We start from the raw sequence: 48318 nt of genomic DNA, 5'->3' as shown, positions 1-48318 counted from the left end.
AAATTAATGTAATTGGTATAACTCTCTACAAGTTATACCGCTTACATTAGTGATGAAGCATAAAAAAAGCCCCGCTAATCAATTCGCGGGGCTTTTAATTTCTAGCTAAGACATCTACGTGCTAGCGAAAATATCTCATTATTCCATTAAGAATCTAGGTTATTTTTTCGCTTTCTTTGCTTTTGGCTCTTCAGTCTTTTTAATTACTGTAGTGCCTTCAAACGTTTCGCCTTCAACAAATGCCTTACCGTAGTAAGAAGCCGTTAGTACTTCTTTTAACTCACTGATTAGTGGGTAACGTGGGTTAGCACCTGTACATTGGTCATCGAACGCTTCAACAGATAGTTGGTCTAGTTGCGCTAGGAAATCAGCTTCTGGTACACCAGCGGCTTGAATTGATAGCGGGATATCTAGAGCAATTTTCAGTTCTTCTAACCATGCTAGTAGACGTTCAATCTTCTGAGCAGTGCGGTCACCAGCTTGGCTAAGACCTAGGTGGTCTGCAACTTCAGCGTAACGACGACGAGCTTGTGGGCTTGCGTACTGAGAGAATGCTGTTTGCTTCGTTGGGTTATCGTTCGCGTTGTAACGTACAACGTTTGAGATAAGTAGTGCGTTAGCAAGACCGTGTGGTACGTGGAACTCAGCACCCACTTTGTGAGCCATTGAGTGACATACACCTAGGAAAGCATTCGCAAACGCAATACCAGCAATCGTTGCTGCATTGTGTACTTTCTCACGAGCGATTGGGTCATTTGCACCGTTCGCGTAGCTTGATGGTAAGTACTCTTTTAGCATCTTAAGTGCTTGTAGTGCTTGACCATCTGAGTATTCATTTGCAAGAACTGATACGTAAGCTTCTAGTGCGTGAGTGACTGCATCGTAACCACCAAATGCTGTTAGCGACTTAGGCATGTTCATCACAAGGTTAGCATCAACGATTGCCATTTGTGGCGTTAGTTCGTAATCCGCTAGTGGGTACTTAGCACCTGTTTTATCATCAGTAACAACCGCAAATGGTGTTACTTCAGAACCAGTACCAGATGTTGTTGTGATACATACTAGCTCAGCTTTTTGACCCATTTTAGGGAACTTGTAAATACGTTTACGGATATCCATAAAGCGCATTGCTAGTTCTTCAAAGTGAGTTTCTGGGTGCTCGTACATTACCCACATGATCTTAGCAGCATCCATTGGAGAACCGCCACCTAGAGCTAGGATAACGTCAGGTTGGAAGCTCTTCATTGCTTCAGCACCCTTCTCAACAACAGACAGTGTTGGATCCGCTTCTACATCGAAGAAAGTTTGAACTTCGATACCTTGAGCTTTAAGAAGTTTAACAACTTCGTCTGCATAACCATTGTTGAACAAGAAACGGTCAGTTACTAGGAATGCGCGTTTCTTACCTTCTAGATCACTCATTGCGATTGGAAGGCTACCACGACGGAAGTAGATAGACTTAGGTAGTTTGTGCCATAACATATTTTCAGCTCGCTTCGCTACAGTTTTCTTGTTGATAAGGTGCTTAGGACCTACGTTCTCAGAGATAGAGTTACCACCCCATGAACCACAACCAAGAGTTAGAGAAGGTGCAACGTTAAAGTTGTAAAGATCACCGATACCACCGTGAGTCGTTGGGATGTTTACAAGGATACGTGCCGTCTTCATTTTGTCACCGAAGTAACGAATACGATCTGCATTTACGTCTTGGTTTGTGTATAGACCAGATGTGTGACCGATACCACCAATTTCAACCATTTTAACGGCTTGTTCTACGGCATTTTCAAATGAAGATGCACGGAACATACCTAGTGTTGGAGATAGTTTCTCATGAGCAAATTCATCATCGTAAGAAACTTCACCAAGGCCTTCACCAACTAGGATCTTAGTATCAGCAGGAACTTTAACGCCTGCCATTTCAGCGATAGCTGGAGCTGGTTGACCAACGATTTTCGCGTTTAGTGCACCATCAATTAGCAGCACTTTACGTACTTTATCTGCTTCAGATTTAGATAAAACATAACCTTTATGAGAAGCGAAACGCTCTTTAACTTCGTCGTAAACCTCATCCATAACGATGACTGCTTGCTCAGAAGCACAAACTACACCGTTATCGAATGTTTTAGACATAAGAACAGAAGCAACAGCACGCTTGATATCCGCTGTTTCATCGATAACAACAGGAACGTTACCTGCACCAACACCGATAGCTGGCTTACCTGAAGAGTATGCAGCTTTAACCATGCCTGGACCACCAGTTGCAAGGATAAGAGCAATACCATCGTGTTTCATAAGTGCGTTAGAAAGCTCTACAGATGGTTGGTCGATCCAACCGATGATGTCTTTTGGTGCACCCGCAGCTACTGCTGCATCAAGAACCAGTTTAGCGGCATCGTTCGTTGAGTTTTTAGCACGTGGGTGTGGCGAGAAAATAATACCGTTACGAGTTTTAAGTGAAATAAGAGACTTAAAGATCGCTGTTGATGTAGGGTTCGTTGTTGGAACGATACCACAAATGATACCAACAGGTTCAGCGATAGTCATCGTGCCGAATTCTTCATTTTCTTCAAGAATGCCACACGTTTTTTCATCTTTGTATTTGTTGTAGATAAATTCTGAAGCAAAGTGGTTTTTGATTACCTTATCTTCAACAATACCCATTCCAGACTCTGCTACCGCTTGTTGCGCTAGAGGGATACGAGCTTGGTTGGCTGCTAGAGATGCTGCACGAAAGATAGCATCGACTTTTTCTTGAGAAAAAGTCGAGAACTCTTCTTGTGCTGCTTTAACGCGTGCTACGAGAGCATCTAGTTCAGCTAAGTTAGTTACAGGCATAATGGAACTCCTAAAATAAATAAATTAAAAACTTTTTAACAAACCCACTACAAAGCTCAAATACCCAGAAGCTTATCTAAATAGTGATTCTTACTAAATAGCTTTCGATAGTGAGTATAATATTTCAAGGTATGAAATAAATTGACTCAGATCAGTTATGAAAAAAAAATTACCCACTTAGAGGTAGCCATCAATCACAAAAAACCATAAAGCACTGAAAATAAACAACAAAAACAAAAAAACAAAAATATAGAAAAAACACAAAATACAAAGAAAATCACACAAACTGTAAATAAATTTCACTTACAGACATAAAATTACATGTTCATCGGAAAAATCGTGCTACTTGATTATTGTTTTGTACATCAATTTTTTTATAAATTCTGCCTTGTATATAAAAAATGAGATCCAGATAACATTCATTTTGAAACAACAAACTTACAACGCTTATTTGTAATACATAATACAAAAATATCACATTTGGCATATTGAATTAGTTTTTCTATCTTAAACGTCTTCTATTCGTTAATTTTTTTCATTCGCGATTTTGACAGAACTGTTTTACATTACGCCTCTAAATACCATGGCGATTGCACGTTGGTTAATTTCCTACTCATTAATTCAGCAAAAATGGATAAAGTCTGCGATGAACACATTTGAAATCACTATCTTTCTACAATTTTTTTTAGGGCTTGTCGCAACGGTTAACCCGATTGGTATCATGCCTGTTTTTGTGTCATTGACGGCTAATATGTCCCCAGAAGACAAAAATAAAACAGCAGCAACAGCTAACTTTGCCGTTGCCGTTATTTTGATCGTCTCTTTACTTATGGGACAAATACTACTCGATATGTTTAGCATCTCTCTTGATTCATTTAGAGTCGCAGGTGGGCTACTTTTACTAAGCATCGCATTTTCTATGATGAATGGTAAATTAGGTGAGGTGAAACAAAACAAACAAGAAAAATCTGAATATGTCAGCCGAGAGCAAATCGGCGTAGTACCACTGGCTATGCCTTTAATGGCTGGACCGGGTGCAATCAGCTCAACCATCGTCTATGGTTCTCGTTACCCAACGATCGGAGATACTGTCGGTATAATCATTAGTATTGTCGCTTTTGCATTATGTGGCTGGCTGCTATTTCGCTCTGCACCTTTGATTGTTCGTTTTCTTGGTCAAACAGGGATCAACATCATCACCCGTATCATGGGTCTGATCCTTGGCGCTTTAGGTATTGAATTTATTGCCAGTGGTCTGCGTAGCTTATTTCCTGGGTTAGCTGGATAATAACGTTACTAATATGATGTGGTTTTGTTAAAATCACATCATAATCCATTTTTAAGCATGCCGATGACTGAAGACTCATTGAAACACCGCCTCTATATCATTATTTTTGGCACTCACACCAAAGCTGGGCGAATTTTTGATATTGCCTTAATCATTTCTATTCTTGCTTCTTTAATTGTACTAACCCTTGACTCGATTCCTAGTGTAAAAGCTGAATGGCAATCATTGCTTACCTATTTAGAATACGGCTTTACTCTATTATTTACGATTGAATACCTAGCAAGGCTTTACTGTTCACCCAGACCAACCTCTTATGTGAAAAGTTTTTATGGCATTGTCGATTTACTCGCAATACTGCCAACCTACCTCGCCTTCTTCTTTCCTGCTGCTTCTTATATGGGTATTATTCGTGCATTACGAGTGATGCGGATCTTTAGAGTATTGAAACTCGTTCGCTACCTACAAGATTCCAATTTATTATTACGCTCTTTATTATCATCTCGCCGTAAAATATTTATCTTTTTTATTAATGTTGGCGTGCTTGTTTTACTCTTTGGATCATTAGTCTTTGTGATTGAAGGACCTGATAATGGCTTCACGAGTATACCGCAAAGCATTTACTGGGCGATTGTGACGATTACAACGGTTGGCTATGGTGATCTCACCCCACAAACTCCTCTAGGGCAAGGGATTGCAGCGCTAACGATGCTATTAGGCTACTCGATTCTCGCTGTTCCCACTGGGATCATTACTTCAGAGTTAAATCAGCAGATGACCATGCATAAGCAACTGGTAAAATGCCCTAATTGTTCAAAAGCAGGTCATGAAAGTGATGCGTTGTATTGCAAATTTTGTGGCAGCGAACTCGCCCACCCAGATCAGCGTGTGGTCGAAAAAGAGCACAAATAAAAAGAGCCAGTTCAACCTCTTTCTAATAAGAAAGTGAATGAACCAGCTCTATTTGCATCATTTGTTGTCGCTAATTAAGCGTGTATTATGCTTTCTCAGCTAAGATAATACGCAATGTACGACGTAGAGGTTCCGCAGCACCCCATAGCAGTTGGTCACCAACAGTAAAGGCATTGAGGAAATCATTACCCATCGACATTTTACGCAAACGTCCAACAGGAACGGACATTGTGCCTGTTACTTTCGCTGGTGTTAGCTCTTGAGCAGTAATATCACGCTCATTAGGAATAACCTTTACCCACTCATTGTGCGTTGCGATAATCTCTTCAATCTCATCCATTGGCACATCTTGCTTAAGTTTAATCGTCAACGCCTGCGCATGGCAGCGCATGGCACCGATACGTACACAAGTACCATCGATAGGGATTGGAGCACCATCTAAGCCAAGGATCTTGTTCGCTTCAACCCCAGCTTTCCACTCTTCTTTACTCTGACCATTTTCACGTTTCACATCAATCCAAGGAATTAATGATCCCGCTAGCGGTACACCAAATTGATCGGTAGGGAATGATGATGAGCGAAGCGTTTCTGCGACTTTACGATCAATATCTAAAATAGAGCTTGATGGATTAGCCAACTCAGAACTCACACTGTCGTTAACCACACCCATTTGAGAGATCAGCTCGCGCATATTCTTCGCACCAGCACCTGAAGCAGCTTGATAGGTCATTGCGCTCATCCACTCAATCATACCCTTCTCATACAAACCACCTAATGCCATTAGCATCAGGCTGACTGTACAGTTACCGCCTACAAAGGTATTGGTTCCTGAATGAATGCCTTGCTGAATTTGAGCCAAGTTAACAGGATCGAGAGTAATAATAGAATCAGCATCCATACGCAAAGTCGAAGCTGCATCAATCCAATAGCCTTTCCAACCCGCTTGACGTAGTGCCGGATAAACTTTCTCCGTATAACCACCACCTTGGCAGGTAATAATGGCATCAAGCTGTTTTAAGCTATCAATATCAAATGCATCCTGCAACAGACCAGCTTCTTTGCCTAAGCTAGGCGCTGGAATGCCAATTTGAGAAGTGCTAAAAAATACCGGTTCAATTAGGTCAAAATCTTTCTCTTCAACCATACGTTGCATAAGAACAGAGCCAACCATGCCACGCCAACCAACTAGACCTACTTTCATCACAAATCACTCTCCATGTATTCACTAAAAATGTATTTATCCATAGTTAGTTTTTCAGCCTAAAATCTCAAGTATTAATTGGCATAAATAGCTATTTTTTTCATTACCTTGATAAATCGTCATTTGTCACAATGAAATATTCCATTTTTACTCTCAAAATCACCCTAAATGTATGCCAATGTCTTAACGTTACAATTCCTGACCTTTTTTCGCTCGTTTACCTAATGCATAACCTAAACCTAAAGGGGCAAAGAAAATAACTAAGATAAATAAAATAAAGTAAATAATCGTGCTTTTAATGAGTTGGATTAGTTTATCGACTGCCAAAGCAATCATATTTTGTGAAGCTTGATCAAGATCGTTAACCAACTCAGTTCTCTGCTGAGTCACGATATCAGCAATAGCTAAACGCTCCTTCTCTACCATGTTAATTAATGCTTGGCGTTCACGTGCAACCATAACTTCTAATGCCTCACGCTCTATCGTTAACTTTGCAATCTTATCATCGGTTTTGATATCTAAATCATTTAGTAAGGGCTGAAGTTCTATCGCCATATTTTGAGCGAGAACTTGCATATATTGAGGATTATTTTCAACAAAATCTTGGAAGAACTCCGAACTATCACGAAAGCTTTGCATCGTTCGAGTCAAATCTTCACCGCTAACCGTACTATTGAGAGCAATTAATTGTGCTTTCCACGTCATTAATTTTGGTGTTTGTTCTGATACTAGACTTAATCTATCCGATACATCACCCATCGCCTCTGGCATTGTACCTAACGAAGAAGCAACATCTGCTTCATTTATATTACGATATTTTAGCCAAGCTCGGTAAGCAGGAGTTCGATGGAAGGTAATATCGGTAAAGATATGCTCTTGGGTAAACTGCTGAACAAAATGTTGAGTTTCAAGATAGACCGACTTTGATAGTAACGCACTGGCTAGTTGGTCAATATCCATCAGCAACTGAGCCGAAACTGATTGAGCAAAAGAGTGATGAGGTACATTCACATCAAGAAATAAATGCTCTCCTTTACCTTGCGAGAAATAATCAACCATTTGTCGAGTAAAAACCCATGTATCAATAAGCGCAGCCATTGGTGAAGCTTGATAGGCTGCATTTTGTAACCCCTCTTCAGCATTAATCTTCCATAACAAGACTAAAGATTGATTCGATTGATCATTTGTAGCATATTGACTTGAAATATCGTCAGCCGTTTGCTCTATTTGAGTAAAAAAACGTTGAGCATATTCACGAGTCATCAAGCGAGTATTCAGCTCTTGCTGGGTTAAGGGGGTGGTTTGGCTATCAATCTTAACTTCAAGTAATGAGCAACCAGAAAGAACCGTTATACACAGCCCTAAAAGTAGAGCGCAACAAATACGCATAACAAATGACCTCGTTAATAATTAGAAAATAAAATGGCGAGATGGCATTTTACTTTATTTACTGATAATCAACTCAACTATTTGGTCACTGTTATAAAATTACTACTTTTTTGCTAAATACACTTTCACGGCATCCATTGTCTTGGCTAAATCATCCGCTAAACACGAGATTTGCTCTGCTGTCACTGGCTGACCATTTTTCAGTGTTATTTCAATATCTGAAGCTGTTAACTTCAATTGTTCAGCCCCTAACGTACTCGAAACTCCTTTTAAGCTATGTGCAGTGCGTTGCGCTGTTTCAACGTCTTTCTCATCTAATTGCTGTTGTAACGCAATATGATCATTTGTATGATCTTGAATAAAAATACCCAATAACATGTTGACAGCTTCTGCATCATTGTCAAAAGTTTCCAACATATAGTCGGTATCTAAAATTGTTGCTTTTAATGCGTCGCTACTTGCCTCAACAACACTATCTTGACTGGTGTTACTCGTCTCTACTACTTCCGTGCTTAATGCCGTTTCTACTGATTGAGTTAATTCAATGTCCTCAGTTAAAGCTTGAGACTCTTCAATCACTGAACTTACTGCTTCAGGTTTAAAAGTGCTGCCACTTTGGCTGTCGGATCGATTTGTTTGTTCGACCTGATGCTGCGCTTTGCTCCCACTTTGTTGCTTGATGGTAACAGTGCCTTTATCATCGGCTAAATCATCAAGCCTCGTTATTTTAATAACAAGTAACGACGAACTGGCTAAAGCAAGCAAACTCACAGCAAGAGCTATCCATAGGTAATATTGTTGATAACGGGCAAATTCAGTATCTATTTTAGCAATTTCAGCATATAAATCATGATCAACTAACTGCTCAACGAGGTAGTTGACCTGCGCATAATCACTTAATACTCTCGTAGCTTCTGCAAGGCGCTTTTGAACCCCTATCGCATCATCGTCATTTAAGGATTGAGAAGCGGTTAAAATGCGGTCAAACTCTCGGTAATGCACCACCTTTGACGAGCTTGGGGTATATAAAGTTTCAAATACACAAGTTGCAAGTTGATAATAAAGTCGTCGAGCTTGTTGCGAAGTATTGTCTGCCAAACGAGCACTTTTTAGTTGGTAGATAAAACCAGAGACTTGCTCTTCTATCGACATGAACTGGTTAGAGTTTTCTAAAAATAACTCGGTGAGATAAAGTAATTGATGAATATCTGGCTGAAAAGGGGTTGAGCGAAAATCTTGCTCTAGCTTATAGCGTAAATAGTGAATATTTTCAGTATCATTTTTTAATACCGCAAACTGTGAAGTTCTAATGGGTTGAGTAAAGTGAATCGTACTGCGGAAGTCAACAACACTTCCTCTTAGCGCTTTTATATTGCTTAAATTGCTAGATAAAGCTTGGCTTAAAATCAACAATAACAAGCTACAGAAGAGCCAAAAAACAGCTATCCCACAAAGCCCTTTAACTGCTGTTTTCTTTGCCAAGCCTTTACGCATAAATATCATCCATATATTAATAATGCATTGTCATTATAGAACCTAGAGCAAAGTGTCCATCCTTGTTTCACTTTGCTTGAGTCAAGGATCAGTCGTTATTACGTGTTAACTGATCGCGTAAGTTAGGTGGCGTACCTTTAATGGTTAGTGTATCCGTCTCTGGATCGTAAAAAACACGCTCACCTAATAATAGACTATCAAAGCTAACATTTAAGCCACCACCAGCACCAACAAACTTAGTCAGCTTACGCATGGTAGTACGATCAGCAGGGAAGCTTTCTTCTAATTCATAGCCTTGTGCTTTCGTGTACTCTAAGAAACTGGTCCCGTCAGAGCTTGGAGATAGCTCGTTAGACAGTTCACGAACCTCAACTTCTTCACCGGCTTTTAGCTGCTCATTACAGTAATCATAGACTTGCTTTTTATAACCGACCGCTTCTTCTTTCTCTAACTTTGAATCAGAAACAAAATCTTCCACAGCTTGCATTAAAACAAGGTTTTGCTTTTTCGTATCGAGTCCAACTTCAGCTTGCAGAAAATCCAAAAAGAAATCGGCAACTTTACGCCCAACTCGCCCTTTGATATAGGTTAAGTAGCGATTCGATTCTTTATCTGTCTCATAGCTGGTTAAATCAATGCGAGCAACAATATCCATCTTGGCAAGATCTAAGTAGTCTGTTGCACTGATCTCTAACCCTTCCGTCACCTTTAAACTTTCGTATGACGGGAGCAAGCCAATAAATAAATAATCGGTCGCCAAAGACTGATATTCAGCAAGGATCAGAGTCCCTTCTTCCGCAAATGGGTACTTTGACAGCTCATCTTTTAGGCGCAAACCACTTTGTTGTGAAAAATCGTAAAAATCACGTTCGCCACGACGCAATTCTTGCAACCAAAGTTGAAAATCGCTGTCAGATTTAAATGAACCAAAGCCCTTTCCTGCTTTGGAATTGAAAACCCTATGTAATTCAGCAACTAATTTTTCAGTTGCTGCATCATTTGGTAATGATTCTGTGCGATAATGGACGCTCAGTTCATCCTGATCGTTCTTACGCAGTTGATGTAAAATAACATTAGAAAGTTGAAGGCTCATAGGAAATATTATCTTCTGGTTTCAGTTGTAGTGAATAGTAGGTTATTATAAGCCGCTTTTACTATCATTATTAGAGTCTTTATGCCGATTACATCTAAATACAGCGACGAACAAGTTGAAAACATCCTAGCAGAGATTGCTGCCGTACTAGCAAAACACAAAGCAAGCCCTGAGCTTTCGCTTATGATTGCTGGCAACATAGCAACCAATGTTTTAAACCAAAATGTAGCCGCTTCACAGCGTACTGCAATTGCTGAAAAATTTGCGCAGGCACTTATCTCATCACTTGATGATAAGAAACCTCACTAATATACGGATATAGAATACTTAAATGGTAGATAGCGAAAATACATACAGCGAGCGTGTTTCACGATTAGTTGGCTGGGGGCATTGGTTTGCTTTTTTCAACATCATTGCCGCCATGTTAATTGGCACACGCTACATTACCGAGTCACCTTGGCCTGAATCTTTACTAGGACAGCTTTATTTAGCTTTATCTTGGGTTGGTCACTTTGGCTTTTTGGTTTTTGTTCTCTACCTTTTAGTTTTATTCCCATTAACATTCATATTGCCTTCTAGGAAACTCCTGCGTTTAGTCGCAGTATGTTTTGCTACGGTTGGCTTAACCGTTCTACTGATTGATACTCAAGCTTATCAAAGTATTAACCTTCACCTTACCCCTGTCGTTTGGGAGTTATTATTTGGTGATGAGAAAAATACTTTAAGCGCTGATTTACAGTATCTCTTTGTAGTCATGCCTATTTTGTTTCTAGCACAGCTCGCTTTATCTGAGTGGGTGTGGCGTAAACAAAGAAAACTTTCTCATAAACACGTTGGTCGACCATTAGCTGCCGTGTTTTTCTTAAGCTTTATGTCTAGCCACCTTATCTACATGTGGTCAGATGCTTACTTCTATAACCCTGTTACGAACCAAAAGTCTAACTTCCCGCTTTCTTACCCAATGACGGCGAAAAGCTTTATGGAAAAACATGGGCTTCTTGACAGAGATGAATATCGCCGCCGCTTAGAAGCGAATGCTGGCAGTCAAGACTTAGTCCTTTATCCACTCGAGCCGATTGAGTTTAGTCGCAGAAGTAGTGACTTAAATATTTTGATCGTTAATGTCAATAATTGGCGAGCCGATAGCATGACTGAATCGGTTATGCCTCATACTTATCAATTCGCTCAAGATAATTCTTATTTCACTCAGCATTACAGTTCAAGCAATAATATGCTGGGTATGTTTGGCTTGTTTTATGGTTTACCTAGCAGTTATGCCAATAGCATGAAGTCACAAGGAACTGCCCCGCTATTTTTATCCTTACTTAAAGATAATGATTACAATGTGGGTCTGTTTAGTGGCGATAACTTCGATGATAACTTGTATGATGAAATCATTTTTAGGCATGAACTGTCAGAACTTGACCGTGATACCGCATCATCATTTGATGACAAGCAGGCTATTGAACAGTGGTCACAGTGGGTCAAAAATGAAGGTACCTCTCCTTGGTTTAGCTTCTTAGCCTTAACAACGGTTGATCACTATAATGATTACTCTGATAAGAGCACATCTAAAACAGCCAGTGAGCGTTTAAAAGAGAGTTACTTATCATCGGTTAATGCTGCTGATCTTGAACTGCAAAATCTCTATCAGCACCTCATCGAACTTGAACTGCTTGATAAAACTATAGTAGTTGTAACTTCTAACCATGGTTCTGAATTTAATGAGACTAAAACCAACAGTTGGGGTTCTAATACCAATTACAGCCATTACCAACTTCAGGTACCAATGATTATTCACTGGCCAGGTAAACAGCCAGCGACCTATAAGCATCAATCGAGCCATTTGGATTTATCCGTGACTTTATTGCAAGATATGCTTGGTGTTTCATCGAAAGCGTCTAACTACAGCAGTGGCAAAAATTTATTTGATGAACGTCGACGTAAATGGGTGTTTGCTGGTGATAATCGCGAATTAGCTTTAATCACGACCAAAGAAACAACCGTGATTGATAAGTTTGGCAACTATAAGCTTTATGATCATGATTATAAGCGCTTAAAAGACCGTAATCCTAAGTTACCTGTTTTGATGCAAGGCTTGACTGAATTGCAGCGTTTTTACATTAAAGATGAGTAAATAGCTCATTAAGTCATGTAATTAGAATTACCAGAGGAAGCACTATGCTTCCTCTTTTTTTATCGATAAATAAGAAAAACAGTATAAATAACACTTTTTTTGCCATTTCAGCCCAAAAAGTAATCACTTGAATCATTTAGGGGTTTACAAGTTTTCTCTATCCTTATATTATTCACCGCGTTCGGAGGGATGGCTGAGTGGTCGAAAGCACCGGTCTTGAAAACCGGCAACCGTTAATAGCGGTTCTAGGGTTCAAATCCCTATCCCTCCACCACATTCTAAGAAGCCGCTGATTTATCAGCGGCTTTTTTGCATCTTTCTTTTAATTATCTTTATCACTTAACCAATGGCTTTAATTAAGTAGTAGTCATTGATTTAATTTACCGCTTCTTATATCTATTCTCTATACAACTAGTTTTACTTCATCCATCCCATCAATAATAGCAAAAACCGAACGTTAGAACTGTCAACAAACCATAAAAAGCCTGTCAGAAAAGATTCATACAAGCACTGTAGAGTTCACCGTCTAAATCACTAACCCAATATAGAAAATGGCATTAGATAGGCGTATACAAACTTCCGCTTTTGCAATAGGTGTAGATCTCTTTCTCACAATCCTTCGCATCAGCCTTGCTTCAATCACAGCCAGTTTAGCTCTGCTTGCTGATGCATTTCACTCAGTTACTGATTTAATGGTCTCTGTCGCATTAATGATTGGGATTCTATTTAGGATCCACCAAGAAAAAAAAGGAACAGAAAAAGGTGAGGTTCGAGCTCGATACTTAGATTCAGCAATCGCAATCGCTGTAGCGCTTCTCATTCTCTACCTACCTTTCGAAATATTGGCCCAAAGTCGAGAGCAACTTGGTCAAAACAGTATTGATGTTAAGAATATTTGGATCGCAATTCCAGGTATGCTGGTCATCATTTCCTGCCTTCTTTTTATTGCCCGTCTAAAACGATGGGTTGGACAACAAACAGGAACGTTAACCTTAGAAGCTGACGGTCACCATAGCTTAGTCGACCTTTATACTTCAATTGCGGTGCTTTGCTCATTAGTTGGTATGGCTATTGGGATTAATATCGATCCTTATGTAGCGCTAATCATCGTCATTATGATCATCCTATCGGGTTCACAACTGCTCCTTTCGGGCTTACGACAATTATTTGTAGGCGATGAGTATAGAGAGCTTTCTCTACGTGAAATACTGGTGATGCTAACTCGATACTTACCATTTAGCTCTGTGGGTTTAAGTTCTTGTAAGCGCTTCATGACAAGCCTTTGGCAAAAACGCTACCACTTATCTGCAACCTTAGTAGCTGGTTACTTTTGCACTGGGCTAACCACTATTCCCATCGGTTATACTGGCATTAAATATCGCCTTTCCGATCCAATAGAAACTCACTTAGCACCAGGGCTGCATTATGCCTTACCAGCTCCATTAGGCAGCATTAAGCGGCTGATAACATCAGATATACGCTCAGTTACTGTTGGCTCAAAACCAGCTTCTCAAGTTCGTGCTGTCGGTGCTAATTTATGGCTAGAAAATAGAGGCAGAAATTCTCGTAATGACGATACGAGCTACGTCCTTACGGGTGATGAGACACTCCTATTTGTTGATGCTACGGTAATGTACCGCATTGATGATCCAGTTGCGGCTTATCAACAAATCAATGACACCGACTCACTTGTTTCTCTATTTGCTAATAATATTCTTGGCCAACAAATAGCTCAAAATAGATATGAAGATATCAATGAAGAGTCTAGTTTAAATCTCAGTCAAAATTTACATACTGAGCTCAATAAGCGCTTACAGCAAACCAACGTACCTATCACAATACTCAATACGAATATTAATCGAATTCAACCACCTGCGACTCTGGTTTCAAAGTATAGAAATGTTCTTAATGCTTATCAGTTAAGCCAAGACTTGGTCAACCAATCCATTGCGAGCCGCCTTTATGACTTACCAATAGCAAGAGCTGAGCAAACTCTACGTTTAGGCAAAATTGCAGCAGAGAGTTCTGAGCGACACCTATCCGCTCATGGTGAAGTATTGCAAGCTACAGAGCGAGCCCAAGCCTATATCGATAATCCAGAATCGTATGCTTTTGAGCTTTGGTGGAACACAGTGTTAGAGAGCTTAGGAGGAAAGGCCTTTTCGGTTGTACATCCTGATATTGATAACAAAGATTTACGTATATGGGATTTAACAACCTCAGTTAACTAACGGATAGAAAAATGAAAAAAATATATTTATGGGCAATCTTCTCGCTCGTGATCGGCTATGGCTTATTTACTTGCATATTACCAGTCAAAGAAACTGAATTTGTTATTATTAGCCAATTTGGCAAACCTATTCGAGTGATTGATAAAGCCGGTCCAGTTCTTAAGCTTCCAGACCCAATACAGACGAGCATTAGCATCGATAACCGTTTACAAAGCTTATCGGTTAAATCAACTGAGTACGGTACACGTGACCGCCGAAGCATCGTCATGGAACCGTTTATTATATGGCGAGTCACTGATCCGACTAAATTTTTACTGAGTGCAAGAAGCATTGAAGTCGCGCAGCAAAGATTAACCACATTAGCTAATGGACAAATTAGTTCAATGTTAGCTTCAACAAACCTAAATCAAATCTTTAGCCCAACTGAAAAAGATAATGCTTTGGAAGAGATATTTACTCAGGTGGAAAAGAAAGTAAATCTAACTTCTCATCAAGAGTTAGGTATCGATATTATTTCTATTCGTCCTGCGCAATTAGGTTACCCAGTACAGAACCTGCAAGCTATTTATGATCGTATGACTTCTGAATGGGATCGCCTAGCTAAGCAATACCATGCTGAAGGTATGGAAGCGGCTGCTGAAATTCAAGCAAGAACTGAGCGTGAAGTGAGAGAAATGCAGGCAAAAGCACATCGAGATGGGCAACGCATGCTTGGTCAAAGTGAAGCTCAAGCAGCGCAATACTTTGCAGAAGCATTAACGGAACATCAAGACTACTACAAACTCGTTAGGGCGCTAGAGAGCTATAAGATGCTGTTTAATGATGATAGTCGTTTAATTTTACCCGCTGATTCTGATATTTTCCGACCACTACTGACTCTGCCAGAGGTGGCGACACAATGAGCCTTAAATACGACATTCGGCAAACATTCTCTGACTGCCGACGACCATTAAAATTGATAGTTTGCTTAATCCCCCTACTTTATCTTTTAAGTGGGTTTTACTTAATTGGTGCAGAACAGCGTGGGATTGTGATCCGCTTAGGTAAAGTTTCAAATGACCAAGTACTACCTGGGTTGCACTACCGCCTTCCATGGCCGATTGATCAAGTTACCATATTAGGGGTGACTGAGCTGAGATCGATGATCATTGATTTCTCACGCGAAAACCAAGCAGCATACTTGCAAACAGAAGTCACAACGCTCTCTGGTGATTTGGTCAATTTACGTATTGATATACAGTACACGATTGATAATACAGGTGACTTTTACTTTTCATCAGCAGAACCTGAACGTCTTCTAAAACAGGTCGCTAAAGTAGAGACGATTAACTACTTACTAACGCAACCTTTTGAACCTCTGTTAACAACAGGTCGAGCACAAGCTCAACATATATTGCGAGATAAGCTAGAAAAAGGGATAACCGAGTTAGATATTGGTATTGCGGTAAACTCTGTCACCATACAGCGCCTTGATCCAGCACGCTCGGCTCAACGTGCTTTTGACCGAGCTCAATCGGCTCCAGCGCAAAAGCAGCAATTGCTCGAAGAAGCAAAAGCGCAACGTAACACTCAACTAGTTGCAGCTCGCAGTTTAGTCCACCAGCTATCTCAGCATTACGCTGCATCGAGTGAGGAGATATTACTTGCAGCTGAAGGGGATAAAGATAAATTAGAGTCCATTATTTCCGGTTTAAAACTGGCTCCAAATGTCAATATTGAGCGCTACTATCGTGAAAATTTAGAATCAATATTATCTCAAGCTAAGTTGACGGTTGTTGATTCTACCAACAACTAATCCAGTACTCATTCGATAAATAGAAGCTATTGCATATTCAGTTTCAAGTCGCTATGTAATAGTTTCTTCTTCACACTGTCCTTTCCTATATACCTTCCCCCCGGACAATAGCGGTATATTAATCTGTTAAATGTTCCATTCAAAGTGATACACACTAACTATTAATGTGTAAGTTATTAATAATTATGCAATCAGATCAACTTCCATCTGTCACATATCAGGATTAAATTAGCCGCTCATCTTTAATTTATTATGAGTAATACAAATGTTTAAGAAAACATATCTAGCTATGCTAACAGCATCCTTATTAACAGGTTGTTTCTCCACTTCAGATGATGATAAAAATACCATTGTCGACCGTGAAGGTGATCAACCACGTCAATATGATATGCGAATTGGTATTCTTGCCGATACCCAAGGCAGTGGTGAAGCGGTATCGGTGAATCAGTTAGAGGGGATTCTAGACTTTTATGCTGATAATGGTATTACACACGTCATTGCTGTCGGCGATGTCACCAACGAAGCTTCAATTGCAGAGTATGAAGATTGGACACGATTGGCAAGTCGTCATGAAGATATGGTCTTTTTACCTTTAATGGGGAACCATGAAACTCGCAATAGTGACAATAACGGTCGCGATCGCTTCCGTGATTATATGAGTCCGCTCATCGATCAAATTGACGGTAACATCGTCCACTTTGATGGAGGACTTGGGATTGGTGATGATAACTATGAGTTTATCACCTATGCCGCAACATCAGGCAACACTCTAATGATTAATATCTCCGAAGCAACGATATTATTACCAGGTATGCTTGAGTGGGTGACAGATCAAGTAGAAGGTCGTGATGCTTCTGTTGACCATGTTATCATCTCATCTCACCAACCATTTGCTGGACCTTACCGTGGTGGATTTGCTCACTCTCAAGCGGATACGCTAGGCTCTGAGTTTGTTAAACCGTGGACCGACTTAATGGCGAAGCATGATGTCATTTTCTTATCAGGTCACGATCACCAATATAGCCGTTCTGTTCTTTATACCGATACCCTAGCAGAGAATGGTAGCCACGCTGACAGCGACTTTTTCCATCATATTGTTGCCGGTAACGCTTCTGAAAAATCTTACTACCTACGTCAAGGTGAGTTCGAACAAATTCAGAGCTGGGTGATGTTCCGTACCACCATGCAAGGTCGTACATTAGATGCTAACAATCGTCGTGATGAGTGGACTGATGAAATGGTCGCGCGTGATGAACTACGTCCTGATCAAGTTCAAATCAACGCATCTTGGATTACTATTACCGATGATCTTGTTGAATATGAAGCTTACTATGATGATTTGGCCGACTCTGCTGAATGGCTTGCGGGCGGCGGTGACTGGAAACTATTTGACCGCTTCACAAATACGAAAGATCGCTGTGATAAAGTTATCTTCCCTACCAGTGTTGCGAGTGTCAGTGTGGAAGCTGGCTTAATTGATACTAATTATCAGATGAGTGATTGTTACTCATCTTCAGGTACGATGGCTCGCCTACTAGATGGCGAAAATAACGTTTATAACCGTGTAGACCAAGGGTTGGAAGGTGCTGACTACATGACAGGATCTAAAGGTCCACTATATCGTAATAACCTACCGAAATACCTAAAACACCAGGCAGAGATCACCTCAGGTGCTGATAATCAATCTGACCGTGATTACCAAGTCGATGGTACAAAAATGATGGGCTTTAATCACCCGAAAGGGTTTGAGCTATCATCAGGCTTTGCTGGTTTAACGACGGATGTTTACTGGTTCCCACACACGATTGACATGAAAAAACTGGTCTCTTTAAACTGGTCACCAGCACACCAAAATACATTAAGTGAAGTGTTAGATATTTCAGGCATTCAAGGCCAGACTGGTGTTTATTCTAACCCTGTAGGTTACATGCTTGATATCACTTATGATGAAGGTCGCCCAGGCACTCAAATCGTTGAAGGCGGTGATCCAACTCGTCTGGATGTGCAAAATAAGCAGCCACTTGATGCAGCTCTAATGCGCGCTAAATCACCTAACCGTATGCATGAAACTCGCAACATGGAGCTAGATCGTGACTTACGTGATGGCAACCTTCGTGCTGATGACTTCGTTATTGAATTTGCTGTACCTGCTGGCTTAGAGGCTGACCAAGTGATTCTTGCTCACCTTGATAGCTCAAATGTATGGCAACCACTACTCAGTGATTACCAGTGTCTAAGTAGCCAAGAGTACAACAGCGCTTACATGAATACACTACCAAGCGATCTGCAAGGTAAAGGCTGTAATGAAGAATTAATCGTTGGTTTATATGATGGTCGATTCTGGGCAAAAGTTGACTTTGAAGGTAACTTTGCACTAGTTCAGCGTTAACTTTTTAAGCTATATTGAGTTCCAACTATGATTGCTCCTCTGCCTTTGTGCAGGGGAGTTTTGTTTATGCCTTTGTCATTATCAATAACACGCCTGACTCAGTTCCTGTATCTTTTTGCGAAAAGAATCATTCGGAACAGCAAAGACTCGATAGCGCCCTTTACTATCATTTGCCCCAGCTGAAATCGTACCAACAATCACTAACTCGCCATTTTCAACAGCCATGATAGCAGCACCAGATGCGCCATGAACGAGATCACAGCTCTTAAAGCGCAGCATGCTATTTTTTGTTGGAGTTTGTGCATATTGGCAAGATTCATCAACAATCAATTGATTCTGACTCCCCTGCTGATAGCTAGCGACCACTAACTTACGATGCACGGTTTTGCTACTCTGTTTCGCTAACTTGAAGCGTGCTAGTGAGCAACCCAATGGCTTTTTCAGTCTTATTAAAGCCCAGTCTCCATACAACTTATCTTGAGTAAACGCCCCTTGCGGTAAATGCCTCATTCCAACGGTATAAGTTATCGCCTCGACTTTATTGGCAGTTCGATTTTTGCTGTAAGGTTGAAAGGTAATGTTTTTCGGTAAGATATATTGCTGGGTTTTATGGTTATACACACAATGGGCTGCGGTCAAAACCGTATTTGAACTTACTAATGTCGCAGTGCAGGTCTTGCCACTATTAATGAAAAGCCTGCCAACACCAGTAAATTCAGACGACTGAGCAATGCTAGAGTAACTGTACAAAATGAAAAACAGACAATATAAAAGCCGCATAACTTATCACTAAAAATAGTCTTCGATGCTATTTAGGATAGAGTGTTTTTCTGTTTTAGTCGTAAAATTAGGTTTTCTTTTTAAAGCGACTCGGCGAGCTTTTACCTGCGCGCTTCTTACGCTTAAAGCTTGGACGATCCACCTTAGGCAAGTGGCGTAATGACTCAGGTACCGGATCGGTTTTTACTTTCTGCATTAAACCATCAACACTGGTTTCTAACGCCTGCATGAAAGGCTGATAAGCTTGATTTCGCTCCGCCATTCCTTGCAACTGATGCTCCCAGTGTGCTGTCATATCTGGATAAGTTGATTCATCTGGCAGTGCATGAATCAACCCTCGCCCAGCTTCACTACTCATTATGGACTTGCCATTACGCTTTAATAACTGACGTTTAAACAAAGTATCTAAAATGCCTGCCCTTGTCGCCTCGGTACCAAGACCATCAGTTTCTTTTAGAATTGCTTTTAACGCCTTATCAGCAACAAAACGGCTGATACCTGTCATTGCTTGCAGTAATGTAGCTTCGGTAAAGTATTTAGGTGGTTCGGTTTTTTTATCTTGAATAAACCCTTCACGACAAATCAACTCACTACCTTTTACTAAAGGTGGCACGGTATCAACCTCATCACCATTTTCTTCTTTTTTTGTCTTACTTGCCGTTAACGCTTTCCAACCTGGCGAGATTAACTGACGCCCTTTCGCAATAAAACAGCCACCAGCAATATCAAACTCTAACTTCGCTTCTGCATAAATAGCAGCCGGATAAAACTGCATTAAATACTGACGAGCAATCTGTTGGTAGATATTCGATTCGTCATTTGATAAACCAGACATCGCGGACTTTTTAGGCGTAGGGATAATGGCATGGTGCGCTTCGACTTTCTTATCATTCCACGCTTTAGATTTCAGCGAGAGATCGGCCCCTGCGACAGCGGACTGTAACGGTTGAGCATTATTTTCAATGGCAGCAACAACACTCCTTGCCTGCGCGTAATGCTCCTTTGGCAGATAACGACTATCAGAGCGTGGATAAGTAATTAATTTATGTTTTTCATACAAAGACTGACAAGCATCGAGAACGTGCTGTGCACTCATTCCAAAACGACGAGCAGCATCAATCTGCAGCGCAGAAAGCGAATAAGGTAGTGGTGCATTTTGTTTTGTTTGCTTTTGCTCTGAAGCGATCACTTTCGCAGGTTGATTGGCAATACGCTGCGCCACATTCTCAACCAGTTTGCGACTTAATACTCGACCTTCACTATCTTGCCAAGGCTGACAGGCTTCACTTGGCTTCCAGCGAGCTCGAATATCAAAAGATTGATCATCATGCTGATAAGGAATAAGCGCATCTAAAGTGAAGTAATCTTTCGCGATAAAGTTTTCTATCTCTTCATCACGCCTTACGACTAACCCCAATATCGGCGTTTGTACTCGACCTACAGATAAAACTCCTTGATAACCCGCTCTCTGCCCTAGCAAAGTATAAGCGCGCGTCATGTTCATGCCATACAGCCAATCGGCACGTGACCGAGCGAGCGCTGAAATAGAGAGAGGAATAAATTCTTGATTGCTACGCAGTTGAGTTAAAGCCCGTTTCACTGCTGGCAAATTTAAATCACTAATTAATAAACGTTCAATTGTGGATTTTTTCTTCTTACTTACCTTGCAGTAATCGATCACCTCATCAACCAGCAATTGCCCCTCTCGGTCGGGATCGCCAGCATGAATAATGTGTGTCGCTTCTTTTAATAACTTACGAATAACGGTGAGTTGTTTGCTTGAACTTGAGCGCGGTTTTAATTGCCACTGCTCTGGAATGATAGGTAAATCGTCTAAGCTCCATTTTTTATAGCGCTCAGAATAAGCGTCGGGTTCAACTTGCTCAAGTAAGTGACCAATGCACCAAGTAACGACATCGCCATTACCACAACGTATAAAGCCCTGATCTTTTTTCTGTGGCATAGGCAGTGCAGCAGCAATAGCGCGACCAAGACTTGGTTTTTCAGCAATAATCAAACGAGACATAAAAATAGAGTCATGTAGAGAAAATAAAAGCCACATTATCTAATATGGCTTTTATAAAGCAAGGGAAACTGGCTATTTATACAGTTATTTATTAATAAGGGAGTGTGCTACAGCTTAATACCCAACTCTAAACCTTGACGAATAGCACGTACGGCATCCAGTTCCCCTGCGACATCGGCTCCACCAATAATATGCAATTTATCGCCAAGATCCTGCCACTTAGACTCAAAAGGGCGCACTGGAATTTGACCAGCACAAATCACCACTTTGTCTGCCTCAAGCAACTGCTTCTTACCTTTTAATGAGATGTGTAAACCTTGATCATCAATTTTATCATAGCTCACTCCACCCATTAGATTCACGCCTCGCTTTTCTAAAGTACGCTTGTGGATCCAGCCCGTGGTTTTCCCAGGTCCTTTACCTACTCGACCTAACTTACGCTGTAAGACCCAAACGGTTTTATCACTGAATGTTTCTGGGAAAGGGTATAGCCCACCTGGGTGTTCAATATTTTTATCAATCCCCCACTCATGTAGCCAATCATCTAAGTGGTGACCTTGTGGCTCTGTCAGCATAGTTGCCACATCAATACCAATCCCACCAGCACCAACAATTGCAATGCGCTCGCCTACTGGTGTTTTTTCTTTAATTAAGGTTTGATAGTCAACAACCTTTTCTGGATTATCCACACCCGTTATATTCACTTTTCTAGGCTCAACCCCAGAAGCCATTACAACCTCATCGTAATCGGCTAGCATATCGAATGTCGCTTCAGTATCGAGTTTTAAGTTCACACCAGTGACATCAATTTGATTGGCAAAATAACGAATGGTTTCTCTAAACTCCTCTTTACCTGGAATTTGCATCGCAAGACGAAATTGACCGCCAATACGATCATTGCGCTCTAATAAATCAACCTCATGACCGCGACTTGCCAGGGTTGTTGCGCATGAGAGACCAGCAGGACCGGCACCGATCACCGCAACACGTTTTTTATGATCGGTAGGCTTTATTTCGATTTCCGTTTCATAACATGCTCTTGGGTTAACAAGGCACGTGGCACGCTTACCTTTGAATACATTATCTAAACATGCTTGATTACAGCCAATACAAGTATTAATAAGTTGCGGACTTCCTTGCTCGGCTTTTTTGACAAATTCGGGATCAGCTAAGAAAGGTCGAGCCATGGATACCATATCGGCTTGCCCAGTACTTAGAATATCTTCTGCCTCTTCCGGTGTATTAATACGATTACAGGTGATAACGGGAATGGAGACATAAGGTTTCACTCTTTCTGTCACCCATGTGAAAGCGGAACGTGGAACTTGAGTCGCAATCGTTGGGATACGCGCTTCATGCCAGCCGATACCAGTATTAAGAATAGTGACACCGGCTTTTTCAAGTTCTTGCGCTAATAAAACCACATCTTCAAATGTGCTACCTTGCTCAACTAAATCCAGCATTGATAAGCGGAAGATTAAAATAAAATCTTGCCCAACAGCACGACGAATGGCTTTAACGATTTCCAATGGGAAGCGCATACGTTTTTTATAGCTGCCTCCCCAATCGTCATAGCGCATATTGGTTCGTTTGCAAATAAACTGATTAATTAAATAACCTTCCGAGCCCATAATTTCAACGCCATCATAGCCTGCAAGTTGGGCAAGTTCAGCGCTATAAGCGAAGGCATCAATGGTTTTACGGATCTGCCTCGGGCTCATTTCTGAAGGCGTAAACTTGGCTATTGGCGCTTTAATGCCCGAAGCACTTTGTGAAAATGGGTGCATCGCATAGCGTCCAGCATGTAAAATTTGTAATGCAATTTTACCGCCTTCATTATGCACTGCCTGGGTAACCACTTGATGAGCTTTGGCATGCTTTGGCTTACTAAATTCGGCGGAAAAAGGGTGCAGTCGACCACGCAAGTTGGGAGAAAATCCACCGGTCACTATAAGACCAACGCCACCTTTTGCTCGCTCAGCATAAAAAGCAGCTAACTTACCCAACCCCTCTTTATTTTCTTCTAACCCCGTATGCATTGATCCCATTAATACACGATTACGTAACTGAGTAAATCCAAGATCAAGCGGCTCTAATAGATGTGGGTACATAGGCTAATATCACTTTTAGTTTTATTATTGTGGTCTGACCACGATATTACTCATTCAACAATAAATCAAATATCAGATTACAAGTTTGCAACACACGTCATCTCACTAAAGCGTGCGAATGTTTAATGACTCAAAACTAACATAATGAAAAAAGTGTATTTTATAATAAGCCACTCCAAATAATGCTACTCTTGTGTCAGTGGTTTACGACTTAACATTGACGTAGAATGTTACGGAATGAACACTTTTGTTTACATAACTCGATAACGGGCACTGACGAAACTTTCGCAGTGAATTAATGATGAAAAAATTATTCTATTTTATAGGCATGGTATTCAAAGGCATTTGGAAGTTGATTACCTTTACTCGCCTTGCCATTGCCAATGTATTCTTCTTACTGGCAATCGGGCTGATCTACTTTGTTTACTTCCATGCTGAATCTCCACAGCCAATGGTTGAAAAAGAGTCGGCGCTTGTTTTGAATCTATCCGGCCCGATTGTCGAGCAAGCAAACTACCCTAATGCGATGGATTCAATTACTGGTTCCTTCTTTGGCAAAGATATGCCTAGAGAAAATGTACTTTTCAATATTGTTGAGACCATTCGTCATGCTAAAGATGACCCTAATATTTCAGGTATTGTTCTTGCTCTGCGTAATATGCCAGAAACCAACCTCACAAAATTACGCTATATCTCTAAAGCTCTGAATGAATTTAAAGCCGCAGGTAAACCTATTTATGCCACTGGTGATTTCTATAACCAGAGTCAGTATTACCTTGCGAGTTTTGCCAATAAAGTTTATCTCGCGCCAGATGGTGGTGTATTACTTAAAGGCTATAGCGCTTATTCGATGTATTACAAAACCTTCTTAGAAAAGATTAACGTCAATACGCATATTTTCCGCGTTGGTACGTACAAATCAGCGGTTGAGCCTTTCTTGCGTGATGATATGTCCGATGAAGCAAAAGCGTCAGCAACTCGCTGGTTAACTCAACTTTGGGGTGCTTATGTTGATGATGTCGCGAGTAACCGCCAAATTGATCAACAGACTCTCAACCCAAACATGGATGAGTTTTTAGCTGAGTTGAAAGCCGTTGATGGTGATATCGCTTTATTGGCGAAAAATCTTGGCTTAGTCGATGAACTCGCAACTCGTCAACAAAGACGTGACGCGTTAGTCGAGGTATTTGGTAGCGATAAAAAAGGCAATTATAACCATATCGATTACTACCAATATCGCATGACAATGCAGCCTGATTTCGATGAAGCAAATGATGATATTGCTATTGTTGTTGCCAGTGGCGCAATTATGGATGGTAGTAAAACAAACCGATCTGTCGGTGGTGATACAACAGCCTCTTTATTACGTCAAGCACGTACTGATGACAAAATAAAAGCGGTGGTGGTTCGTGTTGATAGCCCGGGCGGTAGTGCTTTTGCCTCTGAAGTGATTCGTAATGAAATTCAAGCAATAAAAGACGCGGGTAAACCGGTTGTGGTTTCAATGTCTAGCCTTGCTGCATCTGGTGGTTACTGGATTTCAATGAATGCCGATAAAATCGTCGCTCAACCAACCACGTTGACGGGCTCCATTGGCATATTTAGTGTCATGACCACTTTTGAAAAAGGCTTGAACCAGTACGGTATCTATAGTGACGGTGTCGGAACATCTCCTTTCTCTGGGGTAGGTGTTACCTCTGGTCTTAGTGAAGGAGCAACAGATGCTATCCAGCTTGGTATTGAGCATGGCTATCGCCGTTTCACGAACCTTGTCAGTGAACAGCGCGGCATTAATCTTGATGATGTCGATAAGCTTGCGCAAGGTCGAGTATGGACAGGTAAAGATGCTCTGCAATTAGGCTTAGTTGATAAAGTCGGTGATTTCGATGATGCTATTTCACTGGCGGCTAACTTAGCCCAACTAGAAGCTTACAACCTTTACTGGGTAAAAGAGCCTCTTAGTATCACTGAACAGTTTTTCCAAGATTTTATGGCACAGGCACAAGCAACCTTTGGATTTAATATTCAAACATTGCTTCCGCAAAATCTACAGCCAATATCTCAACAGTTAATGCAAGATGCTCAAATACTGGATCATTTTAATGATCCTTATGGGCGCTACGCTTTCTGTTTAAACTGCCAAGTACAATAAATCACAAGCAAAGGGGCTGCTAACATAGTAGCCCCTCTTTTTATTACAGTATAATTCGCTATAATCACGCCCCTGTTCCCAATATGACACTAAGTGATTTCTCGCTATGGAAAAAAAACACATCTACATCGCCTATACTGGCGGTACGATTGGCATGCAAAAATCAGCACACGGCTATGTTCCTATTGCTGGTTTTATGGAAAAGCAATTAGCAGCAATGCCAGAATTCCATCGCCCTGAAATGCCTGACTATACGATTCATGAGTATGCTCCTCTGATTGACTCTTCTGATATGACGCCACTCGATTGGCAGCAAATAGCCGATGATATCCGAGCTAATTATGATAAGTATGATGGCTTTGTCATATTACATGGTACTGATACCATGGCTTATACCGCGTCTGCGCTGTCATTTATGTTTGAGAACTTAAGCAAGCCTGTCATTGTTACAGGTTCACAAATCCCTCTTGCTGAGTTACGTTCAGATGGTCAAGCGAATCTTTTAAATGCTCTGCATATTGCGGCAAACTACCCTATTAATGAAGTCACGTTATTTTTTAATAACCAGTTGATGCGTGGTAACCGTAGCACCAAATCACATGCCGATGGTTTTAGTGCCTTCACTTCACCGAATATGCCTGCACTGCTTGAGGCTGGGATCAATATTCAAGTAAACAGCAATATTACAGTGAATAAGCAAGCGGAAGGGGAATTTAAGGTCCATAACATCACACCACAGCCTATTGGTGTGATCACTATGTACCCTGGTATTTCTCATGAAGTGATTAGAAATACATTACTTCAACCAGTAAACGCCATGATTCTACTTACCTTTGGCGTTGGTAATGCACCACAAAACCCAGAGTTATTGGGGCATTTAAAAGCGGCAGCAGATCGTGGCGTGATCGTGGTGAATTTAACTCAATGCCTAGCTGGTAAAGTGAATATGGATGGCTATGCGACAGGCTGTGCACTTGCTGAAGCGGGTGTAATTAGTGGCTTTGACATGACACCAGAAGCGGCTCTAGCTAAACTGCACTGTTTATTAAGCCAAGAGTTGAGCTACGACGAAATTAAAGCTCAAATGCAGCAAGTGTTACGTGGTGAAATGAGTCTATAACGCGATTAAAGCTATACAGTAGAAATACCACTAGTATAACTTGGTATCGATGACTTAAAAGTCACTGTAATCTAACAATTAAGATGGCAGTGACTTTTAGTTACCAAGTGGCTTTATTTTAGCTTAAGACGTACAATCTCATCTTGGTTAGAGGTAAATTGCTTTTTAAGTTCTGATTTGGATTTAAAACTAATATCCCCTCCAGCAGCAACGGTCATGTGCTGTGCCTCTGTATTATGTTTTGATTGATACAACATAACCGCTTGCATACATGAATCACGCTGCTCTTGAGATAATGCCGTGCCTTCTGGCCACTTCCCTGTTTCTACTGCATAGGCTAAGCGCTTATAAACTTTTGGTGTTATTGCATCAAGCAACTTTTCAGCATCCATAATAAACCTTAAATAAACGTGATTGTTAATGAACAAAACATAACGGGTTGTTACAATCAGTCAAGATTTCCCTAACAAATAAGTCTATTAGGTCACAGCCAAATTATAGTCAATTACGCCGCACCTAAAGGAGCGGGCTTGTAAAAGCCAAGTTGACCAGATCACTCACTGAGGATTTTATGTGAGTTAAACGATATTTAGGATATAGACACCCTCGGATGCCACCTCAGTCCGTTGCTCTGTCGAGGCACTGTAAACAGGCTTAAAGCGTTATAGCCAGTCAACCTCATCTAAAGCCTTTATATCTGATCGAGAGGAAGTCGGGCTCTGAATGCGCCTCAAGCATTCAGATACGCATAACTCGAAGGAGAAACACGCAATGTTCGTGTTTGTACTAAACAAAAATGGTGTTCCACTGATGCCATGCAAACCGCAGAAAGCGAGAGTTTTACTCAAGCGTGGTGATGCAAAAGTGGTAAAGCGAACACCTTTCACCATCAAGCTTATTGGCGGTAGTTCAGGCTACAAGCAAAAGCTTGTTGCAGGTATGGACACGGGCAGTAAAACTGTCGGGTGTGCCGTTGTCGGACTCGGCAAAGTAGTTTACCAAAGCCAAGTAGCGTTACGTCAAGATGTATCCAAGAAAATGGAGCAGCGAGCGATGTACCGCAGAAACAGGCGTGGACGCAAGTGCCGTTATCGTCCTGCACGATGGGCGAACAGGGCATCAATGCGAGCGACCGGAAGGTTAGCGCCTAGTTTAAAATCTAAGCTTGAGTCTCACCTGAGAGAAAGGAATTTTGTTGAATCTATCATGCCAATAAGTGAGTGGAAAGTTGAGACAGCAAGTTTCGATATTCACAAGATCACAAACCCAGAAGTAAAAGGCAAAGGTTATCAAAATGGGGCACAAAAAGATTTTTATAACGTAAAGGCGTTCGTGCTACATCGAGATGGGTATAAGTGTAAATCTGGGCGTAAAGGTAAGCACAGTAATAAACTGCACGTTCATCACATTCAATTTAGAACGGACGGTGGAACGGATACACCAACCAATCTCATTACCTTGTGTGAAACTTGTCATGCTGATTTACATGCTGGAAAGTTCGAATTAAAAGCGAAGAAGTCCCGTACTAAACATGCCACCGAGATCGGCATAATTAAGTCTCGACTAAAGAAAGAATGGCAATTCACAGAAACGTTCGGCTACGAGACTAAATTTAAGCGTGAGCAGATTTTAGGTTTACCAAAAGAGCATTTTTACGATGCGGTTGCGATCTGCTTAGAAGATGGTGAACTCGCCAAGCAAAATGATTTTATTTTCTTTAAAAGGCATGTATCAAAAGGTGATTATCAGCTCACTAAAGGATCACGATCTGAAAAGCGGATGCCAGTAGGTAAGCTGTTTGGATTTAAAAAGCATGACTTCATCTCTACTCCGCAAGGGAATGGTTTTGTAAAAGGCAAGCGAAGCTCAGGCTACTTTGCGCTTGAAACTATTACAGGAGAGAGAGTTCATGCTAGTGCAAACGTTAAGAAAAACGCTGTTCGAGTTTCAGCTCGAACCACAACATTAATTCAAAAAATGGAGAGAGCAAGCAATTCCTCCTCCCGCTAAAGCAAGAGGTATCCTTGCCTAAATATAATGAAAAATAGTAAACTTCCCTCTATCATTGTCTTTCTTTCTTTAAGCTTAACTGGGTGTCTAGAAGGGAACAGAACGACGAATCAACTGTGTGAAAACAATGCAGAGCTACAGTGTGATCGATTAAACATAAATGACGGTCAATGCCGACACGATCGCACAGAGCTAATTTGGCATCGCTATGAGGAATTAAAAACGCCTAGTGATGCAAATAAAATCCAAGAGTATCATTTAACGTCTAAATATCGTCAATGCTTAGAATTAGCCGCGCAAATTACCCTAATCGATCAAGCTGAACTGAAAAAGCAACGAGTCAGTGCGCTCATGCACAGTATTAACGCTTTAGATCGTATTAAAAAAGAATTAGAACCCTCAACAGAACCAGAAACACTCTATTTTCTTTGGACTCAAACTGGCGACAAACAAGCTCAGCGTCGCTTTTTACAATTAGAAAATACCCCTGAGCTTAATACTGCTGAACTGCAATACGCCTTGGCCACCTATTATACTAAGAGGGATCCTGAGAAATCGGTCAAGTTATTAATGAACTCTATCGCCTTAGATCAAAAAATGCCGGTCAATACGCAAGCTTTAAAAGCCTTAGCCAGCACAAACCATAGCTTAAAGCGTTATCAAGATGCCTATTTATGGACAATGATTGGTCAATATTTTGATGTTTCTATCGCATCGAAAAAACATTTAGCCTTGCTCTTTCCATTTAAACAGGAGGAATTTGAGCGACTGGATAAATTAGCGGCATCACTGGCCGTTTCGATAAAAAAAGGAACATTTAGCCCAGAGCTTTTTCAAAAAGATGAAATAAAATAACAAATTTTACTTTATTTTCATTCATTTGTTGAAAACTAACGACACAGAGTTAACACAAAATCTTTCTCCCGTGGTTTTAGGTCCATCAGGAAAAACATGCCCAAGATGACTGTCACATGCAGCACAGCGAATTTCAATACGTTTCATGCCATGACTTACATCCTCTAAATAGCGAATTGCTTCGTTATGAATCGGGGCATCAAAGCTTGGCCAACCGCAACCAGAATCATATTTATTATCAGAACTAAATAACTCCGCTTGGCAACAGGTACAAGAATAAACACCAATTTCCTTATTAAACAAAAGTTTACCAGAAAATGGAGTTTCTGTACCTTGCTGCCGACATACTCGGTACTCTTCCTGTGAAAGTTTCTTTAACCAATCTTGTTCTGATGCCATTTCTATACCCCACTTTTATCTATCTCGCTTTCACAAACACTTATCGAACAATGTACTTACAAATTACGCCAAGAAACTTTTCATTTCACTATGTTTGTAGCACATTCTTTATTTTTGTGTAATATTGTCTCGGTAAAATTAGAAAGTATTTTACCATTTAAGAGATACCACTCTATAATGGTGCGCTTTTCTTGGTAACTAAGCTCAAATAACAGGCACTTAATGACTATTGTTATTAAAAATAATCCTTTTTTTTGACTTTGAACAAATTAAGAAGCATTACCTATTGCAGAGGCGTAATAGATTCTGTAATTTTACTACCAGTTATCTTTAATCAAAAATTAAGTTGTGGAGCAACATAATGACTATCAAAGTAGGTATTAACGGTTTTGGCCGTATCGGCCGTTTCGTATTCCGCGCAGCACAAGAACGTGCTGACATCGAAGTTGTTGGTATTAACGATCTAATCGATGTTGAGTACATGGCATACATGCTTAAGTACGATTCAACTCACGGCCGTTTCAACGGTACTGTTGAAGTTGAAGGTGGTAACCTAATCGTTAACGGTAAGACTGTACGTGTTACTGCTGAACGCAACCCAGAAGAACTAAAGTGGGATGCTATCAACGTTGACGTTGTAGCTGAAGCAACTGGTCTTTTCCTAACTGACGAGACTGCACGTAAGCACATCACTGCTGGTGCTAAGAAAGTTGTTCTTACTGGTCCTTCTGGCGATGTTCCAATGTTCGTTAACGGTGTAAACTTCGCTGAGTACGCTGGTCAAGATATCGTTTCTAACGCTTCTTGTACAACTAACTGTCTAGCGCCTATGGCTAAAGTACTTAACGACAAGTTCGGTATCGAGTCTGGTCTTATGACTACAGTTCACGCTACTACAGCAACTCAAAAAACTGTAGATGGTCCTTCTGCTAAAGATTGGCGCGGTGGCCGTGGTGCTTCTCAAAACATCATCCCATCTTCAACTGGTGCTGCTAAAGCTGTAGGTAAAGTAATTCCTGCTCTTAACGGTCTTCTAACTGGTATGGCTTTCCGTGTACCAACTGCTAACGTTTCTGTTGTTGACTTAACTGTTAACCTTAAAACTGCTGCTACATACGAAGAAATCTGTGCTGAAATGAAGCGTGCTTCAGAAAACGAAATGGCTGGCGTTCTAGGTTACACTGAAGACGCTGTTGTTTCTCAAGATTTCATCGGTGAAGTTCAAACTTCTGTATTTGATGCTAAAGCTGGTCTATCACTAACTGACAAATTCGTTAAAGTTGTATCTTGGTACGACAACGAAATCGGTTACTCAAACAAAGTTCTAGACCTAATCGCTCACGTATCTAAGTAAGCATTAGTTTAGACTTTCTTTGAAAGCTAGCTTAAAAGGTTATTGAATCTTTTAAGTATGAAAGGCGACTTAATTGTCGCCTTTTTTGTATCTGAAATTTGTGTAAAAGGAACGTGTTTATGGATTTACATTTACTCCCTGCCCTAGCGGTACTTTCAGATAACGTCACCATTGTTGAAAAAGATGGCGTTAAAATCATTCGTGTCATTCATGAAAAAGCGACCGCTGGTATCTCCTTACATGGTGGTCACGTGGTTTCATTTAAGCCGAATGATCAAGCTGATCTGATCTGGATGAGCAAAAGTGCAATCTTTGATGGTAAAGCCGCTTTTCGTGGTGGTATTCCTATCTGTTGGCCATGGTTTGGTCGCATTGCGGCACCCGCTCATGGTTTTGCACGCACAAGCCAGTGGGAAATTCTTGAGCATAAAGAAAATGATCATGGCGTCATTGTGAGCTTGGGACTTAACCCTAGTGAACAAACCCTTGCTCTATGGCCTCATCAATTTGCAGCTCGACTCAATATCGAAATTTCAAGTCAGTTAACCGTAACGCTAGAAGTGACCAATACCGATACTACGCCATGGTCTTTTTCTGGTGCTTTACATACTTACCTTAATATCGCGAATATCGCTGATGTTGAAACAACAGGTATGGGTAGTGCTTACCTTGATAATTTGCAATCAGGAAAAGCGTGCAACGGTGAGGAAACCCTGACTATTAATCAAGTTGTGGATCGCGTTTACACCCAGCCAGCAGCAACGGTTGAAGTCAAAGATAAACAACTAAATCGCACATTGCAGATTACCAATGCAGGCCATAACTCAGCCGTTATTTGGAACCCATGGGCTGAAGGTGCAGAAGCGATGGCTGATATGGATAATAATGGCTATCAAACGATGTTATGTGTCGAATCAGCTCTACATGCACCTTGCATCGAATCTGGTAAAACTCTACAGCCTGGTGAAAGCCATCAATTAATTACGGTTTTATCCGCTAAGTAGTTGCCCTATCAAAAATCAATACTCTAAATAAGGTAACTAATTTTATTGGTTGCCTATTTTTTTGAATTATCGATTCATTGTCGTTACACTTGCGCCAAACTATTTCCTCGACTTTTATCGCAAGGTATCTTTATGGCTTACCAATGTCCGCTTTGTCATCAGGCTTTACAATTGAATGATCGTACATTTCAATGTAACAATAATCATCAGTTTGATCTCGCAAAAGAAGGTTACGTTAACCTAATGCCTGCTCACCACAAACGCTCAAAAGATCCTGGTGATAATAAAGAAATGATGCAGGCAAGACGTCGATTTTTAGAGGGCAACCACTACGATCCTATGCGTCAGGCTGTAGCTGCACTTTGCCAACAGTACCTAAAAGAGAGTGGACATCAGTTACTGGACATCGGGTGTGGTGAAGGTTATTACACTGACCAAGTGGCGCAGCACCTCTCAGAACAGTCAAGTCAAGCTCGAGTCTTTGGCTTAGACATCTCTAAAGTTGCGATTCGATACGCCGCAAAGCGCTACCCTAGCAGTTTATTTTGCGTTGCATCAAGTCACCGCTTACCCTTCGCTAATAATGCACTAGATGGCATTTTACGTATCTATGCGCCTTGTAAAGCAGAAGAGTTACAACGCTGTATTAGCGACAATGGTGTCGTGATTACGGTAACACCTGCAGCTCGTCACCTATATCAATTACGTGATGGGATTTATGATGGTGTAAGGCTTCACCCTAAGGAAGCAGAAGAGATTGCAGGTTTTACACTAGAGCATGAAGAAAAGCTCAACTACACCATGTCACTGACTGGTAGTAGCGCAGTTGACCTATTACAGATGACGCCTTTTGCATGGAAAGCGACAGATGAATTCCGTTCAACATTAGCAGCAAGTGAATCATTTGACTGTGAAGCTGATTTCATGCTGCGCGTATATCGCAAAAATTAATTGCTTTATTAACCAATAGAGACAAAAAAGGCTAGTCTATGATCTTATCATTAAAATCATGATCTAGCCTTTTTGCATTTAAATCAACGATTTGGGTGGTTAAGTATGTGATCTTCCCAATCGATAACATCAATCTCATACACCACTTTATTACGCACACTTTCACCTGCAGCATGCATTTCAGATTTAGAGCCCGTAATTAGCGGGTGCCATTCTGGTAGCGGCTTACCTTCTGATAATACACGGTAAGAACACGTTTCTGGTAGCCAATTAAACTCATGAATTTTATCACGCGTTAGCTTTAGACACTCTTCACCAGATTTAAAACGATTTGGGTAGTCTTTACATGAACATGTCTTATCATTCAGTAGGCTACAAGCGACATTGGTGTAGTACACATCATCACTATCTTCATCCATTAACTTATGCAGGCAGCATTTTCCACAGCCATCACAAAGCGACTCCCACTCTTGTTCCGTCATTTGTTCGAGTGCTTTTTCTTGCCAAAATTGAGTGGTCATAAGATTACGTCTTTGCTAATGAAATGGATGCGTTTTATACCGTTCTCGCTGGCAAAGTGCAAGCAGAAAAATCGTTCGATTCTATTATCCATCGGCGCAATTTCTGGTATGATCGCCGCCCAAAAATTGTCATTGAGGTTTTCTGATGGATTGTCGTCTACACTGCGGAGCTTGCTGCATCGCACCAAGTATCTCCTCTTCTATTCCGGGTATGGAGAAAGGTAAACCTGCAGGGGTACGTTGTATCCAGTTAAATGAAGAGAACCTATGTAAGCTATTTGGTAAACCTGAACGCCCACAGGTTTGCCATGACTTTAAAGCCTGCCCTGATGTGTGTGGCACCAGTAATCAACAGGCACTTGATAACATTATTGAGCTTGAGCGTTTAACTTAATATCAATAAAAAAGCCGTAATCACATCAAGGTAATTACGGCTTTAAAAAATAAGATTATAGCTTTTGACGGCCTAATAATGAGTGGGATAACGTCGTCCCATCAACAAACTCTAGCTCGCCACCCACGGGCACACCATGAGCAATACGGCTAACACTAACCTCATGAGCATGACATAGCTCGGCGATATAGTGTGCTGTTGCTTCCCCCTCCACCGTTGGGTTAGTTGCCAGAATAACCTCTGAAACATCCCCACGCTGTAAGCGAAAATCTAATACATCTAAGCCAATGTCGCTAGGACCAATACCATCGAGTGGTGATAAGTGCCCCATTAACACAAAGTAACGACCAGAATACTGACCTGTTGCTTCAACCGCTGCAATATCTCCAGGGCTTTCTACAACACATAATTGACCATTTTCTTGGCGCTTTGGATTGGTACAGATGTGACACGTTTCTTCTTCAGTAAAGGTTCTACATTCAACACAGTGACCGATATCAGTCATTGCTTGAGATAGCGCTTCGGCTAACTGTAATCCACCTTTTCTGTCTCGCTGTAACAAATGAAAGACCATACGCTGCGCCGACTTGGGGCCAACCCCAGGTAGACAACGTAAGGCCTCCATCAAATGCTCCAGCATATGGCTAGTACGCATTATTTATTTAGCTACTCTTAAAATGGCATTTTCATACCTGGTGGTAATTGCATACCGCCAGTTACTGAACCCATTTTTTCTTTTTGAGTTTCTTCAACACGACGAGAAGCATCGTTGAACGCTGCTGCGATCAAGTCTTCTAGCATCTCTTTGTCATCTTCCATTAAGCTTTCATCGATTTCTACACGACGAACACTGTGACTACCTGTGATGGTCACTTTTACAAGGCCAGCACCAGACTCGCCAGTGATTTCCATTGCTGCAATTTCTTCTTGAAGTTTTTGCATACGATCTTGCATTTGCTGGGCTTGCTTCATTAAGTTGCCCATACCGCCTTTACCAAACATGTTAATCTCTCTGGTTTTATTGGGTTGTTCTTAAATAAATGGGGGCGAAAAACAATGATTCAACCCTCACTCTACGATTAAATAGGACGCACACTATCACGGTCTAAAACCGCAGCAAAGCGACGCTCTAAAAATTGAACATTACTGTCACTTTCCAAACTAGTGAAAGCTGACTGTAACTTGCCTTGATAAATCTTTTCTCGCAACTCTAGCGGTGTTTCACCGTCTTCACCTAAGGTCACTGTCAAATAACATTCTTGACCTAAATGGTGGTTTAAAGCGGCCAATAAATCACTCTGTGCTCTATCGGTATTTAAGTGTTTGTGCTCTGTTCTCAGCATCAATTCAATGGCATTACCATCTTGCTTAAACACTGAGTTCAATGCTAACTGCTCAACTAACTTACCAGTATTTAGTTGCGTTATCATCGCAGACCATGCATCTGACTTAACCGACTCTTGAAGCAAAATCTCCGCCATTTCTGGTGTCTTAACATGCTCAAGTGCTTGTTTTATCTGCGTTGGTGTCAACTCGTTACTCTTTTCCTGTTTTACGACAGGTTGAGAGGGACGCCAGCGATAAGCATCATCTGCATCGACTTTTTCAGAATTAGAAGCCATTGGCGACACCGGCGCAGAACCCGAGTGCTTTTGTGCAACACGTTCAATAACTGACGTTTTTGCAGATGCCGCATTAGCTTTTTTTGGTGCACTACCACCCTGAGGTGAAGCGCCTTGACCCGAAGCACTTTGGCTTGAGCTATTACGCTGCGAGCGCAGTTGGTGACGTAAACCACTCACTGGAGATGCTGGTGCGCTTCTATTTAGCGTAGCAGGTTTATTCTCAGATGGCGCAGCAGGTGCGGCTTCACTCTGGTAAGGCGGTTGACCATTATCATGGTAGTCTGCTGCTGAGTATGATGGAGGTGGTGCATTCCTTTCATCGTACTGAGGCGGCATTGGAGCAACCTGTTGCTGCGGTGCCGAAGAAGGAGCCGTTGGTGGTGTCGCTTGGCGACTAGGTATTCTTGCTTGCTCTACAGGCGCTGGTGTCGTCGCTACGCTCTGAGGCTGGCTTGGAGCGTTAACTGGTACACTATTCACATTCATCGTAGGCTGTGCAGCACTTTGCTCAACCGAAATCACTTGCGCTCCAGCATTGACTGCTGGGCGAAAAGCCATCATGCGTAATACTATCATCTCGACGCCAAGGCGTGCCGTTGGAGATAGTGCCAGATCACTACGGCCTTTTAACACAATTTGATAGTACAACTGAATATCTTGTGGTGATAGCGCTGTACTCAACAACTCAATCTTTTCAGCATCTGGTTGAGATTTATCCAGTGTTGCCGGTAGCGCTTGATACATAGCTAAGCGATGAAGTTGAGTGGCTAATTGTTGTAACAACCCATCCCACTCAACGCCATTTTGCGCAAGTGTCTGCAAACTATCCATCGCAGTTTGAGGCTGCTTACTGCTAATCGCTTCTAATAGGTGAATCGCTTGATCAGTATCGAGCGTACCTAACATATGAGAAACCAGGTCAGCCCTCACTTCACCATTACCTAGAGCGATAGCCTGATCGGTTAAACTTAGCGCATCACGCATACTGCCATCAGCAGCGTGAGAAATCATCCCTAACGCTCTTGCTTCGGCTAAAATATGCTCTTGCTTTAAAATATCTTCAAGCTGCTGATGAATATCATCAACACTGATCGGCTTCAAATGAAACTGTAAGCAACGTGATAAGATCGTCACCGGCAGTTTTTGAGGATCGGTCGTCGCTAATAAAAACTTCACATATTCTGGCGGCTCTTCAAGCGTTTTCAATAACGCATTAAAACTGTGCCTTGAAAGCATGTGGACTTCATCAATCAAATAGACTTTAAAACGGCCACGAGCAGGCTTGTATTGAACGTTGTCTAATAACTCACGCGTATCTTCAACTTTGGTTCTAGAGGCTGCATCGATTTCAAGTAGATCAACAAAGCGACCCTCATCGATTTCTCGACAAGTCGTACACTCACCACAAGGCGTAGCGGTAATGCCCGTCTCGCAATTTAGACCTTTTGCAAATAAGCGGCCAATCGAAGTTTTACCAACCCCGCGAGTGCCACTAAAAAGATAAGCATGATGTAAACGATTTTGACCTAAAGCATTCTCAAGCGCAGTCAGAACATGTGCCTGACCAACGACTTGATTAAACTTTATTGGTCGCCATTTTCGAGCTAAAGCAAGGTAACTCATAAAGAAATTCCAACCAGCAAATAATGAGAAAAAAGCACAGGATTAGTGACCTTCAAATTCACAGATGCTGTATACAGTTAAATCCAATGCTTGTAAGCGTTTTTCACCACCAATTTCTGGCAAATTAATCACAAATGCAGCGTGTTCAACCTCACCACCCAATTGGCGGATAAGTTTCGTGGTTGCTTCAATTGTACCACCGGTCGCTAATAGGTCATCAACCATCAATACTTTGTCACCCGCTTCAATCGCATCAGTGTGAATTTCTAACGTATCAGTACCGTATTCTAATTCATAATCTTGAGCAATCGTTGGGCGTGGTAGCTTGCCAGGCTTACGAACAGGAACAAAACCAACACCTAACTCAAGAGCCAAAGGAGCACCAAATAAAAAACCACGTGCTTCTGTACCGACAATTTTATTCAGTCCCATGTCTTTATACTGTTCAACGAGCAACTGAATCGTAGCGCGGTAAGCCGCTGGATCTTCCATTAAGCTGGTAACATCACGAAAAAGGATACCAGCCTTTGGGTAATCTGGAATGCTTTTGATGCTTGATTTGATCAATGAGATAGTTTCTGTAGTCATAATAATTAATTACTTAGATGGCTCTATCACTTTCCTGTGCTCCCATTTTGCGGGCAGTTGAAAATAAATAGGCACTTTGAGCATTTCGCAAGTATAGCCAAGCTAACCGCATTCTTGCTGCTTAATTGAATACCTACACTATAGTAGGTAAAGATAGGGGTAATGTTAGTGATTTTCTTCGCTCTCAGCAACCACCAACTCACGAACTTACAAACTGTTAGTCAAATGAACCAAGTCAGTAAGCAACGTTGAAGTCACCAGACAAAGGAAGTTAACATTATAATAAATTTGATTCAATTTTAGATACACCGGCGATGCACGTATTTACACCACCGCTAGAAGTAAACAGAAGGGTTATAGCTAAATGATAAGGGTGGTATTGGTTATCTCAAGGCTAAAGCGAGAGCCCTCTACTTGATTCATGATAACTTGCCCTCCCGAACGCAAATCCAACTCTTGAGTCATAAAGTTTTTAATGCACTGCTGTCCTAATCGTGAACCTGCTGCAATATGCTGGTTTTTCACAGCAGTTAACCAAGTTGACTTTAAACCTGCTGGCAAAATAGAGACACTACCTGAGGTAAAGTCAGCCACACCAAATAATGCATCAATCGGTACTGCAGAATCCGAACAGTCTATACCGCGCTCAACCACTTCCGCTAACTGTTTTAAATCTGGCGTTAAGTATTTTAGATTACGGATATAGTCATCAAATAACGCTCGAATTAGTAGGGTTGTCGCCGTTCCATCGCCATCAACTGTAGAGGCTGAATCGACAAGGTAAAAGGCAAGTTGACCATTGATTAACCATGAATAGTCAAAAACAATCGGCATATTATCCGCTGATTGCAACAAACGATAGCTGCACTTCCAACTACCCTGATAGGCCTCTTTCTCAGGCAATAGTGCAGACAAGAGCTCTTTTGCCATCTCTGGATTGTCTTGTAAGTAATCTAAATGCCAGTGTAACTCTTGTTCTTCTGGTAACTCACCACCCTCTTCGACATTAAACCATTGGCTTGAAAAATCTCGTTGATCAGCAAGATGATGCTCTGCTTCTTTTAGAGTATTTTTTATCGCACAATCTAAATAGTTAAAGTCAGATATAGGCTTAGGAAGAAAATCTTTAATCCCTAAGCGCAATGCTTTTGCTACCTGTGACATATCTTCTGTGGCTGACACAACAATCAAAGGTAAATATGGGTACTGGAGGCTAGCCTCCTCGACAAACTCGATACCGTTGAGTACAGGCATAGATAAGTCACACAGTACGATATCTGGATCTGATGTGCGTAATTTCGCCAGACCGTCTAAACCGTGCTCTGCTTCAATAACGTCATAGCCTTGAACTCTTAATACTGACGTAATCATGTTTCGAAATATCGGATCATCATCCACTAATAAAATGGATCTTTTCCTAGCCGTTTCTAATTTCAAATTTCTCACCGACTGACTGTGAGTGTTGTACATAAGCTTTCCCTCACAATACTTATGGTAAAGTAACAATACTTTTATAGTTATTTTCGCTCTATACTTACTCAAAAATAGTTAGCTAATGTTACTTTTACAACTTATTTACGGTAGTAATTTTCAATGAATACGCACTTAGTTTCATTACGATTCACTACTAAATTCTGATATCACTGACTAAACGTAGTAAATATACTATACACTACACCAAATGGTAAAATGTGACTCTATTATGAAATTAGATGATTTAAATCTTTTTCGGCTAGTTGTCGAAAATGGTAGTTATACTGCGACCTCTCGCAAAACGATGATTCCAGTAGCAACAATAACTCGACGCATACAAGCGCTTGAAGATGCGTTAAATCTCAGGCTATTGAATCGCCATGCTCGAAAGCTATCACTGACAGAAGCTGGGGAACGGTTCTTTAATGAGTGTTCACCATTGTTACAGCGTTTATCTTCTACCACAGAAGAATTAACGGATGAGTGCCGTGGCGCTTCTGGTAAAATAAAAATATCAGCACCTTCCAATTTAACCCAGCGCATGATGATGCCAATGTTTAGTGCTTTTATGGTGCAATATCCTGATATTAATTTAGAACTCACCATGACCAATCAAGCAGATCAACTTGATCCAACTGAATGGGATGTCATTTTCCGTGTAGGACCACAACGCGATTCAAGTCTCATTGCTCGTAAGATAAATAGCGTTAAAGATATCCTTGTTGCCAGTCCTGATTATTTAGCGACAAACCCTACCCCTAATCATGCTGAGGAATTAACGTCTCACTCATTACTTAAAGGTCACCCTCTCTTAAAATGGCAGCTGACAAATTTAAACGGTGATGCTGTGATCAATACTGATAAAGGGCGTTTTCAAGCCAATGCGCTCAACGTTGTGCGCCACGCTTGTACTGAGGGTTTAGGGATCACTCTATTGCCTGACGTGATGATCAGTGAGCAAATTGATAAGGGTAAACTTGTACAAATCCTAGAGGACTGGAGCGCTAACTCTCGTGATGTGTACATGTTATACAACCACAAAGATCACTTACCGGAAAAAGTGCGTTTATTTATTGATTTCATCATCGCGTATAAATAAACCGAGTTGGCTTATCTAACCCCAGATGCCAAGCATAAAAAAGCCTCCATAGATCATTTCATCTTTGAAGGCTTTATCATTATTAACCTAAGCGAATTTCAGCGCATGCTAATGAATCAGACTAATTAAGCGCCTTCATTATGCATTTCTAAGTTAACGAGTTCTTGCTGAATATCACGCTGCAATTTGGCATCATCACTGCGTAAAGAGTCGAGAAAATCGAGGTATTTTTGATCGATATCACCCGTTACATATTGACCATTAAAGACAGAGGCATCAAAGCCTTTTATCTCTGGATTACCAGCGCCAACTGCCGTAACTAAGTCATCGATAGTTTGGAAAATTAGCTCATCGGCACCGATCGCTTTGCAGATCGTCGTGTTATCACGTCCATGGGCAATAAGCTCACTAGCACTTGGCATATCAATACCGTAGACATTCGGGAAACGAACTTCTGGTGCGGCAGATACCATGTAGACCTTCTTCGCTCCTGCATCACGCGCCATTTCTATGATTTGCTCTGAGGTTGTGCCACGTACAATCGAATCATCCACTAATAGTACATTTTTATCTTTAAACTCTGAACGAATCGCATTCAGTTTACGACGTACTGACTTTTTACGCTGTTGCTGACCTGGCATAATGAAAGTACGACCAACATAGCGGTTCTTCACAAACCCTTGACGATATGGCTTATCGATAGCTTGAGCGATTTCTAAAGCAATATCACACGACGTTTCAGGAATCGGAATAACAACGTCAATGTCCAACTCTTGGTATTCATTCTTGATGCGCTCACCCAGTTTTTTACCCATCTCAAGACGAGCACTGTAAACTGAAATTTTATCAATGAATGAATCCGGACGAGCAAAATAAACGAACTCAAAAATACATGGTGTTAGGCTTGGGTTATCTGCACATTGCTTAGTAAATAGCTGACCTGTGAAATCAACATAAATCGCTTCACCAGGTGCAACATCACGAACAAAATCAAAACCAACAGCATCAAGAGCAACAGATTCAGAAGCCACCATATATTCAGTGCTTCCGCCTTCTTCACGCTTACCTAAGCAAAGTGGACGGATACCATGTGGGTCACGAAAAGCCAACATACCATGACCGATAATCATCGCTGTTACCGCATAAGCACCACGGATCACACGGTGTACATTAGTGATAGCACGAAAAACATCTTCAGAGGTAACATTACCTTTAACAGTATCAATCTCATGCGCTAGGACATTCAATAATACTTCTGAATCTGAAGTGGTATTTAGGTGACGACGATCCTTTTCAAATAACTTTTCACGGATATCATTCGCGTTGGTTAAGTTACCGTTGTGGGCTAACGTGATACCAAATGGCGAGTTCACATAAAAAGGTTGCGCTTCTGAAGCACTCGAACTACCAGCCGTTGGGTAACGAACATGACCGATACCAACATTCCCTTGTAAGCGTTGCATGTGTTTAGCAGCGAAAACATCTTTCACTAAACCGTTCGCCTTACGCAGACGGAAACGATTGCTTTCTATGGTAACAATACCCGCAGCATCTTGCCCACGATGCTGCAAAACCGTCAATGCGTCATAAATAGACTGGTTTACTGGCGAATTACCCACGATTCCAACAATACCACACATGTCCTGATCCTCGATTTGCGACAATTACTGGCGCTATGTCGCGCCAGATAAAAAACTAGATGTTTGTTTTAAGTGCTCGAAAAAAGGCTCAATGACCAGTTGAAATTCTGGTACTAACTGAGACTCTTTCCACCACTCTGAATTTGATAATGCCGTAAAGGCATCGATAAAAAAGAGAAGTGCTGCGACAATCAAAATACCACGCAGTCCGCCAAAGACCACACCGAGTATTCTGTCGGTTCCAGACAACCCTGTTTTCTGTACTAGTTGGCTGATAACATAGTTAACCACCGCACCAACTATCAATGTTGCAACAAATAATGCTGCGATTGCGGCTCCATTACGCACTATGTCGTCTTCAATATTACTGAAGTACACCGCGAGCTTGGTGTAATACTGGCTGGAGATAAAAAAGGCACCAAACCAAATCACTAACGACAAGGCTTCTTTAACAAAACCACGGACTAAACTGATCACAGCCGAAAAGCCGATCACACCTAAAATAACAAAATCTAACCAATTCATGAGTTCTTCACTTATGTTGACGCGCATTTTAACAGAAAAAAGCGCTACGCAAACGTTTTCTTACGGATTTAATGGCCTAAATTTGATTATTTGGCCTTTTTCTCCAGTATCTTTTTTCAGTTCAATTACTTGACTTTCTAGCTTAGTTTTTGATACATCAGGTCCAACCATAACCTGAGTGAATGTACCTTTTTGCTTAGTATGGGCTTGATAACCTTTTGATCGTAAATCTTCCACCACTTTTTCAGCATTTTCTGCATTACTGAGCGTCATCAACTGAATAATCCAGGCACTGTCTTGGTAGGCATTTTTTTCCACCGGTTGAGTAATGACAACATCAAGTGGCTTTGCCTCTGAAAATTTTTCAGCCTCATTAATAACAACATTCACCGGAGACTCTGGCAAACTGATGTCATCTTCTATCGGATCTAATACTGCAAATGTTTCTGCCTGACTATTTAACTCCGGTTTGATCGGAATGCTGGCAAAATCTTCTTTGTAATGCAGTTTTTGTCCATCGAGTAGGTCGGGTAATACAATCACTCCGACTGCGACCAGTATGATCGTACCGACTAATCGACTTTGAAATTTACTCGCCATTTATGCTCCTTGAGTTTGCCAGTGTGCTAACACATCACCAACGGTATGAAACGAACCAACCACTAATATAATATCATTCGGTTGAGCTTGCTTTAATGCTGCCTGAAATGCGGCTTCTGGTTGTGAATATTGAGTTAAGCCTGCTGGTAAAAATGCACACAACTCTTGCGCAGAAGCTGCTCTTGGTCCCGATAATGAAGCGGGATACCAATGTGTGGCTATCGGCTCAATCACTTCGAGTGTTGATTGGATATCTTTATCATGCAGCATAGCGACAACAACGTGAATTGGCTGTCCGCTATAATTTTTTTGCATCTGCTCAACAAGATAGTTCGCTGAGTGCGGATTATGCGCGACATCTAAAATAATAGTGGGTTGATCATTAATTTTCTGCATTCGCCCTGGTAAGCTCGCCTTTTTAAGACCATTAACAATATTAATATCACTAATTTCAAGCTCTGAGCTCCCTAACGCCATCAAAGCTGTTGCAGCGTTTGGCAAAGGCAATTGAGGTAAAGGCAGATCATCAAGTTGGTAAGCGCCACTTGTCCATTGCCAATGATTTTCACTTTGTTGGTAGGTGTATTGGATACCGACTTGATAAAATTCAGCGTTGATATCATCAGCATGAGCGGCAACGGTTGCTGGAGGATTCGGTTGACCACAAATGGCTGGACGACCAGAGCGATAGATACCCGCCTTTTCAAAACCAATCACATTAATATCATCACCTAGCCAATCAACATGATCAACGGCTAAACTGGTGACAATGGAAATATCATGATCAACAATATTGGTCGCATCAAGTCTTCCGCCTAAGCCGACTTCAAGGAGAACAACATCCACTTTTTCAGTTTGAAATAAACGTAGGGCTGCTAACGTGCCATATTCAAATAAACTTAAACTGGTTTCTGCACGTAATTGTTCGATATAAGCAAAGGCTTGGGCATGTTTTTCGTCATCAAGTTCCTGTCCATTGATACGGACACGCTCATTATAACGAATAAGATGTGGGGAACTATAAACACCAACAGAATAGCCAGCATCAAGTAAAATTGCTTCCATCAGTGCGCAAGTAGAACCTTTACCGTTTGTCCCAGCGACCGTAATGATATAGGGCGCAGGTTTGGTTAGGTTGCCGCGTTCGGCGACTTTCTGAACACGATCTAAACCTAGATCGATAGCACTGGTGTGAATATTAGATAAATAATCAAGCCACACTTGCAAAGAAGATGTGGCTTGAGGAGTAGGTTGTTGATTCATTTAACTAGTAACCATTAATTTTGCGGTCTGTTAATGAATACTTTACCCTTTTTCACCCGCTTCTGGTACTTCATAAGGGGCTTGATTTGGAGAATCGTTAGTAGAAACAACGAAAGGTGAGCTATGGTTGGTCATTTTTGCTAATAAACCTCCAATACGCTGACGCATATCGCGACGATCAACGATCATATCAATAGCACCATGCTCTAGTAAGAACTCACTACGTTGGAAGCCCTCTGGCAAGTCTTCACGTACTGTTTGCTCAATAACACGACGACCTGCAAAACCAATCAGTGCTTTGGGCTCACCAATATTGATATCGCCTAGCATCGATAGACTCGCTGAAACACCACCTAAGGTTGGATCGGTCATCACTGAGATGTAAGGTAACCCTTTCGCGGTTAAACGCTCTAAAGCTGCACTGGTTTTCGCCATCTGCATTAAAGACATCAATGCCTCTTGCATACGAGCGCCACCACTAGCGGAGAAACAAACTAAACCACAGTTATTTTCAATCGCTGCATCAACGGCACTCACAAAGCGAGCACCAACTACAGAGCCCATCGAGCCTGCCATAAAGCTAAACTCAAAAGCACAAGTAACAACAGGCATACCAAGTAACTCACCTTGCATTACAAGCAACGCATCTTTCTCACCGCTATTTTTTTGAGCAGCAGAAAGACGATCTTTGTAACGCTTAGAGTCTTTGAACTTCAATTTATCTTGTGGTTCAAACTCGGTGCCAAGCTCTACTCGATTTGACTCATCTAAGAAGGTTTCTAAACGACGACGAGAAGACATACGCATGTGGTGATCACACTTAGGGCAAACTTCTAAGTTGCGCACTAATTCGGCATGATAAAGCACCTGTTCACATGACGTACATTTAGTCCACACCCCTTCAGGAATAGACGCTTTACGAGAAGTAACGATATTGCTTTTTTCTAAAATCTTTTCAAGCCAACTCATGGAAGACCTTTTCTATCAACTCTTTCGCCTCATTGCAAAAGATATAAATTCGAATAACTATCTGAGGATTAAACCATAATAAACAGCAAGTGTAGATAAAAAACTGGTTGTACCTATTTTAAAGCGTTATGCAACCAAGTACAACTGAGTATTTTTTAATCGCACTTTACCACTGAGTTAAATCATCGGGTAAAAATAATGGACCTAATGGTACTTTTGGCAAATCAAATCGTTCCGGGTAATCGACATCGATTAAGTACAACCCTTCTGCTTTCGCTGTTGTACCCGCTTGCTTTCTGTCTTTAGCTTCTAACAGCGACTTAATCCACTCAGGCTCTTGCTGCCCATGTCCAACCATAATAAGGCTACCGGTAATGTTACGTACCATATGGTGGACAAAAGCATTGGCCTTAATATCAATCACGATAAACTTACCATGACGAGAAACATTTAGGTGTATAACATTACGCCATGGTGTATTTGATTGGCAACGGGTTGCTCTAAATGATGTGAAGTCGTTCTCACCAAGTAAGTATTGACCCGCTTGGTGCATTTTTTCAGCATCAAGCTCACCATGATAATGACTCAACCCCGACGATAAAATACCTGGGCGTAAATCGTCATTATAGATAATATAGCGATAACGTCGAGCCGTTGCACTAAAACGAGCATGAAAGTCATCTTCCACCTCTTTTGCCCAACGAACGGTTATATCTTTCGGTAGGTTAGCATTAACACCTATCGTCCACGCTACCATTTTACGCGTCACGTTAGTTTCAAAGTGAACCACTTGACCGGTTCCATGCACGCCTGAGTCTGTGCGTCCAGCACATTGAAGTTCAACGGGGTGGTTAGCCACAATCGCCAATGATTTTTCCAACTCTTCTTGGACGCTTTTTACATCTCGTTGACGCTGCCAACCACAGTAATGAGTACCATTATACTCAATACCTAAAGCAATATTCATGTGCATGTTCTCTTTGAAAATGGGGCGAGGAGTATAATATCAATTGAGATAAATTTCTAATCCCTCAATTATCCTCACCAAAAAAATAGGCAGCCAAATGACTGCCTACTAGTACAATAACCACGATTAAGCGCGATTAATAGTATCGATTAAGTTTTTCGCTTCACGACGAATCATATCATCGCCATCGACTATTGCCGCTTCTAGCAATTTAATTGCGCCTGTGTTGTCATTCATTTCCATATAAATCTTTGCTAGGTCTAATTTTCCAGCGGCTTCAGCGTTATTATCAACATCCACACCATCGGCATTACCGATAACATCAGGGAACTCGTTAAGCCCAACATCTAGATTTAACTCTTCATCATCTAAGTTGCCTTTCTCTTCCCCAAGTTCAACCTGTGCCATCAACTCATCGATAGTCATAAATTGCTCTTTTTGGCTTTCAAAATCGGCTTGCTGCGCCCAATCTTCCGCTTGAACAATCGCTTCCGCAGGTTTTTCACCCCCTAGCCAAGCAGACTGCTCATCTTCTGGGACCTCATTATCTATCGTTGATTTTTGCTCATCCGATAAACTAAAGCCATTCCAATCTTCGCCACCCATATCAAGCATGGCATCAATATCCATACCCGCACTATCTATGTCTTGTCCATCGAAAGCATGAGTGCGATGAGGAGGAGCAAACTCTCCCTCTGCCGGCTCTGAAAGTAACGTGTTTAGTGTTTTCTCATCAAACTCATCAATGATATCAGCGGAAGATAATTGACCATTATCACTATCGTCTAGCTGTGCATCAGGCTGAATTGACTCATTAAAAGTCTTATCTTCAGATGGCTTATCTTCCGAAATCGGCGTCTCTAGTGGCGTTTCATTCTCTATATTAGACGAGAATAAATCATGTAAAGCATCTTGATCATTGTAATCTGAAACTTGGATATCATTATGGTTAGTCTCAACCTCCTGCTCACCCAACGCCTCTCCAGCATCACTTAGTAAGGATTCAATCGCATTCTCTGCAAATGCTTCATCTTCACTGTATTCTGGTAATTGAGAGTCATCGATTTCAACTTTATTATTTTCTGCAACCGGTGCTTGTGGCGCTTCTATTTCTGCAGCATCAGGCAAATCGAATTGGGCATCTTCTTCGTTATAATGAGGAAGGTCTGATTCATCAATTTGCCAATCTTCATCTTGCGGAATACCAAACTCATTCTCGATTGCCGCTGATAATGGCGATGCTTCCTGTTTCGGCGACTCATCAAGCAGTTCAGCGCTACTATCTTCTACACTATTCTCTAATGGGCTTGCATCGAGATTTGACGGCTCAGGAGCTAAATCATCAAAAGCTTTGTTATCATGCTCCAAGCTCTCAAGATCTAACGTTTCGAAAGATGACTCATCAAGAGCGGATTTTTCAACACCACTATCTGTATTATCGAGTAATTCATTCTGCGGTTCCGCACTGCTATCATCTAGAGCTACGTCGCTAAGACCACTATCTTCGA

The 48318-nt window shown here is 41.2% G+C and carries 40 protein-coding genes and 1 tRNA gene; 18 read left to right on the top strand and 23 right to left on the bottom strand.

All coding sequences use genetic code 11. The annotated features are described in order from the left end of the window. Positions 1–159: 159 nt before the first annotated feature. On the bottom strand, positions 160–2835 hold the full coding sequence (adhE, locus tag BCU68_RS14125; protein ID WP_102565399.1) for a bifunctional acetaldehyde-CoA/alcohol dehydrogenase: 2676 nt from the start codon (positions 2833–2835) through the stop codon (positions 160–162). 646 nt (positions 2836–3481) lie between these two features. On the opposite strand from adhE, the gene BCU68_RS14120 reads away from it, so the two are divergent. Both BCU68_RS14120 and BCU68_RS14115 read left to right on the top strand, forming a co-directional pair. Continuing rightward, on the top strand, positions 3482–4123 hold the full coding sequence (locus BCU68_RS14120; protein WP_102565400.1) for a YchE family NAAT transporter: 642 nt from the start codon (positions 3482–3484) through the stop codon (positions 4121–4123). Between the two features lie 63 nt (positions 4124–4186). After that, positions 4187–5032 (top strand): ion transporter, encoded by an 846-nt coding sequence (locus BCU68_RS14115; RefSeq protein WP_102565398.1) that lies wholly within the window; start codon positions 4187–4189, stop codon positions 5030–5032. 85 nt (positions 5033–5117) lie between these two features. Here BCU68_RS14115 and asd read toward each other — a convergent pair whose 3' ends face one another. The 4 genes from asd to yejK all read right to left on the bottom strand — a co-directional run bounded on the left by asd (position 5118) and on the right by yejK (position 10209). Further along, complete coding sequence (gene asd / locus BCU68_RS14110) at positions 5118–6233, bottom strand: aspartate-semialdehyde dehydrogenase (protein WP_102565397.1); 1116 nt, start codon at positions 6231–6233, stop codon at positions 5118–5120. A gap of 189 nt (positions 6234–6422) precedes the next feature. Further along, complete coding sequence (locus tag BCU68_RS14105; protein WP_102565396.1) at positions 6423–7622, bottom strand: chemotaxis protein; 1200 nt, start codon at positions 7620–7622, stop codon at positions 6423–6425. Positions 7623–7724: 102 nt separating this feature from the next. Continuing rightward, on the bottom strand, positions 7725–9116 hold the full coding sequence (locus BCU68_RS14100; protein WP_157935202.1) for an Hpt domain-containing protein: 1392 nt from the start codon (positions 9114–9116) through the stop codon (positions 7725–7727). Between the two features lie 88 nt (positions 9117–9204). After that, positions 9205–10209 carry a nucleoid-associated protein YejK gene (yejK, locus tag BCU68_RS14095; RefSeq protein ID WP_102565394.1) on the bottom strand — a complete coding sequence of 335 codons (1005 nt, stop codon included), beginning with the start codon at positions 10207–10209 and terminating at the stop codon, positions 9205–9207. A gap of 81 nt (positions 10210–10290) precedes the next feature. On the opposite strand from yejK, the gene BCU68_RS14090 reads away from it, so the two are divergent. The 7 genes from BCU68_RS14090 (at position 10291) to BCU68_RS14060 (ending at position 18761) form a co-directional block, all read left to right on the top strand. Beyond that, entirely contained in the window at positions 10291–10518 is a 228-nt protein-coding gene (locus BCU68_RS14090) for a YejL family protein (protein ID WP_102565393.1), read from the top strand. 22 nt (positions 10519–10540) lie between these two features. Continuing rightward, positions 10541–12346, top strand: a complete 1806-nt coding sequence (locus BCU68_RS14085; protein WP_102565392.1) for a DUF3413 domain-containing protein — start codon at positions 10541–10543, stop codon at positions 12344–12346. A gap of 183 nt (positions 12347–12529) precedes the next feature. Next, positions 12530–12620 (top strand) — tRNA-Ser (locus BCU68_RS14080). Positions 12621–12897: 277 nt separating this feature from the next. Further along, on the top strand, positions 12898–14577 hold the full coding sequence (locus tag BCU68_RS14075; protein WP_102565391.1) for a cation transporter: 1680 nt from the start codon (positions 12898–12900) through the stop codon (positions 14575–14577). An 11-nt stretch (positions 14578–14588) separates the two neighbouring features. Further along, positions 14589–15479 (top strand): protease modulator HflC, encoded by an 891-nt coding sequence (locus BCU68_RS14070; RefSeq protein ID WP_102565390.1) that lies wholly within the window; start codon positions 14589–14591, stop codon positions 15477–15479. Continuing rightward, a complete protein-coding gene (locus tag BCU68_RS14065) occupies positions 15476–16372 on the top strand; it encodes a protease modulator HflK (protein WP_102565389.1) in 897 nt (298 codons plus the stop codon). Before BCU68_RS14070 ends, BCU68_RS14065 begins: the two co-directional genes overlap by 4 nt. Before the next feature lie 265 nt (positions 16373–16637). Next, positions 16638–18761 carry a metallophosphoesterase gene (locus BCU68_RS14060; RefSeq protein ID WP_102565388.1) on the top strand — a complete coding sequence of 708 codons (2124 nt, stop codon included), beginning with the start codon at positions 16638–16640 and terminating at the stop codon, positions 18759–18761. An 81-nt stretch (positions 18762–18842) separates the two neighbouring features. Here the strand turns inward: BCU68_RS14060 and BCU68_RS14055 are convergent, their stop codons facing one another. The 3 genes from BCU68_RS14055 to BCU68_RS14045 all read right to left on the bottom strand — a co-directional run bounded on the left by BCU68_RS14055 (position 18843) and on the right by BCU68_RS14045 (position 23678). Beyond that, positions 18843–19541 (bottom strand): trypsin-like serine protease, encoded by a 699-nt coding sequence (locus BCU68_RS14055; protein ID WP_102565387.1) that lies wholly within the window; start codon positions 19539–19541, stop codon positions 18843–18845. A gap of 67 nt (positions 19542–19608) precedes the next feature. After that, positions 19609–21567: a DNA topoisomerase III gene (locus BCU68_RS14050; RefSeq protein WP_102565386.1), complete on the bottom strand. Its 1959-nt coding sequence runs from the start codon at positions 21565–21567 to the stop codon at positions 19609–19611. 107 nt (positions 21568–21674) lie between these two features. Beyond that, on the bottom strand, positions 21675–23678 hold the full coding sequence (locus BCU68_RS14045) for an NADPH-dependent 2,4-dienoyl-CoA reductase (RefSeq protein WP_102565385.1): 2004 nt from the start codon (positions 23676–23678) through the stop codon (positions 21675–21677). A 301-nt stretch (positions 23679–23979) separates the two neighbouring features. On the opposite strand from BCU68_RS14045, the gene sppA reads away from it, so the two are divergent. After that, entirely contained in the window at positions 23980–25830 is a 1851-nt protein-coding gene (gene sppA / locus BCU68_RS14040; protein WP_102565384.1) for a signal peptide peptidase SppA, read from the top strand. Between the two features lie 106 nt (positions 25831–25936). Next, positions 25937–26950, top strand: a complete 1014-nt coding sequence (ansA, locus tag BCU68_RS14035; RefSeq protein WP_102565383.1) for an asparaginase — start codon at positions 25937–25939, stop codon at positions 26948–26950. A gap of 113 nt (positions 26951–27063) precedes the next feature. On the opposite strand, the gene BCU68_RS14030 is transcribed toward ansA, so the two are convergent. Then, positions 27064–27342 (bottom strand): DUF1315 family protein, encoded by a 279-nt coding sequence (locus tag BCU68_RS14030; protein WP_102565382.1) that lies wholly within the window; start codon positions 27340–27342, stop codon positions 27064–27066. A gap of 379 nt (positions 27343–27721) precedes the next feature. Between BCU68_RS14030 and iscB the strand changes: the two genes are divergently transcribed. Both iscB and BCU68_RS14020 read left to right on the top strand, forming a co-directional pair. Continuing rightward, positions 27722–28960: an RNA-guided endonuclease IscB gene (gene iscB / locus BCU68_RS14025; RefSeq protein ID WP_102565381.1), complete on the top strand. Its 1239-nt coding sequence runs from the start codon at positions 27722–27724 to the stop codon at positions 28958–28960. 27 nt (positions 28961–28987) lie between these two features. Then, complete coding sequence (locus tag BCU68_RS14020; protein WP_102565380.1) at positions 28988–29815, top strand: DUF2989 domain-containing protein; 828 nt, start codon at positions 28988–28990, stop codon at positions 29813–29815. 21 nt (positions 29816–29836) lie between these two features. Here BCU68_RS14020 and msrB read toward each other — a convergent pair whose 3' ends face one another. Further along, entirely contained in the window at positions 29837–30214 is a 378-nt protein-coding gene (gene msrB / locus BCU68_RS14015; RefSeq protein WP_102565379.1) for a peptide-methionine (R)-S-oxide reductase MsrB, read from the bottom strand. A gap of 361 nt (positions 30215–30575) precedes the next feature. Between msrB and gap the strand changes: the two genes are divergently transcribed. The 3 genes from gap to rlmA all read left to right on the top strand — a co-directional run bounded on the left by gap (position 30576) and on the right by rlmA (position 33523). Continuing rightward, complete coding sequence (gene gap, locus BCU68_RS14010) at positions 30576–31568, top strand: type I glyceraldehyde-3-phosphate dehydrogenase (RefSeq protein WP_102565378.1); 993 nt, start codon at positions 30576–30578, stop codon at positions 31566–31568. A 119-nt stretch (positions 31569–31687) separates the two neighbouring features. Then, positions 31688–32572 carry a D-hexose-6-phosphate mutarotase gene (locus BCU68_RS14005; RefSeq protein ID WP_102565377.1) on the top strand — a complete coding sequence of 295 codons (885 nt, stop codon included), beginning with the start codon at positions 31688–31690 and terminating at the stop codon, positions 32570–32572. 132 nt (positions 32573–32704) lie between these two features. Continuing rightward, positions 32705–33523 carry a 23S rRNA (guanine(745)-N(1))-methyltransferase gene (rlmA, locus tag BCU68_RS14000; RefSeq protein WP_102565376.1) on the top strand — a complete coding sequence of 273 codons (819 nt, stop codon included), beginning with the start codon at positions 32705–32707 and terminating at the stop codon, positions 33521–33523. 83 nt (positions 33524–33606) lie between these two features. Here rlmA and BCU68_RS13995 read toward each other — a convergent pair whose 3' ends face one another. Further along, positions 33607–34044 carry a YcgN family cysteine cluster protein gene (locus BCU68_RS13995; RefSeq protein ID WP_102565375.1) on the bottom strand — a complete coding sequence of 146 codons (438 nt, stop codon included), beginning with the start codon at positions 34042–34044 and terminating at the stop codon, positions 33607–33609. Positions 34045–34189: 145 nt separating this feature from the next. Here BCU68_RS13995 and BCU68_RS13990 point away from each other — a divergent pair, with 145 nt between their 5' ends. Next, positions 34190–34438 (top strand): YkgJ family cysteine cluster protein, encoded by a 249-nt coding sequence (locus BCU68_RS13990; protein WP_102565374.1) that lies wholly within the window; start codon positions 34190–34192, stop codon positions 34436–34438. Positions 34439–34493: 55 nt separating this feature from the next. Here BCU68_RS13990 and recR read toward each other — a convergent pair whose 3' ends face one another. The 5 genes from recR to BCU68_RS13965 form a co-directional block, all read right to left on the bottom strand. Next, positions 34494–35093, bottom strand: a complete 600-nt coding sequence (gene recR / locus BCU68_RS13985) for a recombination mediator RecR (protein ID WP_102565373.1) — start codon at positions 35091–35093, stop codon at positions 34494–34496. A 17-nt stretch (positions 35094–35110) separates the two neighbouring features. Next, positions 35111–35440: a YbaB/EbfC family nucleoid-associated protein gene (locus BCU68_RS13980; protein WP_102565372.1), complete on the bottom strand. Its 330-nt coding sequence runs from the start codon at positions 35438–35440 to the stop codon at positions 35111–35113. 77 nt (positions 35441–35517) lie between these two features. After that, complete coding sequence (gene dnaX / locus BCU68_RS13975) at positions 35518–37686, bottom strand: DNA polymerase III subunit gamma/tau (RefSeq protein ID WP_102565371.1); 2169 nt, start codon at positions 37684–37686, stop codon at positions 35518–35520. 42 nt (positions 37687–37728) lie between these two features. Further along, complete coding sequence (gene apt, locus BCU68_RS13970; protein ID WP_102565370.1) at positions 37729–38274, bottom strand: adenine phosphoribosyltransferase; 546 nt, start codon at positions 38272–38274, stop codon at positions 37729–37731. A gap of 360 nt (positions 38275–38634) precedes the next feature. Continuing rightward, the gene (locus BCU68_RS13965; protein WP_102565369.1) at positions 38635–39744 is read right to left on the bottom strand and encodes a response regulator; all 1110 of its coding nucleotides are present in this window, start codon (positions 39742–39744) and stop codon (positions 38635–38637) included. 232 nt (positions 39745–39976) lie between these two features. Between BCU68_RS13965 and BCU68_RS13960 the strand changes: the two genes are divergently transcribed. Continuing rightward, positions 39977–40846 (top strand): LysR family transcriptional regulator, encoded by an 870-nt coding sequence (locus BCU68_RS13960; RefSeq protein WP_102565368.1) that lies wholly within the window; start codon positions 39977–39979, stop codon positions 40844–40846. Between the two features lie 125 nt (positions 40847–40971). Here the strand turns inward: BCU68_RS13960 and purF are convergent, their stop codons facing one another. The 7 genes from purF to BCU68_RS13925 form a co-directional block, all read right to left on the bottom strand. Continuing rightward, positions 40972–42486, bottom strand: a complete 1515-nt coding sequence (gene purF, locus BCU68_RS13955) for an amidophosphoribosyltransferase (RefSeq protein WP_102565367.1) — start codon at positions 42484–42486, stop codon at positions 40972–40974. A 33-nt stretch (positions 42487–42519) separates the two neighbouring features. Beyond that, positions 42520–43011, bottom strand: a complete 492-nt coding sequence (locus BCU68_RS13950) for a CvpA family protein (RefSeq protein ID WP_102565366.1) — start codon at positions 43009–43011, stop codon at positions 42520–42522. Between the two features lie 60 nt (positions 43012–43071). Next, positions 43072–43611 (bottom strand): SPOR domain-containing protein, encoded by a 540-nt coding sequence (locus tag BCU68_RS13945; RefSeq protein WP_102565365.1) that lies wholly within the window; start codon positions 43609–43611, stop codon positions 43072–43074. Further along, positions 43612–44874 (bottom strand): bifunctional tetrahydrofolate synthase/dihydrofolate synthase, encoded by a 1263-nt coding sequence (gene folC, locus BCU68_RS13940; protein WP_102565364.1) that lies wholly within the window; start codon positions 44872–44874, stop codon positions 43612–43614. Positions 44875–44916: 42 nt separating this feature from the next. Continuing rightward, positions 44917–45843, bottom strand: coding sequence for an acetyl-CoA carboxylase, carboxyltransferase subunit beta (gene accD, locus BCU68_RS13935; protein ID WP_102565363.1), 927 nt, complete (start codon positions 45841–45843; stop codon positions 44917–44919). Positions 45844–46009: 166 nt separating this feature from the next. Then, positions 46010–46810 carry a tRNA pseudouridine(38-40) synthase TruA gene (gene truA / locus BCU68_RS13930; protein ID WP_102565362.1) on the bottom strand — a complete coding sequence of 267 codons (801 nt, stop codon included), beginning with the start codon at positions 46808–46810 and terminating at the stop codon, positions 46010–46012. A gap of 126 nt (positions 46811–46936) precedes the next feature. After that, the coding region (locus tag BCU68_RS13925) for a FimV/HubP family polar landmark protein (protein WP_277868786.1) at positions 46937–48318 on the bottom strand (1382 nt) is incomplete at its 5' end.

The sequence above is a fragment of the Vibrio sp. 10N.286.49.B3 genome, from assembly GCF_002873395.1.
In the GTDB taxonomy this organism is placed as follows: domain Bacteria; phylum Pseudomonadota; class Gammaproteobacteria; order Enterobacterales; family Vibrionaceae; genus Vibrio.
The sequence above is the reverse complement of the archived record's forward strand: the minus strand, read 5'-3'. Positions and strand labels throughout refer to the sequence as shown.

Coding starts and splice junctions, on each gene's coding strand:
- adhE (WP_102565399.1), bottom strand. CDS start 2,835: ATGCCTGTAACTAACTTAGCTGAACTAGATGCTCTCGTAGCACGCGTT.
- BCU68_RS14120 (WP_102565400.1), top strand. CDS start 3,482: ATGAACACATTTGAAATCACTATCTTTCTACAATTTTTTTTAGGGCTT.
- BCU68_RS14115 (WP_102565398.1), top strand. CDS start 4,187: ATGACTGAAGACTCATTGAAACACCGCCTCTATATCATTATTTTTGGC.
- asd (WP_102565397.1), bottom strand. CDS start 6,233: ATGAAAGTAGGTCTAGTTGGTTGGCGTGGCATGGTTGGCTCTGTTCTT.
- BCU68_RS14105 (WP_102565396.1), bottom strand. CDS start 7,622: ATGCGTATTTGTTGCGCTCTACTTTTAGGGCTGTGTATAACGGTTCTT.
- BCU68_RS14100 (WP_157935202.1), bottom strand. CDS start 9,116: ATGCGTAAAGGCTTGGCAAAGAAAACAGCAGTTAAAGGGCTTTGTGGG.
- yejK (WP_102565394.1), bottom strand. CDS start 10,209: ATGAGCCTTCAACTTTCTAATGTTATTTTACATCAACTGCGTAAGAAC.
- BCU68_RS14090 (WP_102565393.1), top strand. CDS start 10,291: ATGCCGATTACATCTAAATACAGCGACGAACAAGTTGAAAACATCCTA.
- BCU68_RS14085 (WP_102565392.1), top strand. CDS start 10,541: ATGGTAGATAGCGAAAATACATACAGCGAGCGTGTTTCACGATTAGTT.
- BCU68_RS14075 (WP_102565391.1), top strand. CDS start 12,898: ATGGCATTAGATAGGCGTATACAAACTTCCGCTTTTGCAATAGGTGTA.
- BCU68_RS14070 (WP_102565390.1), top strand. CDS start 14,589: ATGAAAAAAATATATTTATGGGCAATCTTCTCGCTCGTGATCGGCTAT.
- BCU68_RS14065 (WP_102565389.1), top strand. CDS start 15,476: ATGAGCCTTAAATACGACATTCGGCAAACATTCTCTGACTGCCGACGA.
- BCU68_RS14060 (WP_102565388.1), top strand. CDS start 16,638: ATGTTTAAGAAAACATATCTAGCTATGCTAACAGCATCCTTATTAACA.
- BCU68_RS14055 (WP_102565387.1), bottom strand. CDS start 19,541: ATGCGGCTTTTATATTGTCTGTTTTTCATTTTGTACAGTTACTCTAGC.
- BCU68_RS14050 (WP_102565386.1), bottom strand. CDS start 21,567: ATGTCTCGTTTGATTATTGCTGAAAAACCAAGTCTTGGTCGCGCTATT.
- BCU68_RS14045 (WP_102565385.1), bottom strand. CDS start 23,678: ATGTACCCACATCTATTAGAGCCGCTTGATCTTGGATTTACTCAGTTA.
- sppA (WP_102565384.1), top strand. CDS start 23,980: ATGAAAAAATTATTCTATTTTATAGGCATGGTATTCAAAGGCATTTGG.
- ansA (WP_102565383.1), top strand. CDS start 25,937: ATGGAAAAAAAACACATCTACATCGCCTATACTGGCGGTACGATTGGC.
- BCU68_RS14030 (WP_102565382.1), bottom strand. CDS start 27,342: ATGGATGCTGAAAAGTTGCTTGATGCAATAACACCAAAAGTTTATAAG.
- iscB (WP_102565381.1), top strand. CDS start 27,722: ATGTTCGTGTTTGTACTAAACAAAAATGGTGTTCCACTGATGCCATGC.
- BCU68_RS14020 (WP_102565380.1), top strand. CDS start 28,988: ATGAAAAATAGTAAACTTCCCTCTATCATTGTCTTTCTTTCTTTAAGC.
- msrB (WP_102565379.1), bottom strand. CDS start 30,214: ATGGCATCAGAACAAGATTGGTTAAAGAAACTTTCACAGGAAGAGTAC.
- gap (WP_102565378.1), top strand. CDS start 30,576: ATGACTATCAAAGTAGGTATTAACGGTTTTGGCCGTATCGGCCGTTTC.
- BCU68_RS14005 (WP_102565377.1), top strand. CDS start 31,688: ATGGATTTACATTTACTCCCTGCCCTAGCGGTACTTTCAGATAACGTC.
- rlmA (WP_102565376.1), top strand. CDS start 32,705: ATGGCTTACCAATGTCCGCTTTGTCATCAGGCTTTACAATTGAATGAT.
- BCU68_RS13995 (WP_102565375.1), bottom strand. CDS start 34,044: ATGACCACTCAATTTTGGCAAGAAAAAGCACTCGAACAAATGACGGAA.
- BCU68_RS13990 (WP_102565374.1), top strand. CDS start 34,190: ATGGATTGTCGTCTACACTGCGGAGCTTGCTGCATCGCACCAAGTATC.
- recR (WP_102565373.1), bottom strand. CDS start 35,093: ATGCGTACTAGCCATATGCTGGAGCATTTGATGGAGGCCTTACGTTGT.
- BCU68_RS13980 (WP_102565372.1), bottom strand. CDS start 35,440: ATGTTTGGTAAAGGCGGTATGGGCAACTTAATGAAGCAAGCCCAGCAA.
- dnaX (WP_102565371.1), bottom strand. CDS start 37,686: ATGAGTTACCTTGCTTTAGCTCGAAAATGGCGACCAATAAAGTTTAAT.
- apt (WP_102565370.1), bottom strand. CDS start 38,274: ATGACTACAGAAACTATCTCATTGATCAAATCAAGCATCAAAAGCATT.
- BCU68_RS13965 (WP_102565369.1), bottom strand. CDS start 39,744: ATGTACAACACTCACAGTCAGTCGGTGAGAAATTTGAAATTAGAAACG.
- BCU68_RS13960 (WP_102565368.1), top strand. CDS start 39,977: ATGAAATTAGATGATTTAAATCTTTTTCGGCTAGTTGTCGAAAATGGT.
- purF (WP_102565367.1), bottom strand. CDS start 42,486: ATGTGTGGTATTGTTGGAATCGTGGGTAATTCGCCAGTAAACCAGTCT.
- BCU68_RS13950 (WP_102565366.1), bottom strand. CDS start 43,011: ATGAATTGGTTAGATTTTGTTATTTTAGGTGTGATCGGCTTTTCGGCT.
- BCU68_RS13945 (WP_102565365.1), bottom strand. CDS start 43,611: ATGGCGAGTAAATTTCAAAGTCGATTAGTCGGTACGATCATACTGGTC.
- folC (WP_102565364.1), bottom strand. CDS start 44,874: ATGAATCAACAACCTACTCCTCAAGCCACATCTTCTTTGCAAGTGTGG.
- accD (WP_102565363.1), bottom strand. CDS start 45,843: ATGAGTTGGCTTGAAAAGATTTTAGAAAAAAGCAATATCGTTACTTCT.
- truA (WP_102565362.1), bottom strand. CDS start 46,810: ATGAATATTGCTTTAGGTATTGAGTATAATGGTACTCATTACTGTGGT.